Source organism: Streptomyces tritici, assembly GCF_048500665.1.
Classification (GTDB): domain Bacteria; phylum Actinomycetota; class Actinomycetes; order Streptomycetales; family Streptomycetaceae; genus Streptomyces; species Streptomyces tritici.
In genome coordinates this window covers 941,673-997,762 of the sequence record NZ_CP183183.1, presented here as the reverse complement: position 1 = coordinate 997,762, position 56,090 = coordinate 941,673, and the positions used below count along the sequence as shown (strand labels likewise).

Genomic DNA, 56,090 nt, shown 5'->3' with positions numbered 1-56,090 from the left:
GGACCGGCTCTGCGAGGGCACCGGCTCCAACGTGTTCGTGGTCCTCGACGGGCGCATCCACACCCCGCCGGTCTCCTCGGGCTGCCTCGCCGGCATCACTCGGGCGCTCGCGGTCGAGTGGACCGGAGCGGAGGAGACCGACCTGCCGATGGACGTCCTGGAGCAGGCCGACGAGATCTTCCTGACCTCCACCCTGCGCGACGTCCAGGCCGTGCACCGGGTCGACGGCCGCGAGCTGCCCGGCGCGCCGGGCCCCGTCACGGCCAAGGCCATGCGCGTGTTCGAGGAGCGGGCCGCGGCCGACGCCGACCCGCGCCTGTAGCCCCCCGCGGCCCGGCGAATCCCGGGCAACCCGGCAAAAGCTGGTGACGCCGGGCCGCAGGGCAGGTAGAACAGCCGTGATGACCACCACCCTGCGGCCGGCCGGGCCGCTCGAGACAGCCGCCGACGGCTCGCGCAGCCGCGTGTACGAGGTGTGCGTGAACAGCAGGCCGGTCGGCGAGGTCCGGCTCGCCACCGACGCCGCGTTCGGCCCGAAGGCCGGTGTGATCAAGTCCCTGCGGATCGACGAGGCGGACCGGCGGCGCGGCCGCGGCACGGTCGCCGCCCTCGCCGCCGAGGAGGTGCTCCGCGGCTGGGGCTGCACCCGGGTGCTGGTCTCCGTGCCCGCCGACGCCCCGATCGCGCAGCGGATGACCGAGGCCCTCGGCTACACCGAGGTCAGCCGCAACATGCTCAAGGAACTCACCGGCCCGCTCCCGGCCCTCCCGGAGGACATCGGCGCGCGGCCGATGACGCAGGAGGAGTTCACCGTCTGGGAGGCCGACGCCCGGCGGTCCTTCGCGGCGAGCTGGACCGCCCGCGGCGTCCCCGCGGACCAGGCCCGCGCCAAGGCCGAGGCGAGCCACCGCGAACTGCTCCCCGAGGGGCTCGCCACCCCCGGCACGGCCCTGCAGGTCGTCGAGCGCGACGGCGCCGTCGTCGGCCGGGTCTGGACCGGACGGCGGAAACTGGCCCCGGGCGTGCACGGCGGGTACGTGTACGACGTCCACGTCGCCCCCGAGCACCGCGGCCTGGGCCTCGGCCGCGCCCTGATGCTCCTCGCCGAACGCACCACCGCCGAGGCCGGCGACCGGCTGCTCGGCCTGCACGTCTTCGCCGAGAACACCCCGGCCCTGCGCCTGTACGACTCCCTCGGCTACCGCACGACCCACGTCAACAGCGGCAAGCCCCTGCTCTGACGGGGGCCCGCTCAGCCCTGCGCGAGCAGGCGGTCGGCGATCTCCTCGATGCGGGCGCGCAGGCCCTCCTGGGACTGGCCGCCGTCCAGGCGCTCGTCGTCGACGACGTACGTCGGCGTGCCGGTGATCTTGATGGCCTGCCCCTCCGCCTGGTCGGCGTCGACGGTCAGCAGATGCCGGCCGTCGATCAGCGCCGTGTCGAACTCCTCGGCGTCCAGGCCCAGTTCCTCCGCCACCTCGAGCAGCACCGGCTCGCCCCGCTCCGCCAGCTCCCCGGTCCTGGCCAGCAGCGCCTCCGCGTACGCCCAGCCCTTGCCCTGGTCGGCGGCCTCCTCGGCGGCCTGCGCCGCCGCGTACGCGTGCTTGTGCTTCGGCAGCGGGAAGTGCCGCAGCCGCACGTCCAGCCGCTCGCCGTACTTCGCGCGCAGCGCGCGGACGTCGTCGAGGGCGCTCGTGCAGTCGGGGCACTGGAGGTCGAACCAGGCCTCGAGAACGACGGGGGAGGAGGGGTTACCGGTGGTGGACTCGCTCATGGGGCCAGTCTTCCAGCCCGCCGCCGCGCCTCCCAACCGGGACCTGGGGAGGAGGCCGCCCCGGAGATCCCCCGGAGATCCGGGGCGCGGCCGCCGCCGTCGTGGCCCCGGAGGGCCGCCGCGGTGCAGGATGGAAGGGACGTGACGCCCCGTGCCGCCTGGAGGACCGGATGCTTGCCGAGACTGTCTGTTCCGCGGTGGCCGCGGCCGGCCTGGGCATCGCCGCCATCACGGCGTACCGCAGGCGCTTCCTCGCCGCGACGAGGATCGCCGCCTACGCCCTGGTGCCGCTCGGCCTGGTGATGACCGGGGCCGTGCAGTGGCTCGCCGACACCGCCTTCAGCCCCGCCGCCTGGCTCGGCTTCGGCGTCCTCGGCGTGGCCTGGGCGCTCTTCATGACCGCCCGCACCGTCGAGCGGCACCGCGGCGGGGACACCAGGACCAGGGGCCGGAAGCGGGCGGCCGAGCCCTCGGCCTCCGCGCCCGTGCTCGGACGGGGGCGGCGGGACGCGGCGCCGAAGCCCGGGACCGGGGCGCCCGCCGACGACTTCAGCGACATCGAGGCGATCCTCAAGAAGCACGGCATCTGACCGCGCCCGCGCCGGCCCCCGTAGGGCCCCGGCCGCGCCCGCCGGTCCACGGGATCCGGTGAACTGCCGCGGTCGTGGGGCGTGTTGCCGGACCTCCCGGACCGGCTCTGCGTCATCATCGCCCCGAGATGCTGGAAACCTCGCGGGATCGAGTCCCCGCCCCCACGAAGGAGCCGCGCGGCTGTCTGTTCGCGCTCTCCCAGCCGCCGCTGATGATCTTCCTCGCCGTGATCGGCTGCCTGCTGCTGATGGCCGCCGTGCACGACCTCTTCCTGCTGTGACCGTGGTTCCCGCTGGGCCCGGGGGCGGCGCCGGTCAGCCGGCCGCCTCCTTGCGGCGCGCCCGGTAGGCGGCCACGTGCAGACGGTTGCCGCAGGTCCGGCTGTCGCAGTAGCGGCGCGACCGGTTCCGCGACAGGTCGACGAAGGCCCGCCCGCAGTCCGGCGCCTCGCAGCGGCGCAGCCGCTCCTGCTCCCCGTTCACGACGATGAAGGCCAGCGCCATGCCGCAGTCCGCGGCCAGGTGGTCGGCGACGGACGCGCCCGGCGCGAAGTAGTGCACGTGCCAGTCGTAGCCGTCGTGGTCGGTGAGCTGCGGCGTCGTGCCCGCGGCCGCGACCAGCTGGTTGATCAGCGCGGCCGCCACGCGTGCGTCGGGCGCGGAGAACACGGCGGCGAACCGGCCGCGGACCTCCCGGACGGCCGCGACGTCCCCGTCGTCGAGCTCGCCGACGTCGCTGAAGGAGTGCGTGCGCACGAACTCGTACAGCCAGGCGAGGTCCAGGAGGTCGCCCCGCTCGCCGTCCGCAGCGGTGTTCATGAGGTCGACGACGAGGTCGAGGGCGATCCGGGTGTCGTGGGGGATCAGCACGTTCCGCTCCCTGGCCAGGCTGCGGGCGGGCGCCCGCCGAATTCCGCTGACTCTAGCGGCTTCCGTCCGTCGTGCCCGGAGTGGGCCGGAACGGGGCCGAAAGCATGCGGTGCGCGTGCGGTCGCCCGGGCGGGGACGCCGGCGCCCGCACCACGTCGATGCGCGGTGCGGGCGCCGATCCCTGCCGTATGCGGTTGTCCGCGCGGCGCCGTCTCCCCGAGTCGGACGGCGCCGTGCGGCTCTCGGCCTGGCTCAGCTCGTCAGCTGTCGGCCAGGATGTGGGAGAGCTCCGTGTCGAGGTCGAAGTGGCGGTGTTCGGTGCCGGGCGGCACCGCGGCGTCGGTCCGCTTCAGGAACGACTCCAGGGCCCGCGCGGGGGCTTCGAGCAGGGCCTCGCCCTCGGGAGAGCTCAGCGCGATGCAGACGACGCCCTGACCGTGGCTGCGGGACGGCCAGACACGGACGTCGCCGGTTCCGGTGGGCCGGTGCAGACCCTCGGCGAGAAGGTCGCGCGCGAAGACCCACTCGACCGTCTCTTCGGCTCCGGTGTGGAAGGTGGCGTGCACGGCATAGGGATCGGCCGTGTCATACCGCAGGCCCGCCGGTACAGGCAGTGAGGACTCGCTCGACACAACGAGGCGCAGGTGCAGCTCGCAGCTGACCGTGGTGTTCATAAGCGCCAGGGCCTTTCGCTCAGTGTGCGCTCGGGGATTCGCACGTCGGCGAAATCGACATGCCACCTACGGTGCCGTTGTAAACCCCTCTGTCTGTTTTGTGAGCGTTCAGGTCGCCCGGACGGCGGTGTATGCCGTCCGGACATGACTCCGTTCCGGTGATCCGGTCCGGTCCGGTAAGTTGGGATCATGAATGCGGAGAGTGACGAGCGGAGCGCGGGGACCGCCGAGAGCTCGAACGGCCCGGACGAGAGCTCGAACGGCACGGAGAAGCCCCTGGGGTCCCGGGCGCCGGAGTTCATCAAGGCGCGGCGGACGCTTCACATGAGCTGGCAGGTCGGCGTCTTCATCGTGGGCCTGGCCGTGGTGGCCGGTGGCGTGATCATGCTGCCGCTGCCCGGCCCCGGCTGGCTGGTGATCTTCGGCGGCATGGCGATCTGGGCGACCGAGTTCGTCTGGGCCCAGCTCGTGCTGCGCTGGACCAAGCGCAAGGTCACCGAGGCGGCGCAGCGCGCGCTCGATCCGAAGGTGCGCCGGCGCAACATCATCCTGACCACCGTCGGCCTGGTGATCATCGCCGTGCTGCTGGGGATCTACCTCTGGAAGTTCGGCTTCGTGATGCCGTGGCGGATCGACCAGTGAGGACGTGGTCAAAGGAGCCCGCTGACATGGGGTAATGTTTGCGGTGCGCCCGGGCGATTAGCTCAGTGGGAGAGCGCTTCGTTCACACCGAAGAGGTCACTGGTTCGAACCCAGTATCGCCCACCACCCGGACCGAGGGCCCGGAGACTTTCCAGTCTCCGGGCCCTCGGCGTTGCCGGGGCCCGCCCGGCCGGTCAGCGCATCCGGCCGAGCCTCTCCCGCAGCCGGCGCGCGTCGCGCAGCCGCTGCTCGTACGTCGCGCCCACCGCCAGGAGCAGCAGACCCGCCAGGGCCGGCGGCAGCCAGCGGGGCAGCGCCCCGACCACCTGCACCACGTACGGCGCCAGCTCGTGCAGCGCCACCAGGGCCAGCGCAGCCCCGCCGAGCACCAGCGGCGCCTGCAGCCGGTACCGGCCGCCCAGCAGCGTCACCGCCAGCGCGCCCAGGCCCAGCACCAGCGGGCGCACCCAGTCCGGGTCCGTCCACGCGGCGATCACGCTCGGGACCAGCGTCGCCGCCAGACCGGGCCCGTACGCCGTCCACGACGACGCCTCCGGGTCCCTGCGCCGCCGCAGCACGCCCAGCGCCAGCGCCGGCAGCGTCACCGGCAGCGTGTACGCCTCCGGGGTCGTCACGTCCGAGGCCACGAGCCGCACCCAGGTCGCCAGGACGAACAGCACCGCGGCCACCCAGCCCGCCGCCCTGCGGCTCTCCGGACGCAGCGCCGTGGCCGTGGCCAGTACGCCGCACAGCGCCAGCACCAGCGCGAGCGTGGCGGGCCGCTCGAACGCGAACCCGATCGCCAGGAGCCCCACGGCCGCACCGGACAGCTCCACCGGCAGCATCAGCGGATGACGGCGCAGCCGGGCGCCCAGACCCACCGTGGCGATCGGCACCACCAGGAGCCAGACCGCCGTGCGATGGTCCGGCAGGCCCGCCGCCCGCGTCCCCGCGAGCACCAGCCCCGTCGCCGCGGCGACGGCCAGACAGGCCGCCACGGCCCGCGCACCGCGCTCACCGAGCGCCGCGACGCCCGCGAACAGCACCAGCAGCACCCCGAGCACCGTGAACGTCCACGCCCGCGTGTCCAGGCCGATCAGCACCGCCCCGACCGAGGACACCACCGCGGCCGCGAACCCGCTCCACGCCGCCGCCGTGGCCGGCACCACCGCCGCCCGAGCGGCCGCGGGCACCCCCGCACCGCCCCAGCCCGGCCAGGTGGGCGCACCGAACACCCCGGCCGGTGCCTCGGCCGTACCGCCCTCCGGCACCCGCGCGGCCCCGTCCGCGGTGCCGCTCTCCGGCGCGCCCGCGTGATCGGCGCCCGCCGGCACGTCGTCGCCGGCCCGCTCGTGCTCCACCGCAGCGGGCGCCGGCAGGTCCCGGACCAGCCACTGCGGCCGGCAGGCCACCACCGCCGCGGCCACCGCCGTCAGCAGCAGCACCACCGGACGCGGCGCGTGGCCCAGGCCCAGCGACACCGGCAGGGACAGCACCGTCGCCCACGCCACGAGCAGCGCCGCGCAGCGCGCCCACGTCCGCCGGACCGGTACCAGGGCCGCCGTCGCCGTGAGCAGCACCAGCGGAGCCGTCGCCGGGTACTCCCCGAACGCCGGCGTCCCCGGACCCGACCACACCGGCGTCGTCCGCACCGCCGAGTCCAGCAGCAGCGCCGCGGCCGGCGGCAGCGCCCACAGGACGCCCACGCCCAGCACCCCCGCGCCCGTACCGAGCGCGCCCAGCCGCACCGGACGCGGCAGCGCCGTACGCCACACCGCCGCGACCGCGAGCCCGCAGGCCACGTACCCCGGCACCACCCACTCCGGCGGCAGCGCCGACCGCAGCACGCCGCCCGCCGCGGCGACGGCCGCCAGCGCCGCCACCACGGCGCCCAGTACCGTCACGGCCGGCGTGCGCCACCCCACGTACAGCGCCAGCGCACCTCCCGCGACCAACAGGCCCACCGCCGGAACCGGGTCCGTCACCGAGAACCAGCCGCCCGTCAGCAGCGCCCAGGAACCCGACACGCACAGCCCCACGGCCGCCGTCGCCCTCACCGAGGCCGGCCGCGCCCACAGCAGCAGCGCCGCGTCCACGGCCGCCGTCGCCAGCACCGCCCAGCCCAGGGCGTACCCGCCCGCGTCCGCCGCCACCGCGGCCAGCGGCAGCGGCAGCTGCGCGGCCACCACCGCCACCGGCAGCGGGATCCGCAGCCCGCCCAGCGCCGTCCCGTACGCCGCCCACGCCCCGGCCAGCACCGCCGAGGCCGCCGCCGCGTACGCCACGCCGTCCGTGCCGGCCAACGCCACCCGGTGCAGCGCGTACGCGTCGAGCACCATGAGCACCAGACCCAGCGCGCCCACCGCCTCCGCCGTCGACGCAAGGCCGCGGCGCAGCAGCAGCACCGGCGCCGCCAGCGCCGCCGAGGTCACCAGACCCAGCACCGCGGCCCGGCCGCCGATGCCCATCGAACCCCAGCTGACCAGGGTGAAGGCGATCGCGGCGATCGTCAGCAGCACCCCGCCCAGGGTGAGCAGCACGTTCTGGGCGCTCGGCGGCGCCGTGTCCGCCACGGGCCGCTGCGGCGCGCCCCAGCCGGTCGGCGCGGGGGCCGCGGGAACCGCGGCGGCCTGCAGCAGCTGCAGCAGCCAGGCCCGGCGGGCCAGCAACTGGGACCGGCGGGCATCGAGTTGGGCCAGCTCGCGGTCGACGAGCACCAGCTCGTCGGCGGGCGGCAGAACATTTTCCATGAGGCGGAGTGTCGCCCGGAGCGCCCGCCGGGGGAATGCGTCCGGGTACTCAGATCCGCGCCTGAGTACGTACACACTGGAGGCATGGACTGGTGCCGCTACCGCTTCCGCAGCGTCTGGCAGCTCGCCGCCCCGCCGGCCACCGTGTTCGCCGTGCTCGAACGCGGCGAGGAGTACCCCCGCTGGTGGCCGCAGGTCCGCGAGGTCGTCCCCGTCGACGCGTCCACCGGCACCGCCCGCTTCCGCTCCGTGCTGCCCCACGACCTCGTCGTCACCGTCGTCGGCCGGCGCCGCGACCCCGAGGCGGGGATCCTCGAGATCGCGATGAGCGGCGACCTCGACGGCTGGGCCCGCTGGACGCTCACCGCCCACGGCGGCGGGACACGGGCCGTGTACGAGCAGGAGGTCGAGGTCCGCGGCCGGCTGATGCGCGCCCTCGCGATACCGGGACGGCCGGTGTTCCGGGTCAACCACGCCCTGATGATGCGCGGCGGCCGACGAGGACTGGCCGCCCACCTGCGGACCGTCTGAGCCGCGGGCGAGTCATCGAGTTTGAACCGAGGGCCGCCGGGCCTGTATTGTTCAACCCGTTCCCGGGCGATTAGCTCAGCGGGAGAGCACTTCGTTCACACCGAAGGGGTCACTGGTTCGATCCCAGTATCGCCCACCGGGAAAGGCCGGTCCGTCGACGACGGACCGGCCTTCTTCGTCCCCGGCGCGCTCGCGTCACGCCGCCGCGGCGATCTCCGGACGCAGCGGCCACGCCGGGTCCACCACCTCCGGTGTCCCGTTCCGCGTGAACCACGCCTGCAGCCCCCGCGCCTGCGCCGCGTGCCACATCGCCTGCCTCACGTGCAGCTCCGCCGGCGTCAGCCGGTCGAGCCGCGACGCGAACCGCCGCGCCACCGCCCGTACGACGTCCAGCGCCGCGACGGCGTCCGCCGCCGCGTCGTGAGCCCCGGTCAGCTCCACCCCGTACTCCGCGCACAGGTCCGTCAGCGTCCGCCGGCCCTTGCGGTACCGGTCCAGATGCTTGTCCAGCACCCGCGGATCGAGCACGCACAGCGGCACGTTCTCCATGTACCGCGCCAGCGACGAGGCCCGGTGCCGGCGCAGCTCCCGGTCCAGGATCGTCAGGTCGAACGGCGCGTTCATCACGACCAGCGGACGCCCCGCCGCGCACTGCTCGGTCAGCGCCCGGGCCACCTCCTCCATCACCGGCGCGGGCCAGCGGCCGTTGCGCTGCAGGTGATCGTCCGTCAGTCCGTGCACCTCGGTGGCCGCCCGGGGCACCGGGATCCCCGGATTGACGAGCCATCGGGTGATGCGCGGGCGACCGCCCGCCGTGTCCTGGACGACGAGGGCGGCGGACACGATCCGGTCCTGCTCGACGTCAACTCCTGTGGTCTCCGTGTCGAATGCGGCCAGGGGGCCGTCGTACCAGTTCATCGACATACCGAACTCCTCCCACCTCGGCGGCAGATGGCGGCAGGTGGGCCTGTGCCGCTGCCCGAACCGGTGATACCCGGGCCGTTTGCGCCGTACGCCGGGCGGTGACAACACAGATGACGGGGAAGGAAATTGACTCATGGCCATCCCGCAGCCCGAACCCGGGGGGCCGTCCCGCACCGCAGGCACGGGCGGCGGGCTGCTGCCCCCGCAGCGCGACACGCCGCTGCGGGGCTCGCTCGCCACCACGGCCTGCATGGAGACCCTCCAGGTGGGCTATCTGCACGCGGTCGCGGCGGCGGCGGGCTGTTCGCTCTCGCAGCCGTTCCCGGACAACGGCATCGACTGGCACGTGAGCCACAGCGCTCCCGGCCACACCATCGACGACGAAGTGACCATCAAGGTGCAGCTCAAGTGCACCTACCAGCTCGCACCGCACACGCCGGGGGCCGCGCCGCCGGCGTTCTCGTTCACCCTCGACAACGAGCACCTGGCGAAGCTGGCGCGGACCCCGGTCTCGGTGCACAAGATCCTCGTCGTGATGATCGCGCCCCGCTCCCAGGAGGACTGGCTGCGGGCCGGCCACGACCGGCTCGACCTCAGGCACTGCTGTTACTGGATCAATCTGGCCGGCCACCCCGTCACCGGACGGCGCCGGACCACCGTGCGGATACCGACCGCGCGGATCTTCGACGACCGGGCGCTCTGCGACATCATGGCCCGGGTCGGGGCGGGAGGGAGACCCTGATGCACTGGCCGATCGACGAACCCGAGGGCGGTTCCCTCCGTTTCAGGCCCCACCCCCCGGCCTCCGCCGGCGAGCCCGGCCTCCCCGACCCGGCCCGGGTGGACCCCCTCGTCCTCGGCGCGCTCCTGGACCGGCACGGCTGGCGCCGGCGCGGCGGCGCCGCGGGCCGGTACGCCCGCTGGACCCCGCCCGGGCCCGGCGGACACCGCACCAGCCTCCTGGTGCCCGAGAGCCGGGCCTTCCCCGACTGCGAGGACCTGCTCGGCGAGGCCCTCACCGCGCTCGCCCGCAGCGGCACCCCCTCCGCGCGCGAGGTCCTGGTCGGCCTCAGCCTGCCCAGCGACGAGATCCGCTGGACCCGCGACGTGCCGCAGGGCCCGTCCGGCGAGATCACCTGGACCGCGCAGGAGCAGCTGCGCTCCGCCGCCCGGCAGCTGCTGCTCGCCGGCGCCCTGGCGGTGCGCGGCCGCGCCGGCTACCACGGCGGACGGCACCGCCGGCAGGCCCGGGCGTCGCTGGAGAGCGTCGTCGTCGGCGCCGCCCCCGGCGGGCGCGGCCTGACCGCCTTCGTGCCCGTGGACGGCGGCCGGCCGCTGGCCGTGCGGCTCTACCACGCGCTGCACGCGGCCCGGGAGGCCGTCGACTACCAGCGGGCCACCGGCGGCATGGACGCCTTCGACACGGCCGTCCAGGCGGGCGTCAGCCGCGAGCTCACCGAGGCGCTGGTGGCGCTGGTGCGCGGGGCGGAAGGGGCCAGGGTCGCACTGGCCTGGGCGCCCGCCGCCGGGCCGCCCGAGGGCTGCGCGGCGCGGCCCGAGCCGGTGGAGTTCTCGCCCGGCGACCTGCCCGCGCTGCGGGCGGCCGGCGCGCGGTACATCAGCGAGGAGCCCTCCGTGCCGGTGCGGATCACCGGCGCGGTGGTCCGGATGCGCCGCTCCGGCACCCGGGGCGAGGGCACCGTACGGCTGCGGGTGCTCGCCGGGGCCGAGGTCCCGCACGTCCGCGTCGCCCTCGACGAGGAGGCGTACCGGACCGCCGTCCACGCCCACCTCGTGGGCCTGCCCATCCGGGTCGTCGGCCGGCTGGAGCGGCGCGGCGGCTTCCGGCGGCTCACCGACGCCACGGACGTCGTCCCGGTGCAGGTCGACGACGCGGAGCGGGACCGGCTGATGAAGTCCCTGCACGAGAACCTGGACTTCTTCGAGGAGGCCTGCGGGGGCGACTGACCGGGGCGTCCGGGCACGCCACCGGGCCCCGGTCCTGCGGAAACCGTTTCGCGGCCGGGGCCCCGGGGTCGGTACGATCGGCGACGACGCGGCACCTCGTCTCTGCCGCGGACCGCCGGCGCCGGCACCTCGTGTCTGCCTGCGCCCTTATGTTCTGGAGTACCCGTGTCTGATGTCCGTGTGACCGTCCAGTCCGCCTCAGGATCCGAGGATCGGGCGGTGAGCGCGGGCACCACGGCCGGCGCCCTGTTCGCCGACGACCGCTCCGTCGTCGCCGCCCGCGTCGGCGGTGAGCTGAAGGACCTCGCGTACGAACTCGCCGAGGGCGATGTCGTCGAGGCCGTCGAGATCTCCTCCGAGGACGGCCTCAACATCCTGCGCCACTCGACCGCGCACGTCATGGCCCAGGCCGTGCAGGAGCTCTTCCCCGAGGCCAAGCTGGGCATCGGCCCGCCGGTCCGGGACGGCTTCTACTACGACTTCGACGTCGAGAAGCCGTTCACCCCCGAGGATCTCAAGGCCATCGAGAAGAAGATGCAGGAGATCCAGAAGCGGGGACAGAAGTTCTCCCGCCGCGTGGTCTCCGACGAGGAGGCCCGCGAGGAGCTCGCCGGCGAGCCGTACAAGCTGGAGCTCATCGGCATCAAGGGCTCCGCCTCCACCGACGACGGCGCGAACGTCGAGGTCGGCGCGGGCGAGCTGACCATCTACGACAACCTCGACGCCAAGACCGGCGAGCTGTGCTGGAAGGACCTCTGCCGCGGTCCGCACCTGCCGACCACCCGGAACATCCCGGCGTTCAAGCTGATGCGCAACGCGGCCGCCTACTGGCGCGGCAGCGAGAAGAACCCGATGCTCCAGCGCATCTACGGCACCGCGTGGCCGTCGAAGGAGGAGCTGAAGGCCCACCTCGACTTCCTCGCCGAGGCCGAGAAGCGCGACCACCGCAAGCTGGGCAACGAGCTGGACCTGTTCTCCATCCCGGACGAGATCGGCTCCGGCCTCGCCGTCTTCCACCCCAAGGGCGGCATCATCCGCCGGGTCATGGAGGACTACTCGCGCAAGAAGCACGAGGAGCACGGCTACGAGTTCGTCTACTCGCCGCACGCCACCAAGGGCAAGCTGTTCGAGAAGTCGGGTCACCTGGACTGGTACGCCGAGGGCATGTACCCGCCCATGCAGCTCGACGAGGGCGTGGACTACTACCTCAAGCCCATGAACTGCCCGATGCACAACCTGATCTTCGACGCGCGCGGGCGCTCCTACCGTGAGCTGCCGCTGCGCCTGTTCGAGTTCGGCACCGTGTACCGGTACGAGAAGTCCGGCGTCGTGCACGGCCTGACCCGCGCCCGCGGCTTCACCCAGGACGACGCGCACATCTACTGCACCCGCGAGCAGATGGCGGAGGAGCTGGACCGCACCCTCACCTTCGTCCTCGACCTGCTGCGCGACTACGGTCTGACCGACTTCTACCTGGAGCTGTCCACCAAGGACCCGGAGAAGTACGTCGGTTCCGACGAGGTGTGGGAGGAGGCCACCGCGGTCCTCCAGCAGGTCGCCGAGAAGCAGGGCCTCCCGCTGACCCCCGACCCGGGCGGCGCGGCCTTCTACGGCCCGAAGATCTCCGTGCAGGCGCGCGACGCCATCGGCCGCACCTGGCAGATGTCGACCGTGCAGCTCGACTTCAACCTGCCGGAGCGCTTCGACCTCGAGTACACCGCCCCGGACGGCTCCAAGCAGCGCCCGGTCATGATCCACCGCGCGCTGTTCGGCTCGATCGAGCGGTTCTTCGCGGTGCTCCTGGAGCACTACGCGGGCGCCTTCCCGGCCTGGCTCGCGCCCGTCCAGGCCACCGGCATCCCGATCGGCGACGCGCACATCCCGTACCTGCAGGAGTTCGCCGCCAAGGCGAAGAAGCAGGGCCTGCGGGTGGAGGTCGACGCCTCCTCGGACCGGATGCAGAAGAAGATCCGGAACGCGCAGAAGCAGAAGGTGCCGTTCATGATCATCGCCGGTGACGAGGACATGGCCAACGGCGCCGTCTCCTTCCGCTACCGCGACGGCTCGCAGGAGAACGGCATCCCGGTCGACGAGGCGATCGCGAAGATCGCCAAGATCGTCGAGGACCGCGTCCAGGTCTGACCGGCCACGGGCTCAGGAGCCCGACGCGCCACCGGCTCACGAGGCCCCCGGGGAATCCCCCGGGGGCCTCTTGTCCTCGTCGCGCGTGAAGAGCTGGATCAGCCAGGACGAGAAAGAGCCCGTCACCGCCCCCAGGAGCGCCAGGCCGCAGGCCATCAGGCCGACCGCGGTGAGGCGGCCGATGGGGGTGATCGGGCTGACGTCGCCGTAGCCGACCGTGGCCAGGGTGGCGCAGGCCCACCAGACCGCGTCGCCGAAGGTGAGGATGGACGCGCCGGGAGCGGTGTGCTCGTGGTGGTAGACGGTCAGCGATCCGGCGAAGCCGAGGAGCGTGACGGTGAGTCCCGCGTACGCCATGACCCGGGCGTGCAGGCTGAGCCGCGGCCGGCCGCGGCGGCGCTGGATGCGGTCGTACACGGAGAAGATCCGCAGCGGGCGCAGCAGCGGCAGGACGAGGACGACGGTGTCCAGCCAGTGCGTGCGCAGGAAGCGCCAGGGGCCGAGGCCGCTGAGCCGGTACCGGACCGTGTAGTCGACCAGGAAGACGGCCCAGGCGGCGGCCATGGCGGCCAGGAGCACGGTGTGCCAGGCGTGGGGCAGGCCGGGGGCGAGGACGTGCACGGCGTAGGCCGCCAGGTAGACCGCCGAGGCCGTGCCGAGGGGCAGGTCCATGCGGCGGTCCCAGAGTTCCTGGCGGCTGTCGTTCATCGGATCAGCATGTCCGGAAGGGCTTGGTCCGCCGCCCCGGCGACACGCTCCGAACGGGCGAAGCCATATGCTGCACAGCATGACGTTTGAGCCGGAGCAGCAGAACGGAGTGGGGACGCAGGACGCGTTCCAGCGCCTGTGGACGCCTCACCGGATGGCGTACATCCAGGGGGAGAACAAGCCGAGCGGCCCGGGGGCCGGCGACGGCTGCCCGTTCTGCTCGATCCCGTCGATGTCGGACGAGGACGGCCTGGTCGTGGCGCGGGGCCGGCATGTGTACGCGGTGCTGAACCTGTACCCGTGCAACGGCGGGCACCTGATGGTGGTGCCGTACCGGCACGTCGCCGACTACACGGAGCTGGACACGGGCGAGACCGTGGAGCTGGCCGAGCTGACGAAGCGGGCGATGGTGGCGCTGCGGACGGCGTCGGGGGCGCACGGGTTCAACATCGGCATGAACCAGGGTGCGGCGGCCGGCGCGGGCATCGCGGCGCATCTGCACCAGCACGTGGTCCCGCGCTGGGGCGGCGACACGAACTTCATGCCGGTGGTCGGTCACACGAAGGTGCTGCCGCAGCTTCTCGCGGACACGCGGAAGATGCTGGCGGACGCCTGGCCGGTGGACTGAGGCTCAGGACGTACGGCGAAGGCCGGGACCTCCCTCCGGAGGGCCCGGCCTTCGCCGTACGGGTCGCGTCAGGCGTCGTAGACGTCGGCCTTCTTGGGGCCGGGGTCCTGGATCAGGCCGCTGAGCACGAGGGAGCGGTTGGCGAAGCGCTCGGTGTCGACGCCGTGGTCGTCGAGGACCTTGATCACGGCGCTGTGCACGGCCCGCATCACAGGAGTGGCGGCGCGGATGGCGTCGTCGGCCATGAAGCGGTGCCGCCAGGGCTTGTCGGCCCAGGCGTGGCGCAGTCCGAACGGCTCGGGCAGGACGAGTTTGCCGCCGAGGAAGTCCAGGACCGGCGGGAACCAGGTGAGCGGCGCGCGGACGGCGAGGCGGACCACCTCGTCGGTGTCGACCAGGGGCAGCTTGATCTCGCGGGTCTCCCAGAACCGGACGGTCTTGGAGACCTCCCTGGTCTTGGCGGCGGGCTTCGTGGTGAAGAGCGAGTGGACCGGGCCGAGGGCGTGTCCGGTGACCTCGACGCGCAGGGTGTGCAGCAGCGAGGTGACCGTGATCATCATGGTGAGGACGAGCTGGCCGTCCCAGAGCGTGAACTGCACGCCGAGGTAATGACGGTTGCCGCTGCCGAACTGCTGGTCGTTGCAGATGCGCTGTATCTCGTGCGGCCGGACCTGGAAGGCGACGATGTTCTCGCCCTCGGGGCGGGTGACCTCGCCGGCGCCCTCGCCGATGGGGGAGACGATCCAGTGCTTGACGACCGGGGTGGGGAAGCCGGTCTTGAGGGAGCCGCGCTCCAGCAGCTTGAGCTGGTCGTGGATGGGCCGGATCACGTCCCAGGCGCGGAAGTCGTGGATCTCCTTGCCCTCCTGGGGGACGAGGTCCTCGGCGAGGGTCCAGCTGCCCCAGCGGGTGCCCATGCCGAGTATGCCCTTGGGGCCGGCGTAGAAGACGATGTTGGACTGCTGCTCGGCGGTGAGCTTCTCCAGGTTCTGCCTGAGCTCCTCGGCGGCCTCCTCGCCGGGGTGCTGGGGGACCGCCTCGGGGATCTTCGCGGCGACGCCGCCGCCGCTGAGGAGTCCGTCCCAGCGGGCGCGCAGGTCGACGGCGGTGGATTCGCAGATCCGTTTGGCGAGGAGCCAGCCGAGCGGCGGGGCGATCACCATGGCGCGCAGGTAGATCCCGAGGACGCTGTCGATGGGCAGCTTGATCAGGAAGATCACGGCGAGCAGGCCCACGCCGAGGAGCAGCGCGGTGCCGAGGGCGCCGGAGCGCTTGTCGGCGGCGCCGGCGAGGCTGCGGCGCAGCTGGATCACGCCGAGCCAGATCAGCAGTCCGGGCAGGAACAGCACCCCGAAGAACACCGTGACCAAGGTGAGTTTGATGTCGCGCTGCCGGCGGATGTTGGTGGCGGCGAGGCAGTGTTCGACGACGGGCTGCGGTTCGGTGCCGAAGGACTGGATGAGCGCCTTGCGGGCGCCGCCGAGCATGCGGACCTGGACGGCCCGGGAGAACGCCTCGCCGAAGTCGGGCCGGAAGAGGTCGTGCCACTTGCCCTTCTTGACGGTGGACTTGTGCCAGTCGTTGTTCGCCTCGAGGATCTTGTCCATCGGGCCGTCGCGGTACGCGGCGGAGGCGAGCGCGAACGTCGCCGCCGTCTGCCCGTCCGAGCCCTGCAGGGGGACCTGTGCCCCGGGTCCGTACACGATCGTCATCAGCCCCCATCGCCGCGTCCACCGCGTGATCCCTGTGCGGCCTGTTCCCAACTGCCGCGCCCCGCACACCTGCTGAGCTGGGCACCCCAGCGTATCGGGGACTCGGCGGTCACGTCAGGTGACGGCCGGATGCCGCCGTTCCCGGGATGCGGGAGCGGCGGCGTCCGGTGACGGCGGGTCGGTCAGATTCCCGCTTCGGCCTGTTCGCGCACCTTGCCGGCGAGCTGCGGCGGCATGGGTTCGTGCCGGGCGTAGGAGCGGTCGAAGCTGCCGGTGCCGTGGGAGATGGAGCGCAGGTCGACCGCGTAGCGGCCGATCTCGATCTCCGGCACCTCGGCCCGTACGAGTGTCCGGCCGGGGCCCGCCTGTTCGGTGCCGACGACGCGGCCGCGCCGGCCGGACAGGTCGCTCATGACGGGGCCGACGTACTCGTCGGGGACGAGGACCTGCACCTCGGCGACGGGTTCGAGGAGGTGGATGGAGGCGTCGGCGGCGGCCTCGCGCAGGGCGAGGGCGCCGGCGGTCTGGAAGGCCGCGTCGGAGGAGTCCACCGAGTGGGCCTTGCCGTCCTTGAGGGTGACCCGCACGTCGACGAGCGGGTATCCGGCGGCGACGCCGCGGGCGGCCTGGGCCCGGACGCCCTTCTCGACGGAGGGGATGAAGTTCCTCGGGACGGCGCCGCCGACGACCTTGTCGACGAACTCGATGCCGCTGCCCGCGGGCAGCGGTTCGACGTCGATCTCGCAGATCGCGTACTGGCCGTGCCCGCCGGACTGTTTGACGTGCCGGCCGCGGCCGGCGGACGGGGCGGCGAAGGTCTCCCGCAGGGACACCTTGTACGGCACGGTGTCGACCTGGACGCCGTACCGGGTGCGCAGCCGTTCGAGGATCACGTCGCGGTGGGCCTCGCCGAGGCACCACAGGACGACCTGGTGGGTGTCCTGGTTCTGTTCGAGGCGCATCGTGGGGTCCTCGGCGACCAGCCGGGCCAGGCCCTGGGAGAGGCGGTCCTCGTCGGCCTTGCTGTGGGCCTGGACGGCCATGGGGAGCAGCGGGTCGGGCATGCGCCACGGCTGCATCAGGAGCGGGTCGTCCTTGGCGGAGAGGGTGTCGCCGGTCTCGGCGCGGCCGAGTTTCGCGACGCAGGCGAGGTCGCCGGCGATGCAGTGGTTCATGAGCCGCTGCTGTTTGCCGAACGGGGAGGTGAGCGCGCCGATGCGTTCGTCGACGTCGTGGTCCTCGTGGCCGCGGTCGGCGAGGCCGTGGCCGGAGACGTGGACGGTCTGGTCGGGGCGCAGGGTGCCGGAGAAGACCCGGACCATGGAGATCCGGCCGACGTACGGGTCGGAGGCGGTCTTGACCACCTCGGCGACCAGCGGGCCGTCGGGGTCGCAGGTGAGGGGCGGGCGGGGTGCTCCGGAGGGGGTGGTGACGGCGGGGGCCTCGCGTTCCAGGGGGCTGGGGAAGCCGCGGGTGATCAGTTCGAGGAGTTCCACGGTGCCGAGGCCCTGGCGGCCGCCGTCGGGGGCGGGCGCGGCGGCGAGCACGGGGTGGAAGGCGCCGCGGGCGACGGCCTTCTCCAGGTCGTCGATCAGGGTCTTGAGGTCGAGCTCCTCGCCGGCGAGGTAGCGGTCCATCAGGGTCTCGTCCTCGCTCTCGGCGATGATCCCCTCGATGAGCCGGTTGCGGGCCTCCTCCAGGACGGGCCGCTGGGTGTCGTCGGGCGGGTTCTCCTTGCGTTCGCCGCCGGAGTAGTCGTAGATCTTCCGGGTGAGCAGGCCGACCAGGCCGGTGGCGGGGGCGTGCCCGTCGGGGGCCTCGGGGCCGTGCACGGGCAGGTAGAGCGGCAGGACGGCGTCGGGGTCGTCGCCGGCGAACAGCTGTCCGCAGACCTCGGTGAGCCGGTCGTAGTCGGTGCGGGCCGTGTCGAGGTGGGTGACGACGATCGCGCGGGGCATGCCGACGGCCGCGCACTCCTCCCAGACCATGCGGGTGGCGGCGGGGACGGCGTCGGCCTCCTGCGCCGCCGAGACGACGAAGAGGGCCGCGTCCGCGGCGCGCAGACCGGCCCTCAGCTCCCCGACGAAGTCGGCGTACCCGGGGGTGTCGAGGAGGTTGATCTTGTACCCGTCCCATTCCAGGGGGACGAGGGAGAGCTGTACGGACCGGTGCTGGCGGTGCTCGATCTCGTCGTAGTCGGAGATCGTCGCGCCGTCCTCGACCCGGCCGGCCCGGTTGACCGCTCCGGCGGTCAGCGCGAGGGCCTCGACGAGGGTCGTCTTCCCCGAACCGCTGTGGCCGACCAGCACCACGTTCCGTACCGCCGAGGGCCGGTCGGCCGTAGGAGCCCTGCCGGCGGCTCCGGGCTGTGCGTTCGCCTTGTCGCCCATGATGTGTCCTCCCGACTGCTCGCACGCGAGGTGGGACGCGGGCCGGGGGGACTGCGGGGCAGCTCCGACGACGCCCGCGATGGTCCTTCGAGCTTTGCACTGCTGTCACGGTGCGTCCATACGGCGTACGCCCGGTCCCGTCCCGTCCGGCTCGTGAGGCCCTCGCCGGGCGCGCCGCGCGCCGTGCCGGGTGCGCGCCCGTGCGGCGGGAGCCTCGTGGCTACGATGGGCCCGCCGGTGGCCATAAGGGCCGCACGGCCTGCCACCCTCCTTGGGAAGAGGCTCGAAGGCCATGCTGAACAAGTACGCGCGTGCGTTTTTCACGCGTGTCCTCACGCCGTTCGCCGCGTTTCTGCTCCGCAAGGGGGTGAGCCCCGACGCGGTGACGCTCGTCGGCACGGCCGGAGTCGTGGCGGGCGCGCTGGTCTTCTTCCCCCGGGGCGAGTTCTTCTGGGGCACGATCGTCATCACGCTGTTCGTGTTCTCCGACCTCGTCGACGGCAACATGGCCCGCCAGGCCGGCGTCTCCAGCCGCTGGGGCGCGTTCCTGGACTCGACCCTGGACCGGGTCGCGGACGGGGCGATCTTCGGCGGCTTCGCGCTCTGGTACGCGGGCGGCGGGAACGACGACGTGCTGTGCGCGGTGTCCATCTTCTGCCTGGCCAGCGGCCAGGTCGTCTCGTACACCAAGGCGCGCGGCGAGTCGATCGGGCTGCCGGTGGCGGTGAACGGGCTGGTGGAGCGGGCGGAGCGGCTGGTGATCTCACTGGTCGCGGCCGGTCTCGCCGGTCTGCACGCGTTCGGGGTACCGGGCATCGACGTGCTGCTGCCGATCGCGCTGTGGATCGTGGCCGCCGGCTCGGCGGTGACGCTGGGGCAGCGTGTGGTCACGGTGCGCCGGGAGGCCGCGGAGGCCGACGCGGCCGCGCGGGGGAGCGAGGCGGCGTCGTGAGCGGGGCGAGGGACAGGCTGACGGACGCCCTGTACGGGCTCGGCTGGTCGACCGTCAAGAAGCTGCCGGAGCCGGTGGCGACGGGCCTCGGCCGCCGGATCGCCGACACCGTGTGGCAGCGGCGCGGCAAGAGCGTGCTGCGCCTGGAGTCCAATCTGGCGCGGGTCGTGCCGGACGCGACGCCCGAGCGGCTGGCGGAGCTGTCGCGCGCGGGCATGCGCTCGTACATGCGCTACTGGATGGAGTCGTTCCGGCTGCCGGCCTGGAGCAAGGAGCGGGTCGACGGCGGCTTCGACGTGCAGGACGTCCACCGCCTCACCGAGGGCCTGGACTCCGGCCGCGGCGTCATACTCGCGCTGCCGCACCTGGCCAACTGGGACCTCGCCGGCGTGTGGGTGACCCGCTCGCTGGGCGTGCCGTTCACGACGGTCGCCGAGCGGCTGAAGCCGGAGTCGCTGTACGACCGGTTCGTCGCGTACCGCGAGTCGCTGGGCATGGAGGTCCTGCCGCACACCGGCGGCGCCGCGTTCGGCACGCTGGCGCGGCGGCTGCGGTCGGGCGGCCTGGTCTGCCTGGTCTCCGACCGCGACCTGTCCGCCTCGGGCGTCGAGGTGAAGTTCTTCGGCGAGACCGCGCGGATGCCCGCCGGGCCCGCGCTGCTCGCCCAGCAGACGGGCGCGCTGCTGCTGCCCGTGACGCTCTGGTACGACGACTCGCCGGTCATGCGGGGGCGGATCCATCCACCGGTCGAGGTGCCCGAGACAGGCACCCGGGCCGAGAAGACGTCCGTCATGACACAGGCGCTGGCCGACGCCTTCGCCACCGGCATCGCGGACCATCCGGAGGACTGGCACATGCTGCAACGACTGTGGCTCTCCGACCTGGACGAACGGCCCCCGGGGAGCGGCTCGTGAAGATCGGCATCGTCTGCCCGTACTCCTGGGACGTGCCGGGCGGCGTCCAGTTCCACATCCGGGACCTCGCCGAGCACCTGATCCGGCTCGGCCACGAGGTGTCGGTGCTCGCCCCCGCGGACGACGAGACGCCGCTGCCGCCGTACGTGGTGTCGGCCGGGCGCGCCGTGCCCGTGCCGTACAACGGCTCGGTGGCCCGGCTGAACTTCGGCTTCCTGTCGGCGGCGCGGGTGCGGCGCTGGCTGCACGAGGGCACCTTCGACGTCATCCACATCCACGAGCCGGGCTCGCCGTCCCTGGGCCTGCTGGCCTGCTGGGCGGCCCAGGGGCCGATCGTGGCGACCTTCCACACCTCGAACCCGCGCTCCCGGGCGATGGTCGCGGCGTACGCGATCCTGCAGGCGGCGCTGGAGAAGATCAGCGCGCGGATCGCGGTGAGCGAGTACGCGCGGCGCACGCTGGTGGAGCACCTCGGCGGCGACGCGGTGGTCATCCCGAACGGCGTCGACGTGGACTTCTTCGCGCGGGCCGAGCCGAAGAAGGAGTGGCAGGGCGGAACGCTGGGCTTCATCGGCCGCATCGACGAGCCGAGGAAGGGCCTGCCGGTGCTGATGAAGGCCCTGCCGCGGATCCTGGAGGCGCGGCCGGACACCCGGCTGCTGGTCGCCGGCCGCGGCGACGAGGAGGAGGCGGTGGCCTCGCTGCCCGTGGACATGCGGGCGCGGGTGGAGTTCCTCGGGATGGTCAGCGACGAGGACAAGGCGCGGCTGCTGCGGAGCGTCGACGTGTACGTGGCGCCCAACACCGGCGGCGAGTCCTTCGGGATCATCCTGGTCGAGGCGCTGTCGGCGGGCGCGCCGGTGCTCGCCTCCGACCTGGACGCGTTCGCGCAGGTCCTGGACCAGGGGGCGGCGGGCGAACTGTTCGCCAACGAGGACGCCGACGCGCTGGCCGAGGCGGCGATCCGGCTGCTCGGCGACGAGTCGCGCCGGGCGGAGCTGCGGGAGCGCGGCAGCGCGCACGTCCGCCGCTTCGACTGGTCGACGGTCGGCGCGGACATCCTCGCCGTCTACGAGACGGTGACCCAGGGCGCGGCCTCCGTCGCCACCGACGAACGCACGGGCCTGATGGCCCGCTGGGGCCTGGCGCGGGACTAGCGGGACTATCGGGACTGGCGGGACCAGGGGGCGAAGGCAGCGCCCGGCGGGCCGGTAGCCTTGCCCGCCGTGACCGCAACGTTCATCTGGATCCTCGTCGGGCTCGTCGCCATCGGGCTGTACCTCAGCTGGACCGCCGGCCGGCTCGACCGGCTGCACGCCCGGATCGACGCCGCGCGGGCGGCGCTCGACGCGCAGCTGCTGAGGCGCGCCTCGGTGGCGCAGGAACTGGCCACCTCGGGGGTGCTGGATCCGGCCGCGTCGATCGTCCTGTACGAGGCCGCGCACGCCGCCCGCCAGGCCGACGAGGACCAGCGCGAGGTCGCGGAGAGCGAGCTCAGCCAGGCGCTGCGGGCGGTCTTCGGCGAGGCCGGGCAGGTCGAGGTGGTCCGCGAGGCCCCCGGCGGCGAGGCCGCCGCGGAGGAGCTGGCGCAGGCCGTGCGCCGGGTCCCGATGGCCCGCCGCTTCCACAACGACGCCGTCCGCGCCGCCCGCGCGCTGCGCCGGCACCGCAAGGTCCGCTGGTTCCGTCTCGCGGGCCACGCGCCGTTCCCGCTCGCCTTCGAAATGGACGACGAACCGCCTGTCGCGCTTGCGGATCGCCCCGCCTGACGCGTCTCAGCCTTCGGAATCCGCGAAAACGAGCCACGGAGTGCCTATTGGCCCTTGATGTGGCCCCCCGGTGGCCTGTTTCCTACTCGCGTCAACCCCCGTTGTCATGAGTGAGGTACCCGTGTCCACCACGCCTTCCACCACCCCCCAGTCCCCCGAGACCGGCACCGCGCGCGTCAAGCGCGGCATGGCCGAGCAGCTCAAGGGCGGCGTGATCATGGACGTCGTCACCCCCGAGCAGGCGAAGATCGCCGAGGACGCGGGCGCCGTGGCCGTCATGGCGCTGGAGCGGGTGCCGGCCGACATCCGCAAGGACGGCGGCGTGGCCCGCATGTCCGACCCGGACATGATCGAGGGCATCATCGACGCCGTCTCCATCCCGGTCATGGCCAAGTCCCGCATCGGCCACTTCGTCGAGGCCCAGATCCTGCAGTCCCTCGGCGTCGACTACATCGACGAGTCCGAGGTCCTCACCCCGGCCGACGAGGTCAACCACTCCGACAAGTGGGCCTTCACCACCCCCTTCGTCTGTGGCGCCACCAACCTGGGCGAGGCCCTGCGCCGCATCGCCGAGGGCGCGGCCATGATCCGCTCCAAGGGCGAGGCCGGCACCGGCAACGTCGTCGAGGCCGTCCGCCACATGCGCCAGATCAAGAACGAGATCGCCCGCCTGCGCGGCTTCGACCACAACGAGCTGTACGCCGCCGCCAAGGAGCTGCGCGCGCCGTACGAGCTCGTCAAGGAGGTCGCCGAGCTCGGCAAGCTCCCGGTCGTGCTGTTCTCCGCCGGTGGCGTCGCCACCCCGGCCGACGCCGCGCTCATGCGCCAGCTCGGCGCCGAGGGCGTCTTCGTCGGCTCCGGCATCTTCAAGTCCGGCGACCCGGCCAAGCGCGCCGCCGCCATCGTGAAGGCCACCACCTTCTACGACGACCCGAAGATCATCGCGGACGCCTCCCGCAACCTGGGCGAGGCCATGGTCGGCATCAACTGCGACACCCTCCCCGAGACCGAGCGCTACGCGAACCGGGGCTGGTAAGCACCGATGAGCAGCACTCCCGTCATTGGTGTCCTGGCCCTCCAGGGCGACGTACGGGAGCACCTGATCGCCCTGGCCGCGGCTGACGCCGTGGCCAGGCCGGTCCGGCGCCCCGAGGAGCTCGCCGAGGTCGACGGGCTGGTCCTTCCCGGTGGCGAGTCCACCACCATCTCCAAGCTGGCCGTGCTCTTCGGCCTCATGGAGCCGCTGCGCGAGCGCATCGCCGCGGGGCTCCCGGTCTACGGCACCTGCGCCGGCCTGATCATGCTCGCCGACAAGATCCTCGACCCGCGCTCGGGCCAGGAGACCTTCGGCGGCATCGACATGATCGTGCGCCGCAACGCCTTCGGCCGGCAGAACGAGTCGTTCGAGGCCGGCGTCACCGTCGCCGGGATCGAGGACGGCCCCGTGGAGGGCGTCTTCATCCGCGCCCCCTGGGTGGAGTCCGTCGGCGGAGCGGTCGAGGTGCTGGCCGAGCACGACGGTCACATCGTCGCCGTCCGGCAGGGCAAGGCCCTCGCCACCTCGTTCCACCCGGAGCTGACCGGGGACCACCGGATGCACGGTCTTTTCGTGGACATGGTGCGCGCGGAGCGGTGAGCCGACCCCGGTAGGATCTCTGGGGTTCGTTCAGAAATGGGTTACGCGAAGGAGACAGGCAGATGTCCGGCCACTCTAAATGGGCTACGACGAAGCACAAGAAGGCCGTGATCGACGCCAAGCGCGGCAAGCTCTTCGCGAAGCTGATCAAGAACATCGAGGTCGCCGCCCGGACCGGCGGCGCCGACCCGGACGGCAACCCGACGCTCTTCGACGCCATCCAGAAGGCGAAGAAGTCCTCGGTCCCGAACAAGAACATCGACTCCGCGGTCAAGCGCGGCGGCGGCCTCGAGGCCGGCGGCGTCGACTACGCGACGATCATGTACGAGGGCTACGGCCCGAACGGCGTCGCGGTGCTCATCGAGTGCCTCACCGACAACCGCAACCGCGCCGCCTCCGACGTGCGCGTCGCCATGACCCGCAACGGCGGCTCCATGGCCGACCCGGGTTCGGTCTCGTACCTGTTCAACCGCAAGGGCGTCGTCGTCCTCCCCAAGGGCGAGCTGTCCGAGGACGACGTCCTCGAGGTCGTGCTCGACGCGGGCGCCGAGGAGGTCAACGACCTCGGCGAGAACTTCGAGATCATCAGCGAGGCCACCGACCTGGTCGCGGTCCGCACCGCGCTCCAGAACGCCGGGATCGACTACGACTCGGCCGAGTCCAGCTTCGTCCCGACCATGCAGGTCGAGCTCGACGAGGAGGGCGCGCGCAAGATGTTCAAGCTGATCGACGCCCTCGAGGACAGCGACGACGTGCAGAACGTCTTCGCCAACTTCGACGTCAGCGACGAGGTCATGGCCAAGGTCGACGCCTGATCGCGTCTCCATTCGCAGCGGGCCGACGGGACACACCCCGTCGGCCCGCTGCGTTGTCGGTGGCAGGCGCTAGCCTGCACAAACAGATGAGCGAGCGGAATGGGGGCGGTGGCGTGCGCGTGCTGGGGGTGGACCCCGGGCTCACCCGGTGCGGCGTCGGGGTGGTCGAGGGCGTCGCGGGACGTCCGCTGACCATGCTCGGCGTCGGGGTCGTGCGCACCCCGGCGGACGCGGACATCGGCCACCGCCTGGTCGGGATCGAGCGCGGCATCGAGGAGTGGCTCGACCGATTCGAGCCCGAACTGGTCGCCGTGGAGCGGGTGTTCAGCCAGCACAACGTGCGTACGGTGATGGGCACGGCCCAGGCCAGCGCCGTCGCCATGCTCTGCGCCTCCCGCCGCGGGATCCCCGTCGCCCTGCACACGCCCAGCGAGGTCAAGGCCGCCGTCACCGGCAGCGGACGGGCCGACAAGGCCCAGGTCGGCGCGATGGTGACCCGGCTGCTCAGGCTCTCCGCCCCGCCGAAGCCGGCCGACGCGGCCGACGCCCTGGCGCTCGCCATCTGCCACATCTGGCGGGCCCCCGCCCAGAACCGCCTCCAGCAGGCGGTCGCCCAGCACGCCCGGCAGGCCCGGCCCGCCCCGTACGCAGCGAAAGGCCGCACATCATGATCGCGTTCGTCCGCGGACCCGTCGCCGCCCTCGGTCCGACGACCGCCGTCGTCGAGGTCGGCGGCGTCGGCATGGCCGTGCAGTGCACGCCCGACACCATCGCCGGCCTGAGGATCGGTCAGGAGGCCCGGCTCGCCACCTCCCTGGTGGTCCGTGAGGACTCCCTGACGCTGTACGGCTTCGCCGACGACGACGAGCGCCAGGTCTTCGAGCTCCTCCAGACCGCCAGCGGCGTCGGGCCCCGGCTCGCCCAGGCGATGCTCGGCGTGCACCGGCCCGACGCGCTGCGGCTCGCCGTCGCCACCGGCGACGAGAAGGCGCTGACGGCGGTGCCGGGCATCGGCAAGAAGGGCGCGCAGAAACTGCTCCTCGAACTGAAGGACAAGCTCGGCGCACCGGTCGGCACGGCGACGACCAGGGCGGTCGCGGCGGGCCCGGCACCGTGGACCGAGCAGCTCCACGCCGCGCTCATCGGCCTCGGCTACGCGAGCCGCGAGGCGGAGGAGGCGGTGGCCGCGGTCACGCCACAGGCCGAGGAGGCCCTCGCCACGAACGGTTCGGCGCCGGTCCCGCAGCTCCTGAGAGCCGCCCTCCAGACCCTGAACCGCGCGCGCTGACCGGGAGCTGGAATCCACCTCCCGCACCCACCGGCCGGCCGCACCCACCGGCCCACCACACCACCACCGAGATAGGCAGACCACCGTGAACTGGGACGACGAGACGGACACCGGCAGCGCCGCCGAGCGGCTGGTCGCGCCCGCCGCCGACGGCGAGGACCAGGCCGTCGAGGCGGCGCTGCGTCCGAAGGACCTCAGCGAGTTCGTCGGCCAGGAGAAGGTCCGCCAGCAGCTCGACCTCGTGCTCAAGGCCGCCCGCCAGCGCGGCGCCACCGCCGACCACGTCCTGCTCTCCGGCGCGCCCGGCCTCGGCAAGACCACCCTCTCCATGATCATCGCGGCGGAGATGAACGCCCCGATCCGGATCACCTCCGGCCCCGCGATCCAGCACGCCGGCGACCTCGCCGCGATCCTGTCCTCCCTCCAGGAGGGCGAGATCCTCTTCCTCGACGAGATCCACCGGATGTCCCGGCCCGCCGAGGAGATGCTCTACATGGCGATGGAGGACTTCCGGGTCGACGTGATCGTCGGCAAGGGCCCCGGCGCCACCGCCATCCCCCTGGAACTGCCGCCCTTCACCCTCGTCGGCGCCACCACCCGCGCCGGTCTGCTGCCGCCCCCGCTGCGCGACCGCTTCGGCTTCACCGCGCACATGGAGTTCTACGAGCCGCACGAGCTGGAGCGGGTCGTGCGCCGCTCCGCCGGACTCCTCGACGTCGAGATCGACACCGACGGCGCCGCCGAGATCGCCGGCCGCTCCCGCGGCACGCCCCGCATCGCCAACCGCCTGCTGCGCCGCGTCCGCGACTACGCGCAGGTCAGGGCCGACGGCCGGATCACCCGCGAGATCGCCGCCGCCGCCCTCGCCGTGTACGAGGTGGACGCCCGCGGCCTGGACCGGCTGGACCGCGGAGTCCTGGAGGCCCTGCTGAAGCTGTTCGGCGGCGGCCCCGTCGGCCTGTCGACGCTCGCCGTGGCCGTGGGGGAGGAGCGCGAGACGGTCGAGGAGGTCGCCGAGCCCTTCCTCGTACGCGAGGGACTGCTCGCCCGCACGCCCCGTGGCCGGGTCGCCACCCCGGCGGCCTGGACCCACCTCGGACTGGAGCCGCCGGTGCCCGGGACCTCGGGAAACCCGGCCCCCGGACCGGGAAGCGGACAACAGGGGCTCTTCGGGGCGTGACGGCGCGGAGCCTCGCCCGGGAAGGAACCAATCGGGGATGCTGGGCGTTGTTCCATCGATGCGGACTCGCCTAGACTCCGCCGATGCCGCCCTTATGGTCGGCACCCACCCCCGAAGATCAGGCCGCGGAATCGCCGCGACCATGCGAAGGATTTCCGTCCCGTGAATAACATCGGCATGCTCCTCCCGTTCATCGTCCTCATCGGGGCCATGTTCCTCCTGACCCGCTCTGCCAAGAAGAAGCAGCAGCAGGCGGTGGAGATGCGCAACCAGATGCAGCCCGGCTCCGGCGTTCGGACGATCGGGGGAATGTACGCCACCGTCAAGGAGCTCAGCGAGGACACCGTCCTCCTGGAGGTGGCGCCCGGCGTGCATGCCGTCTACGCCAAGAACGCGATCGGCGCGGTGCTCTCCGACGAGGAGTACAACCGGATCGTGCACGGCGACACCGAGGGCGACGAGGGTGACATCAAGATCACCGGCGACGCTGTACCGGATGACGTCTCCTCGCTGACCGAGAAGGACGACGACTCCGAGGCCAAGACCGACCTGACCAAGAAGGCGGACCCGGCCGAGGCGGGCGCCGAGACCGAGGTCAAGGACGGCAAGGCGGACGGCGACACCGACGCGAAGTAGTCGCAGCCGGGGACCACGGGCACGCCCACCGGCGCGCCCGCGGTCCCCGGACCGTGTCTACGACTGCGGGGGCAGGTCCCCACACCAATTCGTGGCCGCCCGCGCACACCCGGCGCGGGCGGTTGGACAGGGAGAATCGACAAGGTGGCAGCACCGAAGAAGGGCCGAAGGCCGGCGGGGGGACAGGGCAGGCCGGGGCGTGTCCTCGTTCTGTTCCTGATCGCCATGGTCGCGCTCACCGGCGGGATGTTCTGGTCGGGTCACACCACGCCGCGACTGGGCATCGACCTCGCGGGCGGTACGACGATCACGCTCAAGGCGGAGGCGGAACCCGGTAAGGAATCCGCCGTCAACGAGACCAACATGAACACCGCGGTCGGCATCATCGAGCGCCGTGTCAACGGTCTGGGCGTCTCCGAGGCCGAGGTACAGACCCAGGGCCGCGAGAACATCGTCGTCAACATCCCCAAGGGGACGAACGAGGAGCAGGCCAAGGAGCAGGTCGGCACCACCGCCCAGCTCTACTTCCGCCCGGTCCTGACCGCGCAGACGCAGGCGATGGACCCGAAGGCGACGCCGTCCGCGTCCCCCTCCGGCTCCCCGTCGCCCAAGCCGTCCGCTTCCGGTGCGACCGCCGACAAGGGCAAGGGCGAGAAGGACGACAAGTCCACCGCCGCGCCCTCGGCGAGCGCCACCACCCAGGGCCGCCCGGTCTCCGAGGCCCTGAAGGCCCCGAGCCCGACGCCGACCCCGAGCGCCTCCGGCAAGCCGAAGCCGTCCGAGACGCCGAAGGCGCCCGCGGGCGAGGCCGCCCTCCAGCAGAAGTTCGCCACGCTCGACTGCACCGACCCGAAGCAGCGCTCCGCGGCGGGCAAGAACGTCAAGCCCACCGAGTCGACGGTCGCCTGCAGCACGCCCGAGAAGGGCTTCGTCGAGAAGTACGTGCTCGGCCCGGCCGAGGTCGAGGGCAAGGACGTCAAGGACGCCAAGGGCGTCTTCGACCAGCAGCGCGGCATGTGGATCGTCCAGATGGACTTCACGGACACCGGCGCCAAGAAGTTCCAGAAGATCACCAGCCGCCTGTCCCAGCAGCAGGACCCGATGAACCGCTTCGCCATCGTCCTCGACGGCGAGGTGACCTCGGCCCCGTCCGTGCGCCAGACGCTGAGCGCCAGCGCGGAGATCTCCGGCAGCTTCAACCAGGAGTCCGCGCAGGACCTCGGCAACATCCTGTCGTACGGCGCCCTGCCGCTCTCCTTCGAGATCCAGAGCGTCGACACCGTCACCGCCGCCCTCGGCGGCGAGCAGCTCGAGGCGGGTCTGATCGCGGGCGCGATCGGTCTGGCCCTGGTGGTCCTCTACCTGATCGTCTACTACCGCGGCCTGTCGCTGATCGCGCTGCCCAGCCTCCTGGCCTCGGCGATCCTCACGTACGTGATCATGTCGCTGCTCGGTCCGGCCATCGGCTTCGCGCTGAACCTGCCGGCCGTCTGCGGTGCCATCGTCGCCATCGGTATCACCGCGGACTCCTTCATCGTGTACTTCGAGCGCGTCCGCGACGAGGTCCGCGAGGGCCGCACCCTGCGTCCGGCCGTGGAGCGCGCCTGGCCGCGGGCCCGTCGCACGATCCTGGTGTCCGACTTCGTGTCGTTCCTGGCCGCCGCGGTGCTCTTCGTCGTCACGGTCGGCAAGGTCCAGGGCTTCGCCTTCACGCTGGGTCTGACCACCCTGCTCGACGTGGTCGTGGTCTTCTTCTTCACGAAGCCGCTGATGACGCTGCTCGCCCGGACGAAGTTCTACGGCGAGGGTCACCCGTGGTCCGGCCTGGACCCGAAGCGCCTGGGGGCCAAGCCTCCGCTGCGCCGCTCGCGTCGTGTCACTGCCCCTGTCGACCCGAAGGAGGCGTGAGATGTCGAAGCGCGACAGTCTCGGCGCCCGGCTGAACCGCGGTGAGGTCGTCTACGACTTCATCGGCAACCGCAAGATCTGGTACGGCATCTCGATCCTGATCACCATCACGGCGATCGCGGCGCTGGCCGTCCGCGGGCTGAACATGGGCATCGAGTTCCAGGGCGGCGCGGTCTTCACCACGCCGAAGACCGAGGTCTCGGTCTCCCAGGCCCAGGAGTTCGTCGAGGACGCCTCCGGCCACGACGCGATCGTGCAGAAGCTCGGCGACGGTGAGCTGCGGATCCAGGTCGGCGGCCTCGACACGGAGAAGTCCGACCAGGTCCGCTCGGAGCTGGCCAAGGACCTGAACGTCTCCGAGAGGCAGATCGCGGCCGAGCTGGTCGGCCCCAGCTGGGGCGAGCAGATCGCCAACAAGGCGTGGACCGGCCTCGGGGTCTTCATGATCCTGGTGGTGCTGTACCTCGCCATCGCCTTCGAGTGGCGGATGGCCCTCGCGGCGTTCGTCGCGCTGGTCCACGACCTCACGATCACCGTCGGCATCTACTCGCTGGTCGGCTTCGAGGTCACCGTCGGTACGGTCATCGGTCTGCTGACCATCCTGGGTTACTCGCTCTACGACACGGTGGTCGTCTTCGACTCGCTCAAGGAGCAGACGAAGGGCATCAGCAAGCAGACCCGGTACACCTACGGCGATCTGGCGAACATCTCCATCAACAGCACGCTGATCCGCTCGATCAACACGACGGTCGTGGCGCTGCTGCCGGTCGCCGGTCTGCTGTTCATCGGCGGCGGTGTGCTCGGCGCGGGCATGCTGAACGACATCTCGCTGTCGCTGTTCGTGGGTCTGGCCGCCGGCGCGTACTCGTCGATCTTCATCGCCACGCCGCTGGTCGCCGACCTCAAGGAGCGCGACCCGGCGATGAAGGCGCTGAAGAAGCGGGTGCTCGCCAAGCGGGCGGCCGGGGCCGCCAAGGGCGAGTCCCCGGACGCGGACCTGGCGGACGAGGGCGTCGAGGACGCCGTCCCGGCGACCGTGGTGGGCCAGCGCGGCCGCCGCGGCCGGTCCTCCTCGGACGGGCAGCGATGACCGAGCCCGTCACCGACGTCACCGACGCCGTGGCCGACCCGCGGGCCCTGCTGCTCAGCAGGATCCGCGACGTCCCGGACTATCCGAAGCCGGGCGTGCTGTTCAAGGACATCACGCCGCTGCTCGCGGACCCGGTGGCGTTCACGGCGCTGACCGACACGCTCGCCGAGCTGTGCCGGCGCAACGGCGCGACGAAGGTCGCGGGCCTGGAGGCCCGCGGCTTCATCCTCGCCGCGCCGGTCGCCGTCCGCGCGGGCCTGGGCTTCATCCCGGTCCGCAAGGCCGGCAAGCTGCCGGGGGCCACGCTCAGCCAGGCGTACGAGCTGGAGTACGGCACCGCCGAGATCGAGGTGCACGCCGAGGACCTGACCGCGGGCGACCGCGTGATGGTCATCGACGACGTCCTCGCCACCGGCGGCACCGCCGAGGCGTCCCTGCAGCTGATCCGCCGCGCCGGCGCCTCGGTCGCGGGCGTCGCGGTCCTGATGGAACTCGGCTTCCTCCCCGGCCGCACCCGCCTCCAGCCGGCCCTCGCCGGCGCCCCGCTGGAAGCACTGATCACGGTCTGAGCGCGCCGCGCGACGCACGCGAAGGAGGGCGCTCCGGGAGATCCCGGAGCGCCCTTCGCCGTGTCCGGCGGGTGCGCGGACGGGTGGCCGGATCCGGGCGGGAGGGCCGAGGGACGGACGCGTGCGCGCCGGGGCGGGCGGGTCGATACCATGGGATTTCCGGGCCTGACCGGGGGACCCGGATCCCTGAGGAGCGCTCTTGCCAGACGAGGCCCAGCCACTCTCCGCCGCGCAACCCGACCCGCAGGCCCCGCCGGCCGCGGCAGGTTCCGCCACGCCCCAGAACAAGCCCGCGGAGAACCGGCCGGCGCCCGACCGTGCCCCGGCGCCCCCGCCGCCGGCCCCCCGTCCCACGCCGGGCGCCCTGGCCCGGCCGGGCGGCTCCTCGAACCGCGTACGGGCCCGCCTCGCCCGCCTCGGCGTGCAGCGCTCCTCGCCGTACAACCCGGTCCTCGAACCGCTGCTGCGGATCGTCCGCTCCAACGACCCCAAGATCGAGACGGCGACGCTCCGCCAGATCGAGAAGGCGTACCAGGTCGCCGAGCGCTGGCACCGCGGCCAGAAGCGCAAGAGCGGCGACCCGTACATCACGCACCCGCTGGCCGTCACCACCATCCTCGCCGAGCTCGGCATGGACCCGGCCACGCTCATGGCCGGTCTGCTGCACGACACCGTCGAGGACACCGAGTACGGACTCGACACCCTGCGCCGGGACTTCGGCGACCAGGTCGCCCTGCTCGTCGACGGCGTCACGAAGCTCGACAAGGTCAAGTTCGGCGAGGCCGCCCAGGCCGAGACCGTGCGCAAGATGGTCGTCGCCATGGCCAAGGACCCCCGCGTCCTGGTCATCAAGCTCGCCGACCGCCTGCACAACATGCGCACCATGCGCTACCTCAAGCGCGAGAAGCAGGAGAAGAAGGCGCGCGAGACCCTCGAGATCTACGCGCCGCTCGCCCACCGCCTGGGCATGAACACCATCAAGTGGGAGCTGGAGGACCTCGCCTTCGCGATCCTCTACCCGAAGATGTACGACGAGATCGTCCGGCTCGTCGCCGAGCGCGCCCCCAAGCGGGACGAGTACCTGGCGATAGTGACCGACGAGGTGCAGTCCGACCTGCGCGCGGCCCGGATCAAGGCCACCGTCACCGGCCGGCCCAAGCACTACTACAGCGTCTACCAGAAGATGATCGTCCGCGGCCGCGACTTCGCGGAGATCTACGACCTGGTGGGCATCCGCGTCCTCGTCGACACGGTCCGCGACTGCTACGCCGCCCTCGGCACCGTCCACGCGCGATGGAACCCGGTCCCCGGCCGGTTCAAGGACTACATCGCGATGCCGAAGTTCAACATGTACCAGTCGCTGCACACGACGGTCATCGGACCCAACGGCAAGCCCGTCGAGCTGCAGATCCGCACCTTCGACATGCACCGCCGCGCCGAGTACGGCATCGCCGCGCACTGGAAGTACAAGCAGGAGGCCGTCGCCGGCGCCTCCAAGGTGCGCACCGACGTGCCGAAGAAGACCGGCAAGGACGACCACCTCAACGACATGGCGTGGCTGCGCCAGCTGCTCGACTGGCAGAAGGAGACCGAGGACCCGGGCGAGTTCCTGGAGTCGCTGCGCTTCGACCTGTCGCGCAACGAGGTCTTCGTCTTCACCCCCAAGGGCGATGTCATCGCGCTGCCCGCCGGCGCCACCCCCGTCGACTTCGCGTACGCGGTCCACACCGAGGTCGGCCACCGCACGATAGGCGCCCGCGTCAACGGCCGCCTCGTCCCGCTGGAGTCCACCCTCGACAACGGCGACCTGGTCGAGGTCTTCACCTCCAAGGCCGCCGGTGCCGGCCCGTCCCGCGACTGGCTGGGCTTCGTCAAGTCCCCGCGCGCCCGCAACAAGATCCGCGCCTGGTTCTCCAAGGAGCGCCGCGACGAGGCGATCGAGCAGGGCAAGGACGCCATCGCGCGGGCCATGCGCAAGCAGAACCTGCCGATCCAGCGGATCCTCACCGGCGACTCGCTGGTCACCCTCGCCCACGAGATGCGGTACAGCGACATCTCCTCGCTGTACGCGGCGATCGGCGAGGGCCACGTCACCGCCCAGTCCATCGTGCAGAAGCTGGTCCAGGCGCTCGGCGGCGAGGAGGCCGCCACCGAGGACATCGCCGAGACCGCCCCGCCGACCCGCGGCCGCACCAAGCGGCGCTCCAGCGCCGACCCGGGCGTGGTCGTCAAGGGCGTCGAGGACGTCTGGGTGAAGCTGGCCCGCTGCTGCACCCCCGTCCCCGGCGACCCGATCGTCGGCTTCGTCACCCGCGGCAGCGGCGTCTCGGTGCACCGCGCCGACTGCGTCAACGTCGAGTCGCTGTCCCGCGAGCCCGAACGGATGCTGGACGTCGAATGGGCGCCCACCCAGTCGTCGGTGTTCCTCGTGGCCATCCAGGTCGAGGCGCTGGACCGCTCGCGGCTCCTCTCGGACGTGACGCGCGTCCTGTCCGACCAGCACGTCAACATCCTGTCCGCGGCCGTGCAGACCTCCCGCGACCGGGTGGCGACCTCGCGGTTCACCTTCGAGATGGGCGACCCGAAGCACCTCGGCCACGTCCTGAAGGCGGTACGGGGCGTGGAGGGCGTGTACGACGTCTACCGCGTGACGAGCGCCCGGCGCCCGTAACGTCGCACGGAGTCGTACGCACGGACACACACGAGAGGCCCCCGGCAGCCGCCGGGGGCCTCTCGCGTACCGTCACCGGCTCAGCCGCCGAACTCCTCCAGGCCCTTCAGCGCCTGGTCCAGCAGCGCCTGGCGGCCCTCCAGCTCCCTCGCGAGCTTGTCGGCCTTGGCGTCGTTGCCCGCCGCGCGGGCCGCGTCGATCTGCTTCTGCAGCTTGTCGACCGCGTCCTGCAGCTGACCGGTCAGACCCGCGGCGCGGGCCCGCGCCTCCGGGTTCGTCCGGCGCCACTCGGCCTCCTCGGCCTCCTGGATCGCCCGCTCCACCGCGTGCATCCGGCCCTCGACCTTCGACCGGGCGTCGCGCGGCACGTGACCGATGGCCTCCCAGCGCTCGTTGATGGCCCGGAAGGCCGCGCGGGCCGCCTTCAGGTCCGTCACCGGCACCAACTTCTCGGCCTCGGCGGCGAGCTCCTCCTTCAGCTTGAGGTTCTCGCCCTGCTCCGCGTCCCGCTCGGCGAACACCGAGGAACGCGCCGCGAAGAACACGTCCTGGGCGCCGCGGAAGCGGTTCCACAGGTCGTCCTCGAACTCGCGCTGCGCCCGGCCGGCCGCCTTCCACTCCGCCATCAGCTCGCGGTAGCGGGCGGCCGTGGCGCCCCAGTCGGTGGAGTTCGACAGCGACTCCGCCTCCGCGACCAGCGCCTCCTTCGCCTTGCGGGCCTCCTCGCGCTGGGCGTCCAGCGAGGCGAAGTGGGCCTTGCGGCGCTTGGAGAAGGCCGAGCGGGCGTGCGAGAAGCGGTGCCACAGCTCGTCGTCGGACTTCCGGTCGAGCCGCGGCAGGCCCTTCCAGGTGTCCACCAGCGACCGCAGCCGGTCCCCGGCGGCCCGCCACTGCTCGCTCTGCGCCAGCTCCTCCGCCTCGGCGACCAGCGCCTCCTTGGCGTGCCGCGCCTCGTCGGTCTGCCTGGCCTTCTGGGCCTTCCGCTCCTCACGGCGCGACTCGACCGTCTCCACCAGCTTGTCGAGCCGCTTGGACAGCGCGTCCAGGTCGCCGACGGCGTGGTGCTCGTCCACCTGCTGACGCAGGTGGTCGATGGCGGTCATGGCGTCCTTCGCCGAGAGGTCGGTGGTCCTCACCCGACGCTCGAGGAGGCCGATCTCGACAACCAGGCCCTCGTACTTGCGCTCGAAGTAGGCCAGCGCCTCCTCTGGGGTGCCGGCCTGCCAGGAGCCGACGACCTTCTCGCCGTCGGCCGTACGCACGTACACGGTGCCCGTCTCGTCGACGCGGCCCCACGGGTCGCTGCTCACAGCGCCTCCTCCACCTGATGCCGTACGAAGGGGTGGTGACCCCCGGGCATCGTCCACAGTTTCGCGGCGGGTCTCGCCCGCCCTCCACAGCGCGGAATCCCGTCCGCGCTGCACAACGCCAATCTAGGCGACCGGCCGCCCGGCTGTCCGCAGTCAGCGCGAGCGAAGTTCACCGGTTCACACCTTCCGGACCGCGGCCTTCTCCACCGTGACCGCGAGCTTGGGCGCGCCGTCCCCGGAGCCGCCCTCGACACCGCCCGCCGCGATCTTCTTCACGACCTCCAGACCGGCCTTGTCGATCGTGCCGAAGGGGGTGAACTGCGGGGGCAGCTTGGTGTCCTTGTAGACCAGGAAGAACTGGCTGCCGCCGGTGTTCGGCTGCATGGTGTTGGCCATCGCGACCGTGCCGGCCGGGAAGGTCACCGTGCCGTCCGCGCCGGCCTTGCCCAGCGCCCCCAGGTTCTCGTCCGGGATCGTGTAGCCGGGGCCGCCGGTGCCGTCGCCCTTCGGGTCGCCGCACTGGAGCACGAAGATGCCCTGGGTGGTGAGCCGGTGGCACTTCGTGCCGTCGAAGTACTTCTTGTCCGCGAGGTGCTTGAACGAGTTCACCGTGCGCGGGGTCTTCGCCGCGTCCATGGCGATGGCCACGGCGCCGTGGTTCGTCTTCAGTTCCATGGTGTACGTGGCCTTGGCGTCGATCGCCATCTTCGGCTCCGGCGCCTTGGACTCCGAGGACTCCGGCGGGGTGGGCGTCGGGCTCGACGACGACGCGGCGTCATCGCCCTTCCCGCCGCCGGTCAGCGCGACGGAGGCGTACACGGCGCCTCCGGAGGCGAGCACCACGGCAAGGCCGGCGGCGATCACGACGTTGCGCCGCCTGGTCTGGCGCCGTGCCTCCTGCCGCCGCTGCTGCTGCCGCGCGAACTTCTCCCTGGCGAGCTGCCGCCGCCGCTGATCGCTGTTGACCACCGGGTCGCTCCTTGTCGGTCTGGTGTTCCTGTCCTGGCCGGGTGTGCCCGTACCGTATACGGGTTGGCTGTGGGATGAGCAGCGCCGGTAGGCTCTGATCTGCTGCATTCCGCTCTGCCGCAAGCTCTGCCGGACGACACACTAAGGACGATCGTGCTGATTGCCGGGTTCCCCGCCGGGGCCTGGGGGACCAACTGCTACCTGGTCGCCCCCGCCGCCGGCGAGGAGTGCGTGATCATCGACCCGGGCCACCAGGCCGCCCAGGGAGTCGAGGAGACGCTCAAGAAGCATCGGCTCAAGCCCGTCGCCGTGATCCTGACCCACGGACACATCGACCACGTCGCCTCCGTCGTGCCCGTCTGCGGCGCGCACGACGTGCCCGCGTGGATCCACCCGGCGGACCGGTACATGATGAGCGACCCGGAGAAGGCGATCGGCCGCTCCATCGGGATGCCGCTCCTCGGCGAGCTGACCGTGGGCGAGCCGGACGACGTCCGCGAGCTCGGCGACGGCAGCGCCCTGGAGCTGGCCGGACTGGAGTTCTCGGTCGCGCACGCGCCCGGCCATACCAAGGGGTCGGTGACCTTCCGGATGCCCCAGACGCAGGAGATCCCCTCGGTCTTCTTCTCGGGCGACCTGCTGTTCGCCGGCTCCATCGGACGCACCGACCTGCCCGGCGGTGACATGGACGAGATGCTCGCATCGCTGGCCCGCGTGTGCCTGCCGCTCGACAACTCGACCGTGGTGCTGTCCGGACACGGTCCCCAGACGACCATCGGCCAGGAGCGCGCCACCAACCCCTATCTGCGGCAGGTGGCCGCCGGCCTCGGGAGCGACGCAGCGAGCGCTCCCCGACGAGGAATGTGACGAGAGACTTCCGTGAGCACCTTCAAGGCCCCCAAGGGCACGTTCGACCTGATCCCGCCGTTCTCCGCGACCTACCTGGCGGTCCGTGACGCCATCGCCGCGCCGCTGCGGAAGTCGGGCTACGGCTACGTCGAGACCCCGGGCTTCGAGGACGTCGACCTCTTCGCCCGCGGCGTCGGCGAGTCGACCGACATCGTGACCAAGGAGATGTACACCCTCACCACCAAGGGCGGCGCCAACCTGGCGCTGCGCCCCGAGGGCACCGCCTCCGTGCTGCGCGCGGCGCTGGAGGCCAACATGCACAAGGCCGGCGGCCTGCCGGTCAAGCTCTGGTACTCGGGCTCGTACTACCGCTACGAGCGCCCGCAGAAGGGCCGCTACCGCCACTTCTCGCAGGTCGGCGCGGAGGCCATCGGCGCCGAGGACCCTGCGCTCGACGCCGAGCTGATCATCCTGGCCGACCAGGCGTACCGCTCCCTGGGCCTGCGCGAGTTCCGCATCCTGCTGAACTCGCTGGGCGACAAGGAGTGCCGCCCCGTCTACCGCGAGGCCCTGCAGGGCTTCCTGCGCGGCCTCGACCTGGACGAGGAGACCCGCCGCCGCATCGAGATCAACCCGCTGCGGGTGCTCGACGACAAGCGGGCCGAGGTCCAGAAGCAGCTGGCCGGCGCGCCGCTCCTCAAGGACTACCTGTGCGACGCCTGCAAGGCGTACCACGCGGAGGTGCGCGAGCTGCTGACCGCGGCGGGCGTGGCCTTCGAGGACGACGAGAAGCTGGTCCGCGGCCTGGACTACTACACCCGCACCACCTTCGAGTTCGTCCACGACGGTCTCGGCTCGCAGTCCGCGGTGGGCGGCGGCGGCCGTTACGACGGCCTGTCCGAGATGATCGGCGGCCCGGCGCTGCCGTCGGTCGGCTGGGCGCTCGGCGTGGACCGCACCGTCCTGGCCCTGGAGGCCGAGGGCATCGAGCTCGACGTCCCGCCGGCCACCAGCGTCTTCGCGGTGCCGCTGGGCGACGAGGCCCGCCGCGTGCTGTTCGGCGTGGTCACCGAGCTGCGCAGGGCCGGGGTGGCGACGGACTTCAGCTACGGCGCCAAGGGCCTGAAGAGCCACATGAAGAACGCCAACCGCTCCGGCGCCCGCTACACGATCGTCGCCGGCGAGCGCGACCTCGCGGACGGCGTCGTGCAGCTGAAGGACATGGACTCCGGCGAGCAGGAGCCGGTGGCCCTGGACAAGCTGGTGGAGACCGTACGGGCCAGGCTGGCCTGACCCACGCGCCCGAAGGGCCCGGCCGCCGCCGAGCGGACCGGGCCCTTCCGCACGTCCGGGCATGGCCTGGAGTGCTCGTCCTTATGTCCATCGAACGGTGGACGGCGGGGGCGGTGCGGCAGAATGACCGTGCCCATCCGCCCGCGACGACCATGGAACGGCGAAATGACGAGTGCTGTGCGGGACGACGTGTCCGACCAGGGGAGCTCCGGCACGATCGGCGCCGGCCGGGCGTTCGCCTGGATGCTGGTGATCACCGGAGCCGCCGGACTGCTGGCCGCCTGGGTCATCACGCTCGACAAGTTCAAGCTGCTCGAGGACCCGAACTTCACGCCGGGCTGCAGCCTCAACCCCGTGGTGTCCTGCGGGAACATCATGAAGAGCGAGCAGGCTTCGGCCTTCGGCTTCCCGAACCCGATGCTCGGGCTCGTCACGTACGCGATGGTGATCGCCATCGGCGTCGCCCTGCTCGCCGGGGCGCGCTACCGGCGCTGGTACTGGCTGGGGCTCAACGCCGGCACGCTGTTCGGCGTCGGGTTCTGCACCTGGCTCATGCAGCAGTCGTTGTACGAGATCAACGCGCTCTGCCTGTGGTGCTGCCTCGCCTGGGTCGCCACCATCGTCATGTTCTGGTACGTGACCTCGCACAACGTCCGCGCGGGCGTCCTGCCGGCCCCGGCCGGGCTGCGCACCTTCTTCGCCGAGTTCACCTGGATCCTGCCGGCGCTGCACATCGGCATCATCGGCATGCTGATCCTGACCCGCTGGTGGGACTTCTGGACGAGCTGACGGCGGCCCGGACTGTCAGTGGGCTCGCTTAGGCTTCATGACGTGGAGCCCGACCTCTTTACCGCCGCCGCCGAAGAACGCCAGGAGAAGGACCCGGCCGGCAGTCCGCTGGCCGTCCGGATGCGCCCGCGCACCCTCGACGAGGTGATGGGCCAGCAGCACCTGCTCAAGCCGGGGTCCCCGCTGCGCCGGCTCGTGGGCGAGGGCGGCGGCGGCCCGGCCGGGGCCTCGTCCGTGATCCTGTGGGGCCCGCCGGGCATCGGCAAGACCACCCTGGCGTACGTGGTCTCCAAGGCCACCGACAAGCGGTTCGTGGAGCTCTCCGCGATCACCGCCGGCGTCAAGGAGGTCCGGGCCGTCATCGACGGCGCCCGCCGCGCCTCCGGCGGCTACGGCAAGGAGACCGTCCTCTTCCTCGACGAGATCCACCGCTTCAGCAAGGCCCAGCAGGACTCGCTGCTGCCCGCCGTCGAGAACCGCTGGGTCACCCTCATCGCCGCCACCACGGAGAACCCGTACTTCTCCGTGATCTCCCCGCTGCTGTCCCGCTCGCTGCTCCTGACCCTGGAGCCGCTGACCGACGACGACCTGCGCGACCTGCTCAAGCGGGCGCTCACCGAGGAGCGCGGCCTCGGCGGCGCGGTCACCCTCCCCGAGGACGCCGAGGCGCATCTGCTGCGGCTCGCCGGCGGCGACGCCCGCCGGGCGCTGACCGCCCTGGAGGCCGCCGCGGGCGCGGCCCTCGACAAGGGCGAGGCGGAGATCACCCTCGCCACCCTGGAGGAGACCGTCGACCGGGCGGCGGTGAAGTACGACCGGGACGGCGACCAGCACTACGACGTGGCCAGCGCGCTGATCAAGTCGATCCGCGGCTCGGACGTCGACGCGGCGCTGCACTACCTGGCCCGCATGATCGAGGCGGGGGAGGACCCCCGGTTCATCGCCCGCCGGCTGATGATCTCGGCCAGCGAGGACATCGGCCTCGCCGATCCGAACGCGCTGCCGATCGCCGTCGCCGCCGCCCAGGCCGTCGCCATGATCGGCTTCCCCGAGGCGGCGCTCACCCTCAGCCACGCCACCATCGCCCTGGCCCTCGCCCCCAAGTCCAACGCGGCGACCACGGCGATCTCCGCCGCGCAGGCCGACGTGCGCAACGGACTGGCCGGCCCGGTCCCGCCGCATCTGCGCGACGGGCACTACAAGGGCGCCGCCAAGCTCGGCCACGCCCAGGGCTACGTGTACCCGCACGACGTCCCCGGCGGCATCGCGGCCCAGCAGTACGCCCCGGACGCCGTGCACGGCAAGCGGTACTACACGCCCACCCGCTACGGCGCCGAGGCGCGGTACGCGGACGTGGTGGAGAAGGTCCGCGAGCGACTGCGCGGCGAGGGCTGATCGCCGCCCGGCGCAGGCTGATCACCGGCCGCGTGCACGGCCCCCGCGCCGAGCCGGTACACTCGTGCGGAGTGCTGCGTCCCGTGTCCGGCCCCGGTCGGCACCACCAGAGCGGGGCAGTCAGCCGGAACACCGCCCCCGGGCGGAGTTCCAGGAGCGTCGCGCACCTTCGAAGGTGTCGCGTGCCACCCACCACCACCCGGATTCCCGGGACCGGCGGTGGGTCGTTCGCGTGCTGCACGTATGTGCCCAGACCAGGGAGCGGCTGCCCGGCAGGTCCTCAGGGGCCCGCGGGGTTTCCCGGCTGCGGATGCGACCTCCTCAACCACTGGTGAAGCCGTATTCGCACAGATAGAGAGGTTGGTTCATGGCGAACCAGTCCCGCCCCAAGGTCAAGAAGTCGCGTGCCCTCGGCATCGCGCTGACCCCGAAGGCCGTCAAGTACTTCGAGGCCCGCCCCTACCCGCCGGGCGAGCACGGCCGTGGCCGCAAGCAGAACTCGGACTACAAGGTCCGTCTGCTCGAGAAGCAGCGCCTGCGCGCCCAGTACGACATCAGCGAGCGCCAGATGGCGCGCGCCTACGACCGCGCCAAGAAGGCCGAGGGCAAGACGGGCGAGGCGCTGGTCGTCGAGCTCGAGCGTCGCCTCGACGCCCTGGTCCTGCGTTCGGGCATCGCCCGCACCATCTACCAGGCCCGCCAGATGGTCGTGCACGGTCACATCCAGGTCAACGGCCAGAAGGTCGACAAGCCGTCCTTCCGCGTCCGTCCCGACGACGTCGTGATGGTCCGCGAGAAGTCCCGCGAGAAGCCGCTGTTCCAGGTCGCTCGCGAGGGTGGCTTCGCCGCCGAGGGCGAGACCCCGCGCTACCTCCAGGTGAACCTGAAGGCCCTGGCCTTCCGCCTGGACCGCGACCCGAACCGCAAGGAGATCCCGGTCATCTGCGACGAGCAGCTGGTCGTCGAGTACTACGCCCGCTGATCTTCTTCGGCGCGCGCGGTACTTCCCGCGGTTTCAGCCCGCCGTCTCCCCGCCCTGCAGGGTGGGGGAGCCGGCGGGCTTCCGCGTTCCGGGGACCGACGTACGGAACGGGCGCGGCGCCCCGGTCCCGCTCCCGCCGACGGCCGGGGCCCGCCGCCCCGCAAGCGCCCGGTCCACCACCTCGTCCAGCGACAGCGCCCGGCCCTCCCGGACCGCCGCGGCGAACCGCGCCGGCCCGAGCAGCTCGCCCGCCTGCCGCTCGCAGAGCTCGCGCGGCCCGCTGAAGTTCGCCGAGCCGAACAGCGGCACTCCCACCGAGTCCCACACCGGCGCCGCCGCCCCCATCAGCACCGCCGCCTCCGCCGCGTCGCCCTCGCTCGCCGTCACCAGCGCCAGCAGCTCGATCGCGAGCACCAGGCCCACCAGGTCGTGGAAGGCGTGGTCGATCGCGACGCACTCGGCGAGCAGCCCCCGCGCCTCGCCCAGCTCGCCGCGCGCCCAGGCCGCGTACGCGAGGACGTACAGCGCGTACGCCTTCGTCCAGCGCTCCCCGCGCTCCTCGCAGATCTCCCGCACCTCGCCGACCAGCAGCAGGGCGCCCTCCAGGTCCCCCTGGAAGATCCGGGTCATCGCCAGCTCGACCTGCCCCATCAGCACGTTGCTGTTCAGCTCGCCCAGCTCCCGGTACGCGTCGAGCGCCCGCCGCATCAGCTCCTCGGCGCGCGGCACGTCGTCCGAGAGCAGCGCCAGACAGCCCATCCGGTGCGTCGCGTACGCCTCGGCCACCCGGTCCCCGGCCCGCAGGGCCCGCTCCCGGCACTCGTGCAGCGCCGCGACCGCCGCCGCGTCGTCGCCCTGCAGGATCGCGACGTACCCCAGCACCCACAGCGGCTTCAGCCGGGCGTCGTGCTGCCCCGGCGCGTCCGGCGGCTCCGGCTCAGCGGCCAGCGCCCGGTCCAGCCAGTGCCGGCCCTCCGCGAGCCGGCCGCAGCCCGCCCAGTAGAACCACAGCGTCCCCGCCATGTGCTGCGCCAGGTGGGTGTCCTCCGGCCGCTCCAGGCACAGTTCGAGCGCGGCCCGCAGGTTCGGCAGCGCCGCGTCCGTCGCCGCCGCCACCTCCGCCTGCCGCGGACTGAACCACTCCAGCTCGCACCAGGTCGCCAGGCCCATGTACCAGTCCCGGTGCCGGCGCCGCATCCGCTCGGTGTCCCCGAGCGCGGCCAGCCACTCCGCCCCGTACGCGCCGACCGTGTCCAGCATCCGGAAGCGCGGGCCCGCAGGGGTGTCCTCCCGCACCAGCAGCGACTGGGCCAGCAGCCCGCCCAGCACGTCGAGCACCCGCTCCGCGGCCAGGCCGTCGCCCGCGCACACGTACTCCGTGGCCTCCAGGTCGAACGCCCCGGCGAACACCGAGAGCCGCGCCCACAGCAGCCGCTCCTCCGGGGTGCACAGCTCGTGGCTCCAGCCGATCGCCGTCCGCAGCGTCTGGTGGCGGGGCAGCGCGCCCCGCGTCCCGTCCGTCAGCAGCCGGAACCGGTCGTCCAGACGGTGCAGCACCTGCTCCACGGTCAGCAGCGGCAGCCGGCCCGCGGCCAGCTCCAGGGCCAGCGGGATCCCGTCCAGCCGCCGGCACAGCTCGCGCACCGCCTCCGCGGGAGCACCGGCGGCCCCCACGCCCTCCGCCCGCGCCTCGAACAGCTCGACCGCGTCCTCGTCCGACATCGGCGCCAGCGTGTACACCGCCTCGCCGTCCACCCGCAGCGGCCGCCGGCCCACCGCCAGCACGGTCAGCCCCGGCGCCCCGCTCAGCAGCTCCCGCAGCAGCGGGGCGCACTCCTCCACCAGGTGCTCGAAGCCGTCCACCACCAGCAGCAGCCGCAGCTCCGCCAGGTGCTCGGCCAGCATCGAGCGACGGGAGCGGCTCGTGTGGTCGGTCAGGCCCAGCGCCTCGGCCAGCGCGTGCTCCAGGACCGCCGGATCGCGCAGCCCGGACAGCTCGGCGAGCCGGACTCCGTCGGCGTAGCGTTTCTCCGCCGCGGCGGCGCACCGCAGCGCCAGCCGGGACTTGCCCACCCCGCCCATGCCGACCACGGTGACCAGGCGGTACTCCTCCAGGAGCCGCCCCAGTTCGTCCCGCTCCGCCGCCCGGCCCACGAACCGGTTGAGCTCCGCCGGAAGATTGCTCCGTCGCATGGGACACGGAGCGTACTCACCCGCGCGCACTCCGTACAATCGGCCCCGTCCCGCCCGGCTCCCGGGCCCGCCCCGGACGGTAATGCGGTACGGGGAGCGAGCCCGGGCGCGATAGGGTCGGAGAACGACTTTTCGCAAGGGCCCAACGACAGCAGAGAGCGGTGCAGCGCGTGACCGGTGGAGAGGTTGCCGGGATCCTGGTGGCCGTGTTCTGGGCGATCCTCGTCTCCTTCCTCGCCGTGGTGCTGGTGAGGCTGGCGCAGACGCTCAGGGCGACCACCAAGCTCGTGGCGGACGTGACGGAGCAGGCCGTTCCGCTGCTCGCCGACGCCTCCGCGGCGGTCCGCTCGGCACAGACCCAGCTCGACCGGGTCGACGCCATCGCCTCCGACGTCCAGGAGGTCACCTCCAACGCGTCGGCGCTTTCCACCACCGTCGCCTCGACCTTCGGCGGCCCGCTCGTCAAGATCGCGGCCTTCGGCTACGGCGTCCGCCGGGCGCTCGGCCGGAGCCGCGAGGAGCGCCCGCGCGAGGACCGCGGCCGCGCGGTGGTCGTCGGCCGCACGGTGCCGTTCCCGCGCCGCCGCAAGCAGAAGGGCTGAGCACGATGTTCCGTCGCGCTTTCTGGTTCACCGCCGGCGCCGCCGCCGGCGTCTGGGCCACCACCAAGGTCAACCAGAAGCTGAAGCAGCTGACCCCCGAGAGCCTCGCCGCCCAAGCGGCGAACAAGGCCGTCGAGGCAGGCCACCGGCTGAAGGACTTCGCCCTCGACGTCCGGGCGGGCATGGTCCAGCGCGAGGCCGAACTCGGCGAGGCGCTCGGCCTGGAGGCCCCGGCCGGACCGGAGCGGGAGCTCCCGGCGCCGCCCCGGTACGCGGCCCTCGACCCGCGGACGGCGGGCCGCGCGAAAAGCACCAAGCATCCGTACCCCACGATCACGTACAACCGGAATGAGGACCACTGATGGAGTCGGCTGAAATCCGCCGTCGCTGGCTGAGCTTCTTCGAGGAGCGCGGGCACACCGTCGTCCCTTCGGCGTCGCTCATCGCGGACGACCCGACTCTGCTGCTCGTCCCCGCCGGCATGGTGCCCTTCAAGCCCTACTTCCTGGGCGAGGTCAAGCCCCCCTTCCCGCGGGCCGCGAGCGTGCAGAAGTGCGTGCGCACGCCCGACATCGAGGAGGTCGGCAAGACCACCCGGCACGGCACGTTCTTCCAGATGTGCGGCAACTTCTCCTTCGGCGACTACTTCAAGGAAGGCGCCATCAAGCTCGCCTGGGAGCTGCTGACCACCCCGGTCGAGCACGGCGGCTACGGGCTCGAGCCGGAGAAGCTCTGGATCACCGTCTACGAGCAGGACGACGAGGCCGAGCGCATCTGGCGCGACGTCGTCGGCGTGCCCGCCGAGCGCATCCAGCGCCTCGGCATGGGCCCGAACTTCTGGTCCATGGGCGTCCCCGGCCCCTGCGGCCCCTGCTCCGAGATCAACTACGACCGCGGCCCCGAGTTCGGCGTCGAGGGCGGCCCGGCCGTCAACGACGAGCGGTACGTGGAGATCTGGAACCTCGTCTTCATGCAGTACGAGCGCGGCGAGGGCTCCGGCAAGGAGGACTTCCCGATCCTCGGCGACCTGCCTGCCAAGAACATCGACACGGGCCTCGGCCTGGAGCGCCTGGCGATGATCCTCCAGGGCGTCCAGAACATGTACGAGACGGACACCCTCAAGGTCGTCATCGACAAGGCCACCGAGCTCACCGGCGTCTCCTACGGCAAGGCCCACGACAGCGACGTCTCGCTGCGCGTGGTCGCCGACCACATGCGCACCTCCGTGATGCTGATCGGCGACGGCGTCACCCCCGGCAACGAGGGCCGCGGCTACGTGCTGCGCCGCATCATGCGCCGCGCCATCCGCAACATGCGCCTGCTCGGCGCCACCGGCCCGGTCGTGAAGCAGCTCGTCGACACCGTGATCGACACGATGGGCGAGCAGTACCCGGAGCTCGTCACCGACCGCAAGCGGATCGAGACCGTCGCCCTCGCCGAGGAGGCCGCGTTCCTCAAGGCCCTCAAGGGCGGCACCAACATCCTCGACACCGCCGTCACCGAGACCAAGGCCGCCGGCGGCACCGTCCTGCCGGGCGACAAGGCGTTCCTGCTCCACGACACCTGGGGCTTCCCGATCGACCTCACCCTGGAGATGGCCGCCGAGCAGGGGCTGTCCGTGGACGAGGACGGCTTCCGCCGCCTGATGAAGGAGCAGCGGGAGCGCGCGAAGGCCGACGCCAAGGCCAAGAAGACCGGCCACGCCGACGTCTCCGCCTACCGCGAGATCGCCGACAGCTCCGGCGCCACCGAGTTCACCGGCTACACCAACACCGAGGGCGAGTCCACGGTCGTCGGCCTGCTCGTCAACGGCGTCCCGTCGCCCGCCGCCACCGAGGGCGACGAGGTCGAGGTCGTCCTCGACCGCACCCCGTTCTACGCCGAGGGCGGCGGCCAGCTCGCCGACCAGGGCCGGATCAAGCTGCACAGCGGCGCCGTCATCGAGGTCCGCGACGTGCAGCAGCCGGTCCCCGGCGTGTCCGTGCACAAGGGCTCGGTGCAGGTCGGCGAGGTGACCGTGGGCGCCACCGCGTACACCACCATCGACGTGCGCCGCCGCCGGGCCATCGCCCGCGCCCACTCCGCCACCCACCTCACCCACCAGGCGCTGCGCGACGCCCTCGGCCCGACGGCCGCCCAGGCCGGTTCGGAGAACTCGCCCGGCCGCTTCCGCTTCGACTTCGGCTCGCCGAACGCCGTCCCCGGCGCCGTGCTCACCGACGTCGAGCAGAAGATCAACGAGGTGCTGGCCCGCGAGCTCGACGTGCACGCCGAGGTCATGCCGATCGACGAGGCCAAGCGGCAGGGCGCCATCGCCGAGTTCGGCGAGAAGTACGGCGAGAAGGTCCGCGTCGTCACCATCGGCGACTTCTCCAAGGAGCTGTGCGGCGGCACCCACGTGCACAACACCGCCCAGCTGGGTCTGGTGAAGCTGCTCGGCGAGTCGTCCATCGGCTCCGGCGTGCGCCGCATCGAGGCCCTGGTCGGCGTCGACGCGTACCACTTCCTCGCCCGCGAGCACACGGTCGTCGCCCAGCTGCAGGAGCTGGTCAAGGGCCGTCCCGAGGAGCTTCCGGAGAAGATCGCCGGCATGCTCGGCAAGCTCAAGGACGCCGAGAAGGAGATCGAGAAGTTCCGCGCGGAGAAGGTCCTGCAGGCCGCCGCCGGTCTCGTCGACTCCGCCAAGGACATCCGCGGCGTGGCCCTGGTCACCGGCAAGGTCCCGGACGGCACCGGCGCCGACGACCTGCGCAAGCTGGTCCTCGACGTGCGCGGCCGCATCCCCGGCGACCGCCCGGCCGTCGTGGCCCTGTTCACCGTCGCGGGCGGCAAGCCGCTGACCGTCATCGCCACCAACGAGGCCGCCCGCGAGCGCGGTCTCAAGGCCGGCGAGCTGGTCCGCACCGCCGCCAAGACCCTCGGCGGCGGCGGTGGCGGCAAGCCGGACGTCGCCCAGGGCGGCGGCCAGAACCCGGAGGCCGTCGGCGAGGCCATCGCCGCGGTGGAGCGCTTGGTCGTGGAAACCGCGTGACCATGCGACGCGGACGACGGCTCGCCGTCGACGTCGGGGACGCCCGGATCGGGGTCGCCTCGTGCGACCCCGACGGGGTCCTCGCGACCCCGGTGGAGACCGTGCCGGGACGGGACGTCCCGGCCGCCCACCGGCGGCTGCGGCAGCTCGTCGAGGAGTACGAGCCGATCGAGGTCGTCGTGGGCCTTCCCCGCTCCCTGAGCGGGCGGGAGGGCCCCGCGGCCACCAAGGTGCGGACCTTCGCACAGGAGCTCGCCCGGGGCATCAAGCCCGTCCCGGTGCGGCTCGTCGACGAGCGGATGACGACGGTGACGGCCACTCAGGGCCTGCGCGCCTCGGGGGTGAAGTCGAAAAAGGGACGCTCGGTGATCGACCAGGCCGCCGCTGTGATCATCCTTCAGAACGCTCTTGAGTCCGAACGGGTATCAGGTAATCCGCCTGGCGAGGGCGTCGAAGTGGTCATCTGATCGCGATACGGTAACGTTCCGCGCGATGCGGCGTTCGAACAACTGCCGCACGACGTAGAGGCGGATCGTCCGGAAGCCTCGCGGCTGTTTGGGGATCGATGACTGAGTATGGCCGGAGCCCCGGCTCCGAACCGTGGCACCCCGAGGACCCCTTGTACGGGGACCAGGGGTGGGGAGGCCAGCAGCAGTACCCGCAGCAGCCGCAGCAGGCGGACTACGGCGCGCAGGACCCGTACGGGCAGCACGGCTACGCCGGGGAGCAGCACCCTCAGGCGCAGCACCCCCAGCAGTACGACACGCAGCACCAGCAGTACGACACGTACGGCGGTCAGCAGCAGTACGGCGACACGCAGGCGTACGCCACAGGGCAGGGCTACGACACGCCCGGGTATCCCGCACAGCCGTACGACGGCGGCTGGGACACCGGCCAGCACCAGGCCATGCCCTACGGCGCGCCGCCCGCCGACCCGTACGGCGCGGCCCCTCCGCAGGACCTGTACGGCACCCCCGAGGCGTACCCGCCGCCGCAGCCCCCGGGCCGGCGGCAGACGCCGCCGGAGCCGGTGACCGACTGGCAGCAGGAGGAGCCGGAGGAGGAGAACCACCCGTTCTTCACCGGCGAGGACGCCCCCGAGCAGCCCCGCCGCCGGCGCGGCCGCAGCGCCGAGCCGGAGCTCGACGAGGACGGGTACGACGACGAACCGGACGCCCGGTCCACCCGCGGCGGCGGCCGTGACCGCCGCGGCAAGGGCCAGAAGAAGGGCCGCAACGGCGTCGCCTGCCTGTTCGTCGCGCTCGTCCTGATCGGCGGCGTCGGCGGTGTCGGCTACGTCGGCTACCAGTTCTGGCAGGGCCAGTTCGGCGGCGCCGAGGACTTCGAGGGCACCGGCAGCGGTTCCGTCCAGGTCGAGATCCCGAAGAACGCCGGCGGCTACGAGATCGGCAACATCCTGAAGCGGGCCGGCGTCGTCAAGAGCGTCGACGCCTTCGTCTCGGCCCAGCAGAAGCACCCCAAGGGCCTCTCGCTCCAGGCCGGCGTCTACACCCTGAAGAAGGGGATGTCGGCGGCGAGCGCGATCGAGCTGATGCTGAACCCGGCCAGCCAGAACGCCTTCGTTCTCTTCCCCGGCATGCGCAACATCAAGGTCTACGAGGAGATCGACAAGCGTCTCGACCTGGACAAGGGCACCACGCAGGGTGTCGCCAAGGCGAAGGTCAAGGAACTCGGCCTGCCCGCCTGGGCGTTGAACCACAAGAACGTGAAGGACCCGCTGGAGGGCTTCCTGTACCCGGGCAGCTACCCGGTGGCCAAGGGCAACAAGCCGGAGGACGTCCTGAGGAAGATGGTGAGCGCGGCGAACGCCGAGTTCACCAAGCTCGAGCTGGAGTCCAAGGCGAAGTCCGTCGGCGTCGACAGCCCCTGGGAACTGCTCACCGCCGCGAGCCTCGTCCAGGCCGAGGGCACCTCGCACGACGACTTCAAGAAGATGGCCGAGGTCATCTACAACCGGCTCAAGCGCGACAACCCCCAGACGTGGGGCAGGCTCGAGTTCGACTCCACGTACAACTACATCAAGAACCAGAGCAAGATCGACCTCACGCTCGAAGAGCTCCGGAAGTTCGACAACCCGTACAACACGTACTACTACCGAGGGCTCCCTCCCGGCCCGATCGGCAACCCCGGCCCCGAGGCCCTGCAGGGCGTGCTCAGCCCGACGAGCGACGGCTGGTACTACTTCATCTCGATCGACGGGAAGACCTCGAAGTTCTCCCGGACGAACGAGGAGCACCAGAAGCTCGTCCAGGAGTTCAACAAGACGAGGAACAACCGATGACCACACCGCGCCGCGCCGCCGTGCTCGGCTCGCCGATCGCCCACTCGCTCTCGCCGGTGCTGCACCGCACCGCGTACGCGGAACTGGGGCTCGACGACTGGTCGTACGACCGCTTCGAGGTCGACGAGGCGGCACTGCCGGGGTTCGTCGCCGAACTGGACGACACCTGGGCCGGCCTGTCGCTGACCATGCCGCTCAAGCGGGCGATCATCCCGCTGCTCGACACGGTCAGCGAGACGGCCCGCTCCGTCGAGGCCGTCAACACGGTGGTGTTCCGCGAGGACGGCACCCGGCACGGCGACAACACCGACATCCCCGGCATGATCGCCGCCCTGCGCGAGCGGGGCGTCGAGAAGGTGGAGTCCGCGGCGATCCTCGGCGCCGGCGCCACCGCCTCCTCCGCGCTCGCCGCCCTCGCCCGGATCTGCTCCGGGCCGGTCACCGCGTACGTCCGCAGCGAGGCCCGCGCGGCCGAGATGCGCGCCTGGGGCGAGCGGCTCGCCGTCGACGTCCGCACGGAAGCCTGGGACGACGCGGCGCGGGCCCTCGAAGCGCCGCTGGTCGTCGCCACCACGCCCGCCGGGACGACGGACGGCCTCGCCGACGCCGTGCCCGACGCGCCCGGCACCCTCTTCGACGTGCTGTACGACCCCTGGCCCACCGCCCTCGCCGCCGCCTGGGCCGACCGCGGCGGCCGGGTCGTCGGCGGGCTCGACCTGCTCGTCCACCAGGCCGTGCTCCAGGTCGAGCAGATGACCGGCGTCGCCGAGGCCCCCCTCGCGGCGATGCGTGCCGCGGGCGAATCCGCGCTGGCGGCCCGGTGAGCGCGCGCGGCGAGATAGTCCTGGCGTCCCGCTGGGACGCCGTCTTCGACGCCGGCCACTGGATCGTCGCCGGGCTGCGCATCGCCTTCGGCGGCCTGCCCGACTGGGTGAAGATCAGCCTCGCCGGACTGGTCGGCGCCGCCTTCCTCGCCGGCTGGCTCCGCAGCCGCTCCCGCCGCACCCGCGCCCTCGCGGCGTCCGGATCTGACGAGGTACGCGTCCGATAGCTGGACCGGCGGGCTGGTCGGGGGCTCGGACGTGGGAGGATCGGAGCTGGCGGACCAGGGCCGCGCACCCGGTCGCGCCGTCGCAGTGCCAGGCGCGAGCAGAGGAGCATCGTTGAGCAGGTTGCGTTGGCTGACCGCTGGGGAGTCCCACGGACCCGCGCTGGTCGCGACGCTGGAGGGTCTTCCCGCCGGCGTCCCCGTCACCACCGAGCTGGTGGCGGACCACCTCGCACGGCGGCGCCTCGGCTATGGTCGCGGCGCCCGGATGAAGTTCGAGCAGGACGAGGTCACCTTCCTCGGCGGCGTCCGGCACGGCCTCAGCCTCGGCTCGCCCGTGGCGGTCATGGTCGGCAACACCGAGTGGCCCAAGTGGGAGAAGGTCATGTCGGCGGACCCCGTCGACCCCTCGGAGCTCAAGGAGACGGGCCGCAACGCGCCCCTGACCCGGCCCCGCCCCGGCCACGCCGACCTCGCCGGCATGCAGAAGTACGGCTTCGACGAGGCCCGGCCGATCCTGGAGCGCGCCAGCGCCCGGGAGACCGCCGCCCGCGTGGCCCTCGGCGCCGTCGCCCGGTCCTTCCTCAAGGAGGCCGCCGGCATCGAGATCGTCAGCCATGTGGTCGAGCTGGCCGCGGCCAAGGCCCCGTACGGCGTCTACCCGACCCCCGCCGACGTCGAGAAGCTCGACGCCGACCCGGTCCGCTGCCTCGACGCCGACGCGTCGAAGGCGATGGTCGCCGAGATCGACCAGGCCCACAAGGACGGCGACACCCTCGGCGGCGTCGTCGAGGTCCTCGCGTACGGCGTGCCCGTCGGCCTCGGCTCGCACGTCCACTGGGACCGCCGGCTCGACGCACGCCTGGCCGCCGCGCTCATGGGCATCCAGGCCATCAAGGGCGTCGAGGTCGGCGACGGCTTCGAGCTCGCCCGCGTGCCCGGCTCGAAGGCGCACGACGAGATCGTGAAGACCGACGACGGCATCCGGCGCTCCACCGGCCGCTCCGGCGGCACCGAGGGCGGCTTGACCACCGGCGAACTGCTGCGCGTCCGCGCCGCCATGAAGCCGATCGCGACCGTGCCCCGCGCCCTGGCCACCGTCGACGTCGCCACCGGCGAGGCCGCCGCGGCCCACCACCAGCGCTCCGACGTCTGCGCCGTCCCGGCCGCCGGCATCGTCGCCGAGGCGATGGTCGCGCTCGTGCTCGCCGACGCCGTCCTGGAGAAGTTCGGCGGCGACTCGGTCGCCGAGACCCGCCGCAACGTGCAGTCGTACCTCGACAACCTGCACATCCGGTGACCGGCGGACCGCTCGTCGTCCTGGTCGGACCGATGGGCTCCGGCAAGTCCACCGTGGGCGCGCTGCTCGCCGAGCGGCTCGGCGCGCCCTACCGGGACACCGACGCCGACATCGTCGCCGCCGAGGGCCGCGAGATCTCCGACATCTTCGTGGAGGACGGCGAGGAGCACTTCCGCGCGCTGGAGCGCGCGGCGGTCGCCAGGGCCGTGGCCGAGCACGAGGGCGTCCTCGCCCTCGGCGGCGGCGCGATCCTCGACGCCGGCACCCGCGAGCTGCTCTCCGGGCTCCCCGTCGTCTATCTGTCGATGGACGTCGAGGAGGCCGTCCGCCGGGTCGGCCTCGGCGCCGCCCGCCCGCTGCTCGCGATCAACCCGCGCCGGCAGTGGCGCGAGCTGATGGAGGCGCGCCGCCACCTCTACATCGAAGTCGCCCGCGCCGTCGTCCCCACCGACGACCGCACCCCCGAAGAGGTCGCCCAGGCGGTCCTCGACGCACTGGAGTTGAAGGACGAATGACGGAGCAGGACCAGGTGACGCGGATCCACGTCGGCGGAAGCGCCGGACACGATCCGTACGACGTGCTGGTCGGCCGGCAGCTGCTCGGCGAGCTCGGCAGCCTCATCGGCGACAGGGCCAAGCGTGTCGCGGTGATCCACCCCGAGGCGCTGGCCGAGACCGGCGAGGCCCTGCGCGCCGACCTGGCGGACCAGGGCTACGAGGCCGTCGCCATCCAGGTGCCGAACGCGGAGGAGGCCAAGACCGCCGAGGTCGCCGCCTACTGCTGGAAGGCCCTCGGCCAGACCGGCTTCACCCGCACCGACGTGATCGTCGGCGTCGGCGGCGGGGCCACCACCGACCTGGCCGGGTTCGTCGCGGCGACCTGGCTGCGCGGAGTGCGCTGGATCGCGGTGCCCACCACCGTCCTCGCGATGGTCGACGCGGCCGTCGGCGGCAAGACCGGCATCAACACCGCCGAGGGCAAGAACCTCGTCGGCGCGTTCCACCCGCCGGCCGGCGTGCTCTGCGACCTCGCGGCGCTGGACTCGCTGCCCGTCCACGACTACGTGAGCGGGCTCGCCGAGATCATCAAGGCCGGCTTCATCGCCGACCCGAGGATCCTCGAACTGATCGAGGCCGACCCCGCCGCCGCACGCACGCCCGCCGGACCGCACACCGCCGAACTGATCGTGCGCTCCATCCAGGTCAAGGCGGACGTGGTCTCCAGCGACCTCAAGGAGTCGGGCCTGCGGGAGATCCTCAACTACGGGCACACCCTGGCCCACGCCATCGAGAAGAACGAGCGGTACAAGTGGCGGCACGGCGCGGCCGTCTCCGTCGGCATGGTCTTCGCGGCCGAGCTCGGCCGGCTGGCCGGCCGGCTCGACGACGCCACCGCCGACCGGCACCGCGCGGTCCTCGAGTCCGTCGGCCTGCCGCTCACCTACCGCGGCGACCAGTGGCCCAAGCTCCTGGAGACCATGAAGGTCGACAAGAAGTCCCGCGGCGACCTGCTGCGGTTCATCGTGCTCGACGGCCTCGCCAAGCCCACCGTCCTGGAGGGCCCCGACCCGGCCGTGCTGATGGCCGCGTACGGCGAGGTGTCCGCGTGAGCGAGCTGCGACGGGTGCTCGTCCTCAACGGGCCCAACCTCGGCCGGCTCGGCTCCCGCGAGCCGGACATCTACGGGGCCACGTCGTACAAGGGCCTGGTGGAGTCCTGCCAGGAGCTCGGCGCCGAGCTCGGGCTCGACGTCGAGGTGCGCGAGACCAACGACGAGGGCGAGATGATCCGCTGGCTGCACGAGGCCGCGGACGGTTCGATTCCGGTCGTTCTCAACCCCGGTGCGTTCACGCACTACTCGTACGGGATGCGGGACGCGGCCGCCCAGCGGACCGCGCCGCTGATCGAGGTGCACATCTCGAACCCGTACACACGGGAGGAATTCCGGCACACCTCGGTGGTCGCCGCCGTCGCCAGCGGCACCATCGCGGGCTTCGGCATCGGCTCGTACCGGCTCGCCCTGCGTGCGCTCGCCGAGGAGCTCACTGGCTGAACGGGCACTTCGGACCGCCCCCGGCCGTTCCCCCTGGGAGCGCCGGGGGCGGTACCGTGCCCGGAGGCATCGGACGTACGAGCGAGACGGAGTGGCACCGGATGCAGCACGGGATGGGGGCTCTGCCGCCGGAGTCGGGCGGCTGGCCGCCCACGGCCCACCAGTCCCCGGCGGCCTCGCCGCCAGGTGCGCCCCTGCCTCCCGCCGACGCGCAGGCAGCCGCGCCCGGCCCGCAGGGCGACCAGGAGCCGACGGCCCGGCTGCAGGTCATCCGGGCCGCCTCCGCGCCCGGCCCGGCCGGGCCCCCGCCCGTACCGCCCCGGCCGGCGGCGCCGGGCGGCGCACCCCAGCAGCCCCAGCAACCCCCGCAGCCGTACGCGGGTCAGCACCCCGGCGGCCCCGCCGCCCCGCAGCCCCCGCACCCGGGAGCATCCGCCCCGCCGCCCCCGCAGCCCCCGCACGGCGCCCAGCCGCCGCACCCCGGCGCGCCCGTCCCGCCGCCCGGCCAGCAGGCGCCCCACCCCGGCCCGGCCTGGGGGAGCGGCATGCCCAGGGACACCACCGGGCACATCCCGCTGCCGCCCGGCGGGCCCGTCGCCATGCCCGCCCCGCCGGCCGTCGAGTTCGGCACCGGCAACGCGACGCTGGCCGTGCTGCTCATCGGCCCCGCCGGGGCAGGGAAGACCACCGTCGCCCGGCACTGGGCCCGCAGCCGCCGGGTGCCCACCGCGCACATCAGCCTCGACGACGTGCGCGAATGGGTCTGCTCCGGCTTCGCCGACCCGCAGAAGGGCTGGAACGAGAACTCCGAGGCGCAGTACCGCCTCGCCCGCCGCACCTGCGGCTTCGCCGCGCGCAACTTCCTCGCCAACGGCATCTCCTGCATCCTCGACGACGCGGTCTTCCCCGACCGGCCGGTCGTCGGCCTCGGCGGCTGGAAGCGGCACGTCGGCCCCGGGCTCCTGCCCGTCGTCCTGCTGCCGGGCCTGGAGATCGTCCTGGAGCGCAACGCCGAGCGCAGCGGCAACCGGCGGCTCTCCGACGAGGAGGTCGCCTCCATCCACGGCCGGATGGCGGGCTGGTACGGCTCCGGCCTGCCGATCATCGACAACTCCAAGTACGACGTGGAGACCACCGCCCGCGTCCTCGACGAGGTCCTGGCCCGCTCCATAGCCAGCCCGCCGAGCTGGTAGCCGGGGCCGCGCCCGCCCCCGGGCGCTCCCCGGTCGGACCTCACGACGGGCCGGGTCGGGCCGACGCTCGTAGGCTCGGAACATGTCACAGGTGTACGCGGACCGCCGTGTCCGGCTGCGCGACCGCTGCGCGGCCGCCGGCAGCACGGCGGCCCTGGTCTCCCGCCCCGCCAACGTCCGCTACCTCGCGGGCGGTTCGCCCCCCGGCGCGGTGCTGCTCCTCGGCCCCGCGGAGGACGTGCTGCTCTGCCCCGTCGCGCCCGGCGGCGATCCCGCCCAGGGCCGCCTCGACGAGGATCTGCGGCTGACCCTGCTGACGCCCGGCGCCGCCCTCGGCGATCCGGCCGTCGCCGCCGTCGACGAGGCCCGCAGAGCCGGGGCCGACTCGCTCGCGGTCGAGGAGCACCACCTGACCGTGGCCCGGCACCGCGCCATGGGCTCGGTCGCCCCGAAGCTCCGGCTCGCCGATCTCGCCGGCGCCGTCGAACAGCTGCGGATCGTCAAGGACGAGGACGAGATCGCCTGTCTGCGGATCGCCGCGGAGATCGCCGACCAGGCGCTGGGGGAGCTGCTGGAGTCGATCCTCGTCGGCCGCACCGAGCGGCATCTCGCCCTGGAGCTGGAACGCCGCCTGGTCGACCACGGCGCGGACGGCGCGGCCTTCCCGACCTCCGTCGGCACCGGCCCGAACTCCGGGCGCAGCGGCCACCGCCCCACCGACCGACGGGTGGAGGAGGGCGACTTCCTCTCCGTCTGCCTGGGCGCGAACTACCGCGGCTACCGCTCCGAGATCGGCCGGACCTTCGTCATCGGCACCACGCCCGCGGACTGGCAGATCGAGCTGTACGACCTGGTCTTCGCCGCTCAGCGGGCCGGCCGGGAGGCGCTCGCGCCCGGAGCGGAGTACCGCGACGTGGACCGGGCGGCCCGCCAGATCCTGGACGGCGGCGGTCACGGCGAGGCGGTCGAGCCCCGGATCGGGCACGGCGTGGGCCTGGAAATCGACGAGGACCCGCAGCTCGCACCCTCCGCCATGGGTAAACTGGACGCT

The 56,090-nt window shown here is 72.5% G+C and carries 54 protein-coding genes and 2 tRNA genes (2 of these 56 cut by a window edge); 45 read left to right on the top strand and 11 right to left on the bottom strand.

The features are described 5' to 3' along the window. Both ACNJ93_RS04610 and ACNJ93_RS04605 read left to right on the top strand, forming a co-directional pair. A protein-coding gene (locus ACNJ93_RS04610; RefSeq protein ID WP_418961308.1) for an aminotransferase class IV crosses the window boundary here: on the top strand, positions 1-322 show its end. Its footprint begins 506 nt before the window's first position; 322 of the gene's 828 nt are visible here — the last part of the coding sequence; its start codon lies beyond the left edge, outside the window; its stop codon occupies positions 320-322. Positions 323-401: 79 nt separating this feature from the next. Further along, positions 402-1,241, top strand: a complete 840-nt coding sequence (locus ACNJ93_RS04605; RefSeq protein ID WP_418956032.1) for a GNAT family N-acetyltransferase — start codon at positions 402-404, stop codon at positions 1,239-1,241. An 11-nt stretch (positions 1,242-1,252) separates the two neighbouring features. Here ACNJ93_RS04605 and ACNJ93_RS04600 read toward each other — a convergent pair whose 3' ends face one another. Further along, on the bottom strand, positions 1,253-1,774 hold the full coding sequence (locus tag ACNJ93_RS04600; RefSeq protein ID WP_418956031.1) for a DsbA family protein: 522 nt from the start codon (positions 1,772-1,774) through the stop codon (positions 1,253-1,255). A gap of 170 nt (positions 1,775-1,944) precedes the next feature. On the opposite strand from ACNJ93_RS04600, the gene ACNJ93_RS04595 reads away from it, so the two are divergent. After that, positions 1,945-2,364: a hypothetical protein gene (locus ACNJ93_RS04595; protein WP_418956030.1), complete on the top strand. Its 420-nt coding sequence runs from the start codon at positions 1,945-1,947 to the stop codon at positions 2,362-2,364. A 128-nt stretch (positions 2,365-2,492) separates the two neighbouring features. Then, the gene (locus ACNJ93_RS04590) at positions 2,493-2,645 is read left to right on the top strand and encodes a hypothetical protein (RefSeq protein WP_418956029.1); all 153 of its coding nucleotides are present in this window, start codon (positions 2,493-2,495) and stop codon (positions 2,643-2,645) included. A gap of 34 nt (positions 2,646-2,679) precedes the next feature. Here ACNJ93_RS04590 and ACNJ93_RS04585 read toward each other — a convergent pair whose 3' ends face one another. Both ACNJ93_RS04585 and ACNJ93_RS04580 read right to left on the bottom strand, forming a co-directional pair. Continuing rightward, positions 2,680-3,234, bottom strand: coding sequence for a CGNR zinc finger domain-containing protein (locus ACNJ93_RS04585; RefSeq protein WP_418956028.1), 555 nt, complete (start codon positions 3,232-3,234; stop codon positions 2,680-2,682). A 260-nt stretch (positions 3,235-3,494) separates the two neighbouring features. Continuing rightward, positions 3,495-3,908, bottom strand: a complete 414-nt coding sequence (locus ACNJ93_RS04580; protein ID WP_015032345.1) for an SsgA family sporulation/cell division regulator — start codon at positions 3,906-3,908, stop codon at positions 3,495-3,497. Between the two features lie 189 nt (positions 3,909-4,097). On the opposite strand from ACNJ93_RS04580, the gene ACNJ93_RS04575 reads away from it, so the two are divergent. Both ACNJ93_RS04575 and ACNJ93_RS04570 read left to right on the top strand, forming a co-directional pair. Beyond that, positions 4,098-4,550 carry a TIGR02611 family protein gene (locus ACNJ93_RS04575; protein WP_418956027.1) on the top strand — a complete coding sequence of 151 codons (453 nt, stop codon included), beginning with the start codon at positions 4,098-4,100 and terminating at the stop codon, positions 4,548-4,550. Between the two features lie 51 nt (positions 4,551-4,601). After that, positions 4,602-4,676, top strand: a tRNA-Val gene (locus ACNJ93_RS04570). A 68-nt stretch (positions 4,677-4,744) separates the two neighbouring features. Here ACNJ93_RS04570 and ACNJ93_RS04565 read toward each other — a convergent pair. Then, positions 4,745-7,300: an SCO7613 C-terminal domain-containing membrane protein gene (locus ACNJ93_RS04565; RefSeq protein WP_418956026.1), complete on the bottom strand. Its 2,556-nt coding sequence runs from the start codon at positions 7,298-7,300 to the stop codon at positions 4,745-4,747. An 84-nt stretch (positions 7,301-7,384) separates the two neighbouring features. Between ACNJ93_RS04565 and ACNJ93_RS04560 the strand changes: the two genes are divergently transcribed. Beyond that, entirely contained in the window at positions 7,385-7,831 is a 447-nt protein-coding gene (locus ACNJ93_RS04560; RefSeq protein ID WP_418956025.1) for an SRPBCC family protein, read from the top strand. 64 nt (positions 7,832-7,895) lie between these two features. Further along, positions 7,896-7,967, top strand: a tRNA-Val gene (locus ACNJ93_RS04555). A 59-nt stretch (positions 7,968-8,026) separates the two neighbouring features. Here the strand turns inward: ACNJ93_RS04555 and ACNJ93_RS04550 are convergent. After that, the gene (locus ACNJ93_RS04550) at positions 8,027-8,755 is read right to left on the bottom strand and encodes a 3'-5' exonuclease (RefSeq protein WP_418956024.1); all 729 of its coding nucleotides are present in this window, start codon (positions 8,753-8,755) and stop codon (positions 8,027-8,029) included. A 133-nt stretch (positions 8,756-8,888) separates the two neighbouring features. Here ACNJ93_RS04550 and ACNJ93_RS04545 point away from each other — a divergent pair, with 133 nt between their 5' ends. The 3 genes from ACNJ93_RS04545 (at position 8,889) to thrS (ending at position 12,865) form a co-directional block, all read left to right on the top strand. After that, positions 8,889-9,497, top strand: coding sequence for a DUF4365 domain-containing protein (locus tag ACNJ93_RS04545; protein WP_418956023.1), 609 nt, complete (start codon positions 8,889-8,891; stop codon positions 9,495-9,497). Further along, positions 9,497-10,723: a hypothetical protein gene (locus ACNJ93_RS04540; RefSeq protein WP_418956022.1), complete on the top strand. Its 1,227-nt coding sequence runs from the start codon at positions 9,497-9,499 to the stop codon at positions 10,721-10,723. Before ACNJ93_RS04545 ends, ACNJ93_RS04540 begins: the two co-directional genes overlap by 1 nt. Before the next feature lie 165 nt (positions 10,724-10,888). Then, complete coding sequence (gene thrS / locus ACNJ93_RS04535) at positions 10,889-12,865, top strand: threonine--tRNA ligase (RefSeq protein WP_418956021.1); 1,977 nt, start codon at positions 10,889-10,891, stop codon at positions 12,863-12,865. Positions 12,866-12,901: 36 nt separating this feature from the next. Here thrS and ACNJ93_RS04530 read toward each other — a convergent pair whose 3' ends face one another. Continuing rightward, entirely contained in the window at positions 12,902-13,573 is a 672-nt protein-coding gene (locus ACNJ93_RS04530; RefSeq protein ID WP_418956020.1) for a potassium channel family protein, read from the bottom strand. A 67-nt stretch (positions 13,574-13,640) separates the two neighbouring features. Between ACNJ93_RS04530 and ACNJ93_RS04525 the strand changes: the two genes are divergently transcribed. Beyond that, the gene (locus tag ACNJ93_RS04525) at positions 13,641-14,201 is read left to right on the top strand and encodes an HIT family protein (RefSeq protein WP_418956019.1); all 561 of its coding nucleotides are present in this window, start codon (positions 13,641-13,643) and stop codon (positions 14,199-14,201) included. Positions 14,202-14,269: 68 nt separating this feature from the next. On the opposite strand, the gene ACNJ93_RS04520 is transcribed toward ACNJ93_RS04525, so the two are convergent. Both ACNJ93_RS04520 and ACNJ93_RS04515 read right to left on the bottom strand, forming a co-directional pair. Continuing rightward, on the bottom strand, positions 14,270-15,913 hold the full coding sequence (locus tag ACNJ93_RS04520; RefSeq protein WP_418956018.1) for a hypothetical protein: 1,644 nt from the start codon (positions 15,911-15,913) through the stop codon (positions 14,270-14,272). A gap of 182 nt (positions 15,914-16,095) precedes the next feature. After that, positions 16,096-18,303 carry an elongation factor G-like protein EF-G2 gene (locus ACNJ93_RS04515; RefSeq protein ID WP_418956017.1) on the bottom strand — a complete coding sequence of 736 codons (2,208 nt, stop codon included), beginning with the start codon at positions 18,301-18,303 and terminating at the stop codon, positions 16,096-16,098. Between the two features lie 292 nt (positions 18,304-18,595). Here ACNJ93_RS04515 and pgsA point away from each other — a divergent pair, with 292 nt between their 5' ends. The 15 genes from pgsA to ACNJ93_RS04440 all read left to right on the top strand — a co-directional run bounded on the left by pgsA (position 18,596) and on the right by ACNJ93_RS04440 (position 33,731). Next, positions 18,596-19,255: a phosphatidylinositol phosphate synthase gene (pgsA, locus tag ACNJ93_RS04510; protein WP_418956016.1), complete on the top strand. Its 660-nt coding sequence runs from the start codon at positions 18,596-18,598 to the stop codon at positions 19,253-19,255. Then, positions 19,252-20,169: a phosphatidylinositol mannoside acyltransferase gene (locus ACNJ93_RS04505; protein WP_418956015.1), complete on the top strand. Its 918-nt coding sequence runs from the start codon at positions 19,252-19,254 to the stop codon at positions 20,167-20,169. Before pgsA ends, ACNJ93_RS04505 begins: the two co-directional genes overlap by 4 nt. Continuing rightward, a complete protein-coding gene (locus ACNJ93_RS04500; RefSeq protein ID WP_418956014.1) occupies positions 20,166-21,326 on the top strand; it encodes a glycosyltransferase family 4 protein in 1,161 nt (386 codons plus the stop codon). The genes ACNJ93_RS04505 and ACNJ93_RS04500 overlap by 4 nt, the downstream gene beginning before the upstream one ends. A 69-nt stretch (positions 21,327-21,395) precedes the next feature. Next, positions 21,396-21,938 (top strand): hypothetical protein, encoded by a 543-nt coding sequence (locus ACNJ93_RS04495; protein ID WP_418956013.1) that lies wholly within the window; start codon positions 21,396-21,398, stop codon positions 21,936-21,938. Positions 21,939-22,059: 121 nt separating this feature from the next. Further along, positions 22,060-22,974 (top strand): pyridoxal 5'-phosphate synthase lyase subunit PdxS, encoded by a 915-nt coding sequence (gene pdxS, locus ACNJ93_RS04490; RefSeq protein ID WP_418956012.1) that lies wholly within the window; start codon positions 22,060-22,062, stop codon positions 22,972-22,974. A gap of 6 nt (positions 22,975-22,980) precedes the next feature. Beyond that, the gene (gene pdxT / locus ACNJ93_RS04485; RefSeq protein WP_418956011.1) at positions 22,981-23,574 is read left to right on the top strand and encodes a pyridoxal 5'-phosphate synthase glutaminase subunit PdxT; all 594 of its coding nucleotides are present in this window, start codon (positions 22,981-22,983) and stop codon (positions 23,572-23,574) included. Positions 23,575-23,636: 62 nt separating this feature from the next. Continuing rightward, entirely contained in the window at positions 23,637-24,389 is a 753-nt protein-coding gene (locus ACNJ93_RS04480; protein ID WP_418956010.1) for a YebC/PmpR family DNA-binding transcriptional regulator, read from the top strand. Positions 24,390-24,502: 113 nt separating this feature from the next. Then, entirely contained in the window at positions 24,503-25,060 is a 558-nt protein-coding gene (gene ruvC, locus ACNJ93_RS04475) for a crossover junction endodeoxyribonuclease RuvC (protein WP_418961307.1), read from the top strand. Further along, positions 25,057-25,677 carry a Holliday junction branch migration protein RuvA gene (gene ruvA, locus ACNJ93_RS04470; protein ID WP_418956009.1) on the top strand — a complete coding sequence of 207 codons (621 nt, stop codon included), beginning with the start codon at positions 25,057-25,059 and terminating at the stop codon, positions 25,675-25,677. The genes ruvC and ruvA overlap by 4 nt, the downstream gene beginning before the upstream one ends. An 85-nt stretch (positions 25,678-25,762) precedes the next feature. Next, positions 25,763-26,857 carry a Holliday junction branch migration DNA helicase RuvB gene (ruvB, locus tag ACNJ93_RS04465; protein ID WP_418956008.1) on the top strand — a complete coding sequence of 365 codons (1,095 nt, stop codon included), beginning with the start codon at positions 25,763-25,765 and terminating at the stop codon, positions 26,855-26,857. Positions 26,858-27,034: 177 nt separating this feature from the next. Beyond that, positions 27,035-27,493: a preprotein translocase subunit YajC gene (gene yajC / locus ACNJ93_RS04460; RefSeq protein WP_418961306.1), complete on the top strand. Its 459-nt coding sequence runs from the start codon at positions 27,035-27,037 to the stop codon at positions 27,491-27,493. 144 nt (positions 27,494-27,637) lie between these two features. Further along, positions 27,638-29,401: a protein translocase subunit SecD gene (gene secD / locus ACNJ93_RS04455; RefSeq protein WP_418956007.1), complete on the top strand. Its 1,764-nt coding sequence runs from the start codon at positions 27,638-27,640 to the stop codon at positions 29,399-29,401. 1 nt (position 29,402) lies between these two features. Further along, a complete protein-coding gene (secF, locus tag ACNJ93_RS04450) occupies positions 29,403-30,491 on the top strand; it encodes a protein translocase subunit SecF (RefSeq protein ID WP_418956006.1) in 1,089 nt (362 codons plus the stop codon). Next, a complete protein-coding gene (locus tag ACNJ93_RS04445; protein WP_418956005.1) occupies positions 30,488-31,060 on the top strand; it encodes an adenine phosphoribosyltransferase in 573 nt (190 codons plus the stop codon). Before secF ends, ACNJ93_RS04445 begins: the two co-directional genes overlap by 4 nt. Positions 31,061-31,259: 199 nt before the next feature. Continuing rightward, positions 31,260-33,731, top strand: a complete 2,472-nt coding sequence (locus ACNJ93_RS04440; RefSeq protein ID WP_418956004.1) for a RelA/SpoT family protein — start codon at positions 31,260-31,262, stop codon at positions 33,729-33,731. 80 nt (positions 33,732-33,811) lie between these two features. Here the strand turns inward: ACNJ93_RS04440 and ACNJ93_RS04435 are convergent, their stop codons facing one another. Both ACNJ93_RS04435 and ACNJ93_RS04430 read right to left on the bottom strand, forming a co-directional pair. Continuing rightward, on the bottom strand, positions 33,812-35,041 hold the full coding sequence (locus ACNJ93_RS04435; RefSeq protein WP_418956003.1) for a DUF349 domain-containing protein: 1,230 nt from the start codon (positions 35,039-35,041) through the stop codon (positions 33,812-33,814). Positions 35,042-35,218: 177 nt separating this feature from the next. Continuing rightward, positions 35,219-36,010: a peptidylprolyl isomerase gene (locus ACNJ93_RS04430; protein WP_418956002.1), complete on the bottom strand. Its 792-nt coding sequence runs from the start codon at positions 36,008-36,010 to the stop codon at positions 35,219-35,221. A 153-nt stretch (positions 36,011-36,163) separates the two neighbouring features. On the opposite strand from ACNJ93_RS04430, the gene ACNJ93_RS04425 reads away from it, so the two are divergent. The 5 genes from ACNJ93_RS04425 (at position 36,164) to rpsD (ending at position 41,318) form a co-directional block, all read left to right on the top strand. Further along, on the top strand, positions 36,164-36,877 hold the full coding sequence (locus ACNJ93_RS04425) for an MBL fold metallo-hydrolase (protein WP_418956001.1): 714 nt from the start codon (positions 36,164-36,166) through the stop codon (positions 36,875-36,877). Positions 36,878-36,889: 12 nt separating this feature from the next. Further along, positions 36,890-38,152: a histidine--tRNA ligase gene (hisS, locus tag ACNJ93_RS04420; RefSeq protein ID WP_418956000.1), complete on the top strand. Its 1,263-nt coding sequence runs from the start codon at positions 36,890-36,892 to the stop codon at positions 38,150-38,152. 165 nt (positions 38,153-38,317) lie between these two features. Next, a complete protein-coding gene (locus ACNJ93_RS04415) occupies positions 38,318-38,941 on the top strand; it encodes a vitamin K epoxide reductase family protein (protein WP_418955999.1) in 624 nt (207 codons plus the stop codon). Positions 38,942-38,983: 42 nt separating this feature from the next. Beyond that, on the top strand, positions 38,984-40,336 hold the full coding sequence (locus tag ACNJ93_RS04410; RefSeq protein ID WP_418955998.1) for a replication-associated recombination protein A: 1,353 nt from the start codon (positions 38,984-38,986) through the stop codon (positions 40,334-40,336). 367 nt (positions 40,337-40,703) lie between these two features. Then, entirely contained in the window at positions 40,704-41,318 is a 615-nt protein-coding gene (rpsD, locus tag ACNJ93_RS04405; protein WP_418955997.1) for a 30S ribosomal protein S4, read from the top strand. 33 nt (positions 41,319-41,351) lie between these two features. Here rpsD and ACNJ93_RS04400 read toward each other — a convergent pair whose 3' ends face one another. After that, positions 41,352-43,511 (bottom strand): ATP-binding protein, encoded by a 2,160-nt coding sequence (locus ACNJ93_RS04400; protein WP_418955996.1) that lies wholly within the window; start codon positions 43,509-43,511, stop codon positions 41,352-41,354. A gap of 170 nt (positions 43,512-43,681) precedes the next feature. On the opposite strand from ACNJ93_RS04400, the gene ACNJ93_RS04395 reads away from it, so the two are divergent. The 13 genes from ACNJ93_RS04395 to ACNJ93_RS04335 form a co-directional block, all read left to right on the top strand. Beyond that, positions 43,682-44,113 (top strand): DUF948 domain-containing protein, encoded by a 432-nt coding sequence (locus ACNJ93_RS04395; protein ID WP_418955995.1) that lies wholly within the window; start codon positions 43,682-43,684, stop codon positions 44,111-44,113. Positions 44,114-44,118: 5 nt separating this feature from the next. Then, the gene (locus ACNJ93_RS04390; protein WP_418955994.1) at positions 44,119-44,475 is read left to right on the top strand and encodes a DUF6167 family protein; all 357 of its coding nucleotides are present in this window, start codon (positions 44,119-44,121) and stop codon (positions 44,473-44,475) included. Further along, a complete protein-coding gene (alaS, locus tag ACNJ93_RS04385) occupies positions 44,475-47,144 on the top strand; it encodes an alanine--tRNA ligase (RefSeq protein WP_418955993.1) in 2,670 nt (889 codons plus the stop codon). The genes ACNJ93_RS04390 and alaS overlap by 1 nt, the downstream gene beginning before the upstream one ends. A 2-nt stretch (positions 47,145-47,146) precedes the next feature. After that, positions 47,147-47,611 carry a Holliday junction resolvase RuvX gene (gene ruvX / locus ACNJ93_RS04380; RefSeq protein WP_418961305.1) on the top strand — a complete coding sequence of 155 codons (465 nt, stop codon included), beginning with the start codon at positions 47,147-47,149 and terminating at the stop codon, positions 47,609-47,611. Between the two features lie 98 nt (positions 47,612-47,709). Then, the gene (gene mltG / locus ACNJ93_RS04375; protein WP_418955992.1) at positions 47,710-49,446 is read left to right on the top strand and encodes an endolytic transglycosylase MltG; all 1,737 of its coding nucleotides are present in this window, start codon (positions 47,710-47,712) and stop codon (positions 49,444-49,446) included. After that, the gene (locus tag ACNJ93_RS04370) at positions 49,443-50,270 is read left to right on the top strand and encodes a shikimate dehydrogenase (RefSeq protein WP_418955991.1); all 828 of its coding nucleotides are present in this window, start codon (positions 49,443-49,445) and stop codon (positions 50,268-50,270) included. The genes mltG and ACNJ93_RS04370 overlap by 4 nt, the downstream gene beginning before the upstream one ends. Then, entirely contained in the window at positions 50,267-50,497 is a 231-nt protein-coding gene (locus ACNJ93_RS04365) for a hypothetical protein (protein ID WP_418955990.1), read from the top strand. Before ACNJ93_RS04370 ends, ACNJ93_RS04365 begins: the two co-directional genes overlap by 4 nt. Before the next feature lie 112 nt (positions 50,498-50,609). Beyond that, entirely contained in the window at positions 50,610-51,794 is a 1,185-nt protein-coding gene (gene aroC / locus ACNJ93_RS04360) for a chorismate synthase (RefSeq protein ID WP_418955989.1), read from the top strand. Continuing rightward, the gene (locus ACNJ93_RS04355) at positions 51,791-52,309 is read left to right on the top strand and encodes a shikimate kinase (RefSeq protein WP_418955988.1); all 519 of its coding nucleotides are present in this window, start codon (positions 51,791-51,793) and stop codon (positions 52,307-52,309) included. The genes aroC and ACNJ93_RS04355 overlap by 4 nt, the downstream gene beginning before the upstream one ends. Then, complete coding sequence (aroB, locus tag ACNJ93_RS04350) at positions 52,306-53,403, top strand: 3-dehydroquinate synthase (protein ID WP_418955987.1); 1,098 nt, start codon at positions 52,306-52,308, stop codon at positions 53,401-53,403. The genes ACNJ93_RS04355 and aroB overlap by 4 nt, the downstream gene beginning before the upstream one ends. Continuing rightward, positions 53,400-53,846 carry a type II 3-dehydroquinate dehydratase gene (aroQ, locus tag ACNJ93_RS04345; RefSeq protein WP_418955986.1) on the top strand — a complete coding sequence of 149 codons (447 nt, stop codon included), beginning with the start codon at positions 53,400-53,402 and terminating at the stop codon, positions 53,844-53,846. Before aroB ends, aroQ begins: the two co-directional genes overlap by 4 nt. A gap of 260 nt (positions 53,847-54,106) precedes the next feature. After that, positions 54,107-55,039, top strand: a complete 933-nt coding sequence (locus ACNJ93_RS04340) for an AAA family ATPase (RefSeq protein ID WP_418961304.1) — start codon at positions 54,107-54,109, stop codon at positions 55,037-55,039. An 82-nt stretch (positions 55,040-55,121) separates the two neighbouring features. Further along, positions 55,122-56,090: the 5' portion of an aminopeptidase P family protein gene (locus tag ACNJ93_RS04335; protein WP_418955985.1), read on the top strand. It continues 144 nt past the right edge of the window; only the first 969 of its 1,113 coding nucleotides appear in the window; it begins with the start codon at positions 55,122-55,124; its stop codon lies off the right edge, out of view.

What these genes read in the sequence shown, in the direction of transcription:
- ACNJ93_RS04515 (WP_418956017.1), bottom strand. Translation starts at nt 18,303, where the DNA reads ATGGGCGACAAGGCGAACGCACAGCCCGGAGCCGCCGGCAGGGCTCCT.
- ACNJ93_RS04590 (WP_418956029.1), top strand. Translation starts at nt 2,493, where the DNA reads ATGCTGGAAACCTCGCGGGATCGAGTCCCCGCCCCCACGAAGGAGCCG.
- yajC (WP_418961306.1), top strand. Translation starts at nt 27,035, where the DNA reads ATGCTCCTCCCGTTCATCGTCCTCATCGGGGCCATGTTCCTCCTGACC.
- ACNJ93_RS04600 (WP_418956031.1), bottom strand. Translation starts at nt 1,774, where the DNA reads ATGAGCGAGTCCACCACCGGTAACCCCTCCTCCCCCGTCGTTCTCGAG.
- ACNJ93_RS04545 (WP_418956023.1), top strand. Translation starts at nt 8,889, where the DNA reads ATGGCCATCCCGCAGCCCGAACCCGGGGGGCCGTCCCGCACCGCAGGC.
- ACNJ93_RS04370 (WP_418955991.1), top strand. Translation starts at nt 49,443, where the DNA reads ATGACCACACCGCGCCGCGCCGCCGTGCTCGGCTCGCCGATCGCCCAC.
- ruvA (WP_418956009.1), top strand. Translation starts at nt 25,057, where the DNA reads ATGATCGCGTTCGTCCGCGGACCCGTCGCCGCCCTCGGTCCGACGACC.
- ACNJ93_RS04605 (WP_418956032.1), top strand. Translation starts at nt 402, where the DNA reads ATGACCACCACCCTGCGGCCGGCCGGGCCGCTCGAGACAGCCGCCGAC.
- ACNJ93_RS04480 (WP_418956010.1), top strand. Translation starts at nt 23,637, where the DNA reads ATGTCCGGCCACTCTAAATGGGCTACGACGAAGCACAAGAAGGCCGTG.
- pgsA (WP_418956016.1), top strand. Translation starts at nt 18,596, where the DNA reads ATGCTGAACAAGTACGCGCGTGCGTTTTTCACGCGTGTCCTCACGCCG.
- rpsD (WP_418955997.1), top strand. Translation starts at nt 40,704, where the DNA reads ATGGCGAACCAGTCCCGCCCCAAGGTCAAGAAGTCGCGTGCCCTCGGC.
- ACNJ93_RS04595 (WP_418956030.1), top strand. Translation starts at nt 1,945, where the DNA reads ATGCTTGCCGAGACTGTCTGTTCCGCGGTGGCCGCGGCCGGCCTGGGC.
- ACNJ93_RS04540 (WP_418956022.1), top strand. Translation starts at nt 9,497, where the DNA reads ATGCACTGGCCGATCGACGAACCCGAGGGCGGTTCCCTCCGTTTCAGG.
- ACNJ93_RS04390 (WP_418955994.1), top strand. Translation starts at nt 44,119, where the DNA reads ATGTTCCGTCGCGCTTTCTGGTTCACCGCCGGCGCCGCCGCCGGCGTC.
- ACNJ93_RS04445 (WP_418956005.1), top strand. Translation starts at nt 30,488, where the DNA reads ATGACCGAGCCCGTCACCGACGTCACCGACGCCGTGGCCGACCCGCGG.
- ACNJ93_RS04565 (WP_418956026.1), bottom strand. Translation starts at nt 7,300, where the DNA reads ATGGAAAATGTTCTGCCGCCCGCCGACGAGCTGGTGCTCGTCGACCGC.
- mltG (WP_418955992.1), top strand. Translation starts at nt 47,710, where the DNA reads ATGACTGAGTATGGCCGGAGCCCCGGCTCCGAACCGTGGCACCCCGAG.
- secF (WP_418956006.1), top strand. Translation starts at nt 29,403, where the DNA reads ATGTCGAAGCGCGACAGTCTCGGCGCCCGGCTGAACCGCGGTGAGGTC.
- ACNJ93_RS04560 (WP_418956025.1), top strand. Translation starts at nt 7,385, where the DNA reads ATGGACTGGTGCCGCTACCGCTTCCGCAGCGTCTGGCAGCTCGCCGCC.
- ACNJ93_RS04580 (WP_015032345.1), bottom strand. Translation starts at nt 3,908, where the DNA reads ATGAACACCACGGTCAGCTGCGAGCTGCACCTGCGCCTCGTTGTGTCG.
- ACNJ93_RS04575 (WP_418956027.1), top strand. Translation starts at nt 4,098, where the DNA reads ATGAATGCGGAGAGTGACGAGCGGAGCGCGGGGACCGCCGAGAGCTCG.
- aroB (WP_418955987.1), top strand. Translation starts at nt 52,306, where the DNA reads ATGACGGAGCAGGACCAGGTGACGCGGATCCACGTCGGCGGAAGCGCC.
- ACNJ93_RS04530 (WP_418956020.1), bottom strand. Translation starts at nt 13,573, where the DNA reads ATGAACGACAGCCGCCAGGAACTCTGGGACCGCCGCATGGACCTGCCC.
- ACNJ93_RS04400 (WP_418955996.1), bottom strand. Translation starts at nt 43,511, where the DNA reads ATGCGACGGAGCAATCTTCCGGCGGAGCTCAACCGGTTCGTGGGCCGG.
- ACNJ93_RS04415 (WP_418955999.1), top strand. Translation starts at nt 38,318, where the DNA reads ATGACGAGTGCTGTGCGGGACGACGTGTCCGACCAGGGGAGCTCCGGC.
- ruvX (WP_418961305.1), top strand. Translation starts at nt 47,147, where the DNA reads ATGCGACGCGGACGACGGCTCGCCGTCGACGTCGGGGACGCCCGGATC.
- alaS (WP_418955993.1), top strand. Translation starts at nt 44,475, where the DNA reads ATGGAGTCGGCTGAAATCCGCCGTCGCTGGCTGAGCTTCTTCGAGGAG.
- ACNJ93_RS04525 (WP_418956019.1), top strand. Translation starts at nt 13,641, where the DNA reads ATGCTGCACAGCATGACGTTTGAGCCGGAGCAGCAGAACGGAGTGGGG.
- ACNJ93_RS04520 (WP_418956018.1), bottom strand. Translation starts at nt 15,913, where the DNA reads ATGACGATCGTGTACGGACCCGGGGCACAGGTCCCCCTGCAGGGCTCG.
- ACNJ93_RS04550 (WP_418956024.1), bottom strand. Translation starts at nt 8,755, where the DNA reads ATGTCGATGAACTGGTACGACGGCCCCCTGGCCGCATTCGACACGGAG.
- pdxT (WP_418956011.1), top strand. Translation starts at nt 22,981, where the DNA reads ATGAGCAGCACTCCCGTCATTGGTGTCCTGGCCCTCCAGGGCGACGTA.